Consider the following 57671-nt stretch of genomic DNA (forward strand, 5'->3'; position numbering starts at 1 on the left):
AATAGAACACGTAATGGATTGCCTGAATAACAGACCACGGAAAACAAGAGGCGGGAAATCTCCGAATGAATTATTTATGGGGCAGCAAGTCGATTTACTTGCTGCATGATTAAATTGCACTTATTACTTGAATTCAAGTTAGAATAAATCAGCGATAAAACACTAAATGTTTATAGCCAATTCATTTAAAAGAATATATTTTCATCTGAAACCGATTGCCTTTTATAGAACTGCCACTTGAATTATTTTGATTCAAAGCTATTATCAAGTTATGAGCCGGTCAAATACACATTGGATACTTTTGTTGCTGACACTAACTGTGTCGACGGCATTAATGCATGAGGTTGTTGTTCATGACAACAGCACCTGTACCGTTTGTGTGCAATTCCACAGCTCTCCTCCGGTTATTGATAACCCCACTACTGGGTTTGTTTTAACTGAGAACGTTACTGCCACCCTTTTATCTTTATCTCAGGGCACATCTCCCGTTTTAGGTTTTTTTCATACCGCATACATTCGTGGACCGCCTCCATTCATAAGTTAGTTTTATTTTAAATGGCTTTGTTAATGGCAAAGCTAACACAACATTGACAACCTCTTCTCGAGGTTGCGTAAACTTATGAGAAATTATGAAAACGATTTTATTTTTAATGGGCTGCTTACTAGCGGCCAGTACTTTAGCCGCTGAACATTCAATATCTGGTCAGCTTTTGTTAAACAAAAAACCTGTTAAGCAAGCCGTTATTTATATTCACCAACAGAATGTAAAAACAATAAGTGATAACCAGGGTTATTTCGAATTTAGCGAATTATCACCGGGTGATTATGACCTGGATATTAAGGCGGATAGTCAACATCACTATAATGTCACGGTTTCCTTTAATCGCCAGCGTCATATCATAGAACTAAGCGAATTGGTTTTAGATGATCTGGTGGTGTCAGCACATCCGCTGGATCACAATCAATTACGCATGACCATGCCGGTTGAGATTATTGATGAAGATCAGTTGGTTATGAACCGTTCATTAAGTATTGACCAAACAGTTAATCAAATTGCCGGTATTCAATCAGGCAGCTTTGGCACCGGGGCCGGCCAGGTGGTTATTCGCGGTCAACAAGGTCCGCGGGTATCGGTACTCAGTAATGGCATCGGTAATCAGGATGCCGCTTCAGTGAGCCCCGATCATTGGGTCAGTAGTGAAAGTTTATTGGCCACTCAAGTTGAAGTGATTAAAGGTCCGGCCACCCTGCTCTATGGTGGCGGCGCTGTCGGAGGGCTGGTTAATGTCGTCGATCAATCCATTGCCACATCTGCCTATGATGGTTTCAATGGTGCTTTTGAGGGTCGTTTATCTGACAGTGCTTTAGATGAACGGGCTGGGGTGCTGAGTTTAAATGCACCACTGAGTGATCGTTTGATGGCTCATTTAAGCTACTTTTACAATGAAACTGATGATTATGAGATTCCCGGCTACGCCGAATCACATTATCTTCGGGATTTAATGCATGCTGATGAGGAACATGGCGAGGAAGATGAGGAACATGAATATGGCCAATTAGCCAATTCTGCGGTGCGCAGTTCGGGTTTACAGACGGGTTTATCGTGGCTTACAGACAGTGGTTACTGGGGTATTTCTTTTCAGAATTTCGATCGTAAATACGGTATTCCGGGCCACAATCATTTAGAAGAAGATGACGGTGATCATGATGACCATGGAGTTGCTAAAGAAGAGCACGATGACATGCATGAATCACATCGGGTGTGGATTGATTTAGACAAGCAAGCCTTTCAACTGCGTGGCTTGCATCGTTTTGACGGTGGATTTTTTACCCAGGTCAAAAGCCATTATGGTTATACCGATTACCAACACATCGAGTTTGATAATGGAGATCCGGCCACCACCTACAGCAATGAAGGCCATCAATGGCGACTTGAACTCAATCACCAACACCGCTTTGGCTTTGATGGCGTTTGGGGTTTAGACTGGTCCACCAGTGATTTTTCAGCCCTCGGCCATGAAGCCTATATTGTGCCTTCAACCACAGATAAACTGGGGTTGTTCGTTTTAGAAGAGCGCCAGTTTGGGGATTTGCATTGGGAATTGGGCATCCGCGCAGATCGCCAGAAAATCTCCACTGATTTATGGCGAGACAACAGCGAAACCGCTGTCAGTTTTTCCACCGGCTTTAATGTCAAGTTATCGGAACATTTCAGCCTGCCGATTCATTTGAGTTCAGCGCAACGGTTACCGACTGCTGAAGAACTGTTTTCTAACCAATCAGGCAACGATGAATTAATACCGCATTTAGCCACCGGCTCTTTTGAAGTGGGTAATCCAGCCTTACAGGCAGAAGTCAGTAATAACCTCGATGTCGGCTTAAAGTACCGTAAAGATCAGTGGGCGGCCAACCTGAATGCCTTTTATAATCAAATGGATGACTTTATCTTTTTGGCTTTTTCCGGGCAAATGATTGATGACTGGCCGGTTTATCATTACAGCCAACAAAATGCCACTTTTAAGGGCTTCGAAGCAGATATCGCTTATAGCTTTGATGATGTTTATAATAATCAATGGCGGGTTAAATTATTCACCGATGCCACCACAGCCAAACTGAATACCGGTGACTATGTGCCACGCATTCCGGCCAATCGCTTTGGTGTATCGGCAGACTGGTGGCGTGGTGCCTGGTCAGCGCAATTGAAAACCATGCGTGTTAATAAACAAGATCATTTAGCCTCCGGTGAGTTACCCACCGATGCTTATACGCAGGTTGATTTTAGCCTGAATCGATTACAGATAACCGCCAACAATGAATGGCTCTGGTTCATTAAAGGTAGCAACTTATTGAACGAGGATATTCGTGAGCATGCGTCTTTCATTAAAGACAAAGCCCCACGACCGGGTCGCAGTATTACTGCCGGCTTACGGGTGTCATTCTAAGCCGATATACGGTTGTCTTTTTTATCGGTGATAAGAGTGCTAAAATGCGCCCCTTATTTTGACTCAGCCAATAAAGGGCGCATTTTTTATGGAAAGCTATAAAAACCGCAGAACATTTGCCATTATTTCGCATCCGGATGCCGGTAAAACCACTATCACAGAAAAAATTCTGTTATTTGGTGGTGCCATTCAGGTCGCCGGAGCGGTTAAATCACGCAAAACAGATAAACACGCCACCTCTGACTGGATGGCGATGGAGCAGGAACGGGGTATTTCCGTGACTTCATCTGTGATGCAGTTCCCTTATAAAGATCGCATTGTTAATTTATTGGATACACCGGGTCATGCGGACTTCTCAGAAGATACTTATCGCACTTTAACTGCAGTGGATTCGGCATTAATGGTGATTGACTGTGCCAAAGGCGTTGAGGAGCGGACCATTAAACTGATGGAAGTGTGTCGTTTACGCACCACCCCTATTTTTACCTTTATCAACAAGTTAGACCGAGAGGGTAAAGAGCCGATTGAACTCATTGATGAGGTCGAGGATGTCCTAAATATCCAATGCGCACCGATTACCTGGCCCATTGGCATGGGTAAACGCTTAAAAGGTGTTTATCATTTTATTAACGATGAAATCTTGCTCTATGAGTCGGGTAAAAATTATGAAAAACAACAAGCGACGGTGATTGAAGGTTTGCATTCTAAAGCTTTGGAGGAGGCGTTGGGTGATGGCCTTGCGGCTGAGTTCCGTGATGAAATTGAGTTAGTGAAAGGCGCTTCTCACACGTTTGACAAAGACGCTTACTTGGCCGGCAAGTTATCACCGGTGTTTTTTGGTTCCGCCATTAATAATTTTGGTGTCCAGCCGTTACTGGATGCTTTCGTTGAACATGCGCCGATGCCACAACCCCGTGAAACCTTAACCCGTTTAGTTGAACCAGCTGAGCCCAATTGCACAGGCTTTGTGTTCAAAATTCAGGCCAATATGGACCCCAAGCACCGTGATCGACTGGCGTTTATGCGTATCTGTTCCGGGGTATTTGAACAGGGTATGAAACTCACCAATACCCACAGCGGAAAGGAATTAAAGGTCGCTAATGCCGTGACTTTTATTGCAGAAACCCGTGGCCAGGTGGATAAGGCTTATCCCGGTGATATTATCGGCATTCACAACCATGGCACCATCAGCATCGGAGATTCTTTTACCGAAGGCGAGGATTTAAGTTTTACCGGCATTCCCAGCTTTGCCCCTGAACTATTTAGACGGGCTCGACTCAAAGACCCACTCAAACTCAAAGCCTTACAAAAGGGTCTTGAGCAATTATCAGAAGAAGGTGCCACTCAGTTTTTCCGACCGTTACTATCCAATGATTTAATATTGGGCGCCATTGGCGTGTTACAGTTTGATGTGGTGGCACACCGTTTACAACATGAATACAATGTGAAAGCCATTTTTGAAGCCGTTGACACCCGTATTGCTTATTGGGTCAGCAGTGATGATGATAAAGCCATGAAACAGTTTAAAAACCGCAATCAAGCCAACTTAGCCGTTGATGGTCATGGTCACTTGGTTTATCTGGCCCCGTCCATGGTGAATCTACAGCTGGCGCAAGAACGTAATCCGGATGTGGTTTTTCATAAAACCACAGAAACACTTCCTATTGATTAACGACATCAGACAATTGATTTTTATGAAAATAGCTTGACAATTTTCGCCATTTGATTAAAATTCGCGCTCTTAATGTGGCTATATAGCTCAGTTGGTTAGAGCACAGCATTCATAATGCTGGGGTCCCAGGTTCAAGTCCCGGTATAGCCACCATTTCCTCTTTAGTATTTCTTTCCTATTCCATTGTTTTGCTTTAGCTTTGCATTATAATAAGCTGATGCGTTATTTCCTGTTATTTTTATTATTACTGGCCAGCCCTTCGATTTGGGCAGATGATAATCAATGGGTAACGCTGGGATCGAGTCCCATCAACTGGGGCTATCTCACACCTTATCAACTGGAACTGCAGGCCCCCATCGGGCAACATAATCTCAAAGATATTCGCAGTGGTGTACAGCCGGTTCGTTTTAAATTAACGTGGCTATCACCCAACACTTCAGAGGCTGATGTGCAGACTCATTTTAAAGCACTTATTGAAAGCAAACTGGAAACTCCTGAGTCAATTCAATTTAATCAACAATCGATCCGTAAATTACTGAAAAAATTACCGGCCACCAAAAGACATGACGTTTGGCATGTGGTTTTTGCACCGGATCAAGGTACATTATTCATCATTGAGCAACAAGTGGTACACACCCTGATTGGCGCTGAGGTTAACAGAGCACTCTATCAAGCCTGGCTTTATCAAAATCCGGTAACAACCGCGAAATTACTCAAACGCTTAAATAAATTCCAGCAAGATAATCAACCATAAAACACTTTTAGGCACATTTATGAAAAAAATACTCATTTTAGTCCTGTTCAGCATTTCGGTCAGCGTTTCCGGCGCAGACATACCAACGGCCACAGTAAATGGTGTTCAGGATATGCGTAACACGGTTCTGGCCCTAACCCATGTTAACGTTCAAGTTACCCCTGACAAACTTCTGCAAGATGTCACCCTGATTATTAAAAACGGTCAAATCAGTGATTATCGTGAAGACAATCAGCCGCCTAAAAATGCAGTGGTCTTAAATTATCAAGGCTTATATATTTATCCTGGGTTTATTCACTTAGATAGTGATGCAGGTTTACCGGAACCGGCCAAACGCCCACCTTTTAGTTGGGGAGGCCCAGAAACATTACAAAGCACAACCCAAGGTGCTTACAATGCCAATGAAGCCATCAAAGCAAGCTATAACGCCGCTGATGACTATAAACACAATCAAAAAGTCAATAAAAGCCTGAGACAAGCCGGCTTTACCAGTGCCTTAAGCCACCGACATGACGGCATTATGCGTGGCACCGGTTTGTTAGTAAGCTTAGCTGATGAACCGGCTCAGTTAACTCTATTATCACCACAAGCCAGCCAACATTTTTCTTTTAACAAAGGCTCATCAAAACAAAATTACCCGGTTTCACTCATGGGTGCTGTGGCCTTAATCAGACAAACATTACTGGATGCCGAGTGGTATCAACAACAAAACATGATGACGGATTTAGACTTAGCGGTGGTAAATAGCCATAAGTCATTACCCGCGATATTTGAGGTTAATAATTGGCAACAGGCTTTACTAACTAAAAAGTTAGCTGATGAATTCAATCTTCAATTTACGGTCAAAACCTCCGGAGATTCATATCAATCCATCGAATCCATCGCAAAAACCGGTCAAACTTTAATCGTACCGTTAAATTATCCAAAAGCGCCGGAAGTTAACTCACCTCTAGACAGTTACCATGTGGATTACACGGACTTAAAAGAATGGCAAGTGGCGCCGTTTAATACGCGATTATTGGCCGATAAAGAGGTGCGATTTGCTCTATTACCCGGTGATGGTGATAAAGGTTTAAAAACGTTTTTCAAAGATTTACGCAAAGCCGTAGAACATGGTTTAAGTGAGAAAAAAGCTTTGGCAGCGTTAACCACAGTTCCGGCAGAGATTTTAAAACGCCAAGACATTGGTCACTTAAATAAAGGTGCACGCGCTGACTTTATTGTTGTTGATCAGCCAATATTTCATAAAGAAGCACAACTCAAAGATTCTTGGATCAATGGCGAAAGAATGGAAATTGAAGCCCGATTACCATTAACCGAAGGTGATTACACCTTATCGTTAAACAACAACCTCTATGGGCTTAATTTTAGTTTTAAAAAAGGACAATTAAACATTAAACCCACCGCAGACAGTGACCATGATTTTTCGGCGAAACTGGATGGTCAATTATTGAGTCTGGTTATTGATGAGCAAGCACCATTAATGGCTTGGGTCAACCAAGGAGAGATCAAACCATTGCCTTCAGACAACGTTTGGTCATTGATTAAAGCAGAATCATTAAGTGCTTCTGATAATAACAATCAAGATAAGCAAACACCCAAAACCCCGCCGAACATTCCAAATCCTTTTACAGCCTACGGTTTGGCTGATACCTCAACGCCTGACAAAGTATTATTTAAAAATGCCACAGTGTGGACTAATGAAGACCAAGGTATTGTTGAAAACACTGATGTCTTGGTGGTTAACGGTAAGATCAAACGCATCGGCCAAAATATCGCAGACAGTCAAGCGGATTTGCTCATTGATGCCAGCGGCAAGCATCTAACCTCAGGTATTATCGATGAGCACAGTCATATTGCCCTATTATCGGTGAATGATGTGGCGGTTAACTCCAGCATGGTGCGGATGCAAGATGTGGTTAATTCACAAGATGTGAACATCTACCGTAACTTAGCCGGTGGCGTTATCGCCGCACAATTACTACATGGCTCGGCCAATCCGATTGGTGGCCAATCAGCTCTGGTCAAAATGCGCTGGGGCGTTTCGCCACAAGAGATGTTAATTGATGGTGCCGATGGCTTTATTAAGTTCGCCTTAGGTGAAAATGTAAAAAACGCCAGAAATAACCAGTCTTTACGATACCCGCTAACACGGATGGGTGTGGAACAGGTTTACCGAGATCAGTTCAGCCAAGCGCAGCAGTATCAAAAAGCATGGCAAGATTATAATGACTTAAGCCGTTCTAAAAAGAAGAACACCACACCACCACGGCGTGATTTAGCCATGGAAGCCACCGCTGAAGTGATTAATCAGGAGCGTTACATCAGTTGTCATTCCTATGTACAATCTGAAATCAGCATGTTAATGCATGTGGCGGACGATTTTGATTTTCAGGTCAATACTTTTACCCATATTCTGGAAGGCTATAAGGTTGCCGACCAAATGAAAGCACATGGTGTCGGCGCATCAACCTTCGCCGATTGGTGGGCTTATAAATGGGAGGTCAATGAAGCCATTCCTTATAATGCTGCGATTATGGATGATGTGGGATTAGTCACAGCCATCAACTCAGATTCAGCAGAGATGTCCCGACGACTGAATCAAGAAGCAGCCAAAACCATTAAATATGGTGGTTTAAGTGAACAGGAAGCCTGGAAAACCGTGACTTTAAATCCTGCAAAATTATTACATCTGGATAATCGCATGGGCAGCATCAAAGAAGGCAAAGACGCAGATTTGGTGCTGTGGTCAGACAAACCTTTATCCGTATATGCCCAAGCAGAAAAAACCATGGTCGATGGCATCATTTATTTTGATCGCAATAAGCAAGCCGCTTTAGAACAACAAATAAATGATGAAAAAATGGACTTAATCAAACAAAGTCAAACCTCTGGTGAAACTAAAAAATCAGATATGACGGCATCTCAACCGACGCTTCATTGTGATACCTTAATCACCCAAGACGCTTATCTACAACTTAACAACGGAGCAGAATAATGAGAATTTTCATTGTTATCGCCTTAACCTTTATTCTATGTCAAGCACAGGCCATCAGACCGCAACCAGCAACGGCTCAAAATGAACCACAAACCTTTATCAATGCCACCATTCATACTGGTGACGGTGAAGTTTTAAATCATGCCATGATGGTAACCGAGGCCGGTCGCATCACCTATTTAGGCGAGTATAATTCAGCCAGACAACAAGGCCAGGTAACTGATGTTAACCAACAACATTTGTACCCGGGATTTATTTTAAGCAATACCAATTTAGGCTTAACCGAAGTGGATGCCATTAACGCTTCAGTGGACTTCAAAGAAACCGGCCAACTCAATCCCAATGTCCGCTCAGCCGTTGCTTACAACGCAGATTCCATGCGAATACCGCCGATGCGCTTTAATGGGATTTTACTGGCTCAAGTGGTTCCGGTTGGTGGTTTAGTCAGTGGCAGTTCTTCGATTATGCAACTGGACGCCTGGAATTGGGATGATGCCTTGGTGAAAAGTGACGATGGGCTGCATGTCAACTGGCCATCGCAATGGACCAAAAAATTTGATTTCAGTACCTTTAGTATGAAGCTGGAACAAGATAAAAACCACCAAGATAAAGTCACCCAAATTAAAACATTGTTTAACGATGCGCGTGTTGCTAATGACGCCAATAATTTAAAGTTATCAGCCGTGGCTTCTGTGTTTAACGACGACAAACAAGTCTTTATTCACGCCAACACACCCAAAGCCATCATTGAAAGCATTGAATTTTTTCAATCCCTGAAAATCGACCCCATTTTGGTGACTGATTCAGCGGCTTTACCGGTTCTGGAATTTATTGCTGCCGCCAAGATTCCGGTTATTGTGACTTCGGTTCATGACTTACCTGAACGTAGCGACAGTCCGCTTGAGGAACCTTATGTTATTGCAGCAAAATTAATCAAAGCCGGTGTATTAACAGCCATCACTTACCCTGGCTCTATGAGTTCACGTAATCTGGCTTTTACCGCCGGCACTGTGGCAACACAAGGCATCGACAAAAACACGGCACTACAGCTCATTACCCTCAACCCCGCAAAGATTCTTAACATTGATACCGATTATGGTAGTTTAGCAGTCAATAAAAGTGCCACCTTCTTTATTTCATCCGGTGATGCGTTGGATATGTCAGGCCAAAAACTGCAGGCGGCTTATATCGATGGTCGTCAAATCGATTTAGCCGGCAAACAACAAAAACTATATAAACGTTATCAGCAAAAATATCAGCTGGCAGAATAATATGTTATGCATTCAACACCATTTTACCGATCCTTACTTTAATTTAGCCGTGGATGAATATATTTTTAAACACATTGATGAGGATTGTTTTATGTTGTGGCGCAATGATAACGCCATTATTGTTGGCAAACATCAAAATACTCTGGCTGAAATTAATCTGGATTTCGTACAAGAAAAAGACATTAAAGTGGTCAGGCGGATGTCCGGTGGTGGTGCGGTTTACCATGACCTAGGTAACCTAAACTTCACTTTTACCAAAACCAATAAAGAACCGAGCAAAGTTGATTTTCACCATTACACCCGCCCTATTCTTGATGTGTTACAAAATTTAGGTGTGAATGCTGAGTTTCAAGGTCGTAATGATTTGGTTATTGACGGTAAAAAATTTTCCGGTAATGCCGAGTATATTTTAAAAAACAAAATACTGCATCATGGCACCATATTGTTTTCTTCACATATGCCGGATATAAGTGGTGCTTTAAAAGCCAACCCACTCAAATTTAAAGACAAAGCCGTTAAATCGATTCCTAAACGGGTCACCAATGTTATGTCACATTTAGCACAACCTATATCCCTCGATGAGTTTACCGACAAAGTTATGGCTCATATTGTTGCAACTCATGATGATTGTCGTCCTTATACGCTTACTGAAAATGACATTAAAGCCATCGAAAAAATTCGCGATGAAAAATATGCCACGTGGGAATGGAACTTCGGCTCATCCCCTAATTATAATTTTCAACAATGCATTCGAACCGAAGGTGGCACCTTAGAAATGCATTTAGACGTTCACAAGGGTGTTATTGAGCAATGCCGTATCTTTGGTGATTTTTTCACCACCAAGGACATCAGCGCCATTGAAGACACTTTAGTCGGGTTACGTCATGACAAAAAAGTCATCAGAAAACAACTGAATAAATTTGATATCAGCCGTTATTTTCACAACATGACAGCAGATGATTTAATGTCTGCCATGTTCTAATGGTTTATTTCTGATAGCCATAAAAAAGGGCCCAGATAGGCCCTTTTTTTATAGTGTATCAATCCCGTATTTAGAATTGATTTTGTTGGTTTAATAACTGCTCGTTAATGGTTATTTTTGCCGCTTGTCTCAATGCTTGCAATAACAACTGTTGTTCGTTGGTTTTAATGTTGCGCTCTAATTGGGCCGCATCATCATTGAGCTGTGAGATGGCTGATGTATCGGGCGTATTAATGGCCAATAGCTGCACCACGGCAACGTCGTTATTATTGGCATTAACAACATGAATTGTGTTGTCTGATTTCTCAGGCGCCATTAATCGAAATACTTCATTAACAACACTCACCGGATGATTAGAACCACTGCGTTTAACATCACGGGCTGCGATGATGCTTAAACCATCAAATTCATCAACCAATGCATTTAAGCTGACATCATCTTGTTGGGCTTTATTCAGAATTTCTTGCGCCAACTGTTGCGCTTGTTCCGCTGTTTTTTGATTGATTAGTTGGGTTTTAATGTCTTCTTTAACATCTTCTAGTGGTTGTACCTCAGCCGGTTTAACCTGATTCATATGAATAAAAGCAATATGGGTATCAGATATATTAACAACATCGGAGTTCATCAACTCTTCTTTGACCAATGTCGAATACGCCATCTGAACAAATTCAGGATTAGCGGCTAAACCACCACCACCTGAACGTGGGAAAAATTCAGTGGTTTTAACTGTTAAATCAGTGGCTTCAGCCGGTTGTGTTAAACCACTTTGTGCATCCAGCACTAAACCGGACAACTCATTGGCCTTATCCAAAAATAAAGTTTGGGCTTGCTTGGCCTGTAACTCCTGTACAATTTCAGATTTAACTTCCTCAAATTCCGGAATACGTGATTCTTTGATTTCTTCAAGTTTAATGATGTGATAACCAAATTCACTTTTAACCGGCTCTGAAATCTCACCCTCTTCCATACTGAACAAGGCTTCATCAAACTCTTCAACCATGTCACCGGAATTAACCAGGCCTAAATAACCACCTTGCTCTGCTGAACCCGGATCTTGTGAATATTCCTTTGCCAACTCAGCAAATGACTCACCATTGGCTAAGCGTTCTTGAATCGCCGATAGCTTATCTTGGGCATCAGCGTCATCATTTACGAGAATATGCGCGGCTTTTCGTTGCGGCGGTTTTTCAAATCGTTTTTTATTGTCTTCATAAGAAGTTAAGGCATCTTGATCAGACACATTAATCTGGTCAGCAACTTGTTGAGCATCCAGTTCAATGTAATCAACTTTGACCATTTCTTCCGTCATAAATCGATCACTGTTGTTTTCATAGAAATCGTTGATTTCATCATCAGTGACAGTGACTTCGTCGGTGAATTGATTGGCCTCAATTAAAAAGTAATCAAAATCACGGGTTTGATTTCTCAAAACGGCAATGGTTTTGGCTTCTTTAGGCGTCATGAATGCAGTGTCATTAAACAATTGATTAACGGCTTGGGCTGCTTCTTCATTGACAATACGTGACTGCAGTACCTGCGCAGATTGATTGGTTTGTGCCAAATAACCGGCATATAGTTCACGGTCAAAATTACCATTGGCATCTTGGAATATTTCAACATCGCCTAAAATACCACGTATTTGCTCGGCAGTGACCGTATAACCATTGTTATAGGCTGCTTGACGATGCAATACACTGTTAATCATAGATTCCAAGAAATTCCGGCGCATCATTGGGGAGTCAAAGAAATCCGGTTGAAGTTGATCTCCATATTGACTCAACATATTCTGTCGATAGGTGGCAAACTGATTACTGTAATCACTGTAAGTGATTGTTTCACCATTGACTGTTGCCAAAGAGTCGCTGCCGGATTGTGAGAAATAATCACCCACACCCCATAACGCAAACGCCAAGATTAAAATACCCATGACTATGGTCATGAATAAGCCCGTTGATTTGTCTCTAATCCAAGTTAACATCAGATTTTATACCTAAATAAAATAACTAAAAAAAAAGGGTGTCAATTGACACCCTTCTTTCATATGGCGGAGTGGACGGGACTCGAACCCGCGACCACCGGCGTGACAGGCCGGTATTCTAACCAACTGAACTACCACTCCGAATCTGGTGGGTGCTGAGGGGCTTGAACCCCCGACCCTCGCCTTGTAAGGGCGATGCTCTCCCAACTGAGCTAAGCACCCGATTCAGGGAGCGTTAGTTTACTGCATCTTTAAGTGCTTTACCAGCCTTAAATGATGGAATTTTAGCCGCTTTAATTTGAATGGTTTCACCGGTACGTGGATTACGTCCTTGACGGGCAGCACGTTCTTTTACTGAGAATGTACCGAAGCCTACAAAAGTTAATTTATCGCCTTTTTTAAGTGCGTTTGTGATGGTATCGACTACCGCATCAAAACAATCACCAGCAGTTGCTTGAGACACGTCTGCTTGCTCAGCAACAGCTTTAATAAAATCTTGTTTTTTCATTGTTTATCTCCTTCGAATTACAATATTTAAATGTTGACTTAACCGCCAAGAATCGCGCATTTTATACCAAGTATTGACCATAAAGCCATCACTATTTTTTAAAAATTGGTACAAATATGAGGATTTTCGTTTTTCTTAAGTTTGACGATTATTTGACCCTCTTATGAGTGCGATACATCATATCACAGTCAATCTTAAAGTCATCGATTTAGTGATGATTTTCTTCACTTAAGCCATGTCTCTTACTGGGAACATGAACCGTTTTATCAGAATCATCGTCTGATTTAATGTGTTTTATTTTGTCAGCCAAAGCCAACGTTAACACTTCATCAATCCATTTAACCGGAATGATGTTCAATTGAGAACGTAATGCCTCAGGTAGTTCGGTCAAATTCTTCTCATTTTCTTTAGGTATGATGACAGTTTTTATACCACCGCGTAAAGCGGCCAACAGTTTCTCTTTCAAACCACCTATGGCCAACACGCGACCTCTTAAGGTAATCTCACCGGTCATAGCCACAGTGGCTTTCACCGGATTCTGGCTAAGCGCTGATACCAAAGCTGTACACATGCCGATACCGGCACTGGGACCATCTTTAGGTGTGGCCCCCTCAGGTACATGAATATGAATGTCATTTGTTTTAAATATATCCGGTGATATGCCAAACAACTGGGCCCGTGATTTAACCACAGACAAAGCCGCTTGAATGGATTCTTTCATGACATCACCTAAATGTCCGGTGTGAGTTAATTTACCACGACCCGGATAGACTGATGCTTCAATTTGTAACAAATCACCGCCAACCTCAGTCCAGGCCAGCCCGGTGACTGTACCGACTTCGTCACTTTTCTCGGCCACACCAAAATTAAATTTCTGAACACCTAAATAATCTGCCAGATTTTTCACCGATACCTTAATGGAGGTCAGGTTTTTATCAGTTAATATCTGTTTCACGGATTTTCTGGCGATTTTAGCGATTTCGCGTTCTAAATTTCGAACCCCGGCTTCCCGGGTGTAATAGCGAACAATATTTTTGATGGCCGCTTTAGAAATTTTGACTTCTGATTTTTTCAGACCGTGGGCCTTTAATTGCTTACTGATTAAGTACTTTTCCGCAATGGCTACTTTTTCTTCTTCCATATAGCCGGGTATGCGAATAATTTCCATGCGATCACGCAAAGGTGCCGGAATGTTCAAAGAGTTTGCTGTGGCAATGAACATAACTTCAGACAAATCAAAGTCAACTTCCAAGTAATGATCTGAAAAATGGCTGTTTTGCTCAGGATCTAAGACTTCCAATAAGGCTGATGCCGGATCACCACGAAAATCACGGGACATTTTATCCAATTCATCGAGCACCATAACCGGATTACAGGTTCCGGCTTTGGTGATGTTTTGAATAACACGTCCGGGCATAGAACCAATATAGGTTCTACGATGACCACGAATTTCAGATTCATCGGAGACACCACCCAAAGAAAATCGAGTAAAGCTACGGTTTGTGGCTTTAGCGATGGAATGACCTAAGGAGGTTTTACCAACACCGGGTGGACCAACAAGACATAAAATGGCGCCTTTCATCTTTGGGGTGCGTTGTTGCACCGCTAAATATTCTAAAATACGTTCCTTAATTTCATCTAAGCCATAATGGTTTTCATCCAATACCTTTTGGGCAAAATCCAAATCCAGTTTGAGGTCGCTGCGCTTTTCCCAAGGCAAGCCAAGGATGGTTTCTAAATAGTTTCTGACCACTGTGGCTTCAGCTGACATAGCAGGCATCATTTGTAATTTCTTAAATTCCGCATCTACTTTGTTTTTAGCTTGCTCAGGTAATGGTGTGTCTTTAATCTTTTGCTCTAAATCAGCATATTCAGAATGCGACTCATCAATATCTGTGAGTTCTTTTTTAATGGCTTTTATTTGTTCGTTTAGATAATACTCACGCTGGTTCTTTTCAATTTGTCCTTTAACGCGTCCACGAATTTTCTTTTCCATCATTAACAAATCCAATTCGGCTTCAATGATGGATAATAATGTCGTAACCAATTCGTCTATTTCATTAATTTCCAATAATTTTTGTTTTTGCTGATGTTCAATCATTAAGTGCGCAGAAATGGTGTCTGCTAAAGCCCCTAAATCATCTATGCTAAGCACATTACGCAACACTTCAGCAGATATTTTTTTATGTTTACCCTGATATTCTTTAAAACGGTCTTTAAGGGTTTTCAAAAAAACCTTTTCTTCATCACTGTCTAAATTTGTCTGGGCTTTAATAAGACTGTAATCGGCTTTGAAAAAACCATCATCAGTAAGCTCATCTAAATTAACTTTGGTTTGCCCTTCAATTAATACCTTATAAGTATTGTCCTGTAATTTAACCATTTGTAAAATGGCTGATAGAGTGCCGACACTGTAAATATCTTTTACAGCAGGGTCATCTAATTCAGAATCTTTCTGAGCCACTAAAATAACCGGTTGATTTTGATCCATGGCATTTTTTAAGGCTTCGATGGATTTATCTCGCCCCACAAATAAGGGCACGACCATGCCTGGAAACACCACCACATCACGTAACGGCAAAACGGAATATTTAGTTTGTAATTTTGTCATATTTATTTTTCTTTCATCTCATTAGAAATGGCGCCATATACAAGGTAAGGCTCCTTACCTTCTTCAATGACAGCCCGATCGATAACGACCTTTTCAACATTGTCCAAATCTGGTAATTCGTACATAATGTTCAGTAAAGCCTTTTCCATAATGGTTCGTAAGCCACGAGCGCCTGTTTTCCTTTTCATGGCGAGTTTGGCAATGGCGTTTAAGGCATCTTCTCTTATTTCCAGCTCAACATTGTCCATATCAAAAAGCCGCATGAATTGTTTTGACAAGGCGTTTTTGGGTTCTTGTAAAATACGAATCAAAGCCGCTTCATCCAAAAGTTCTAAAGTGGCTAAAACCGGTAATCGGCCGACAAATTCCGGAATTAATCCGTATTGCACCAAATCATCGGCCTCTAAATCTTTGAACATCGCCAATTCTTTTTCTTGATCTTTGGCTGAAGCCACATGGGCGGAAAAACCAATACCGGTTTTAACTGAACGCTCTTGGATAATCTTTTCAAGACCGGAAAATGCCCCACCGCAAATAAATAAGATGTTTTTGGTGTTAACCTGTAAAAACTCTTGTTGCGGATGTTTACGCCCGCCTTGTGGCGGTATTGAAGCCACTGTACCTTCAATGAGTTTTAATAAAGCCTGTTGAACGCCTTCTCCCGATACATCTCGGGTTATGGAAGGATTTTCTGATTTACGCGATACTTTATCGATTTCGTCAATATAAATAATGCCCGTTTCAGCTTTTTCCACATCGTAATCACAATTCTGTAGTAGCTTTTGTATGATATTTTCGACATCTTCACCCACATAGCCGGCTTCAGTTAAAGTGGTGGCATCGGCAATGGTAAAAGGCACATTTAATATTCTGGCTAAGGTTTCAGCCAATAATGTTTTACCTGAACCGGTAGGACCAACCAACAAAATGTTAGATTTCGCCAGCTCAACATCATCACTGTCAACCATTGAGCGAACCCGCTTATAATGGTTATATACAGCCACAGCCAACACTTTCTTCGCGGTTTCTTGACCAATCACATATTCATCAAGTAATTCATGAATTCTTTTCGGGGTTGGTAAATCTTCACCGCCCTCACTCAGAATATCCTCCATTTCATCACGAATAATCTCATTACACAAATCAACGCATTCATCACAGATAAATACGCTGGGGCCGGCTATCAGCTTCGTCACTTCCTGTTGGCTTTTACCGCAAAAGCTGCAGTGTTTAATTTCTTCTAGTCGCTTATCTTCACTCATGGGCATTATTGGGTTGTTTTATCACTGTTATCATACAAAAATTGTTGTTGGCTGCCTACCTTAAATATAAAAAGCTGGGCACGATTTGTATATGAGGGTAAGCCGTAAACTTTCAAGCTGATTAGCATTGCTGATTTAGGCTTTGTTAAGGATAAGAATTAAGATGATAAGAATATGGACTGATGGCTAGTGCCATCAGTCCATATTAAATGGAATTATTTACGGTGGCTAACCACATGATCGACCAAACCATACTCTTTGGCTTCTTCCGCACTGAGGAAGTTATCGCGGTCTGTGTCTTTTTCGATTTTTTCGATATCTTGACCGGAATGTTTGGCCATAATTTCATTCATTTTTTGCTTCACTTTCAGCACTTCTCTGGCATGAATATCGATGTCAGAAGCTTGACCTTGAAAGCCACCTAATGGCTGATGGATCATGACCCGAGAGTTAGGCAAAGCAAAACGCTTACCTGCTGTACCGGCATTTAATAAAAAAGCCCCCATACTGGCAGCTTGACCAATACACATGGTACTGATATCCGGTTTAATAAACTGCATGGTGTCATAAATTGACATACCTGAAGTAATCACACCACCGGGGCTATTAATGTATAGGTTAATGTCTTTGTCCGGATTTTCAGCCTCCAAAAACAGCAATTGTGCCACCACTAAATTCGCCATATGGTCTTCGATCTGACCCACTAAAAATATAATGCGCTCTTTTAAAAGCCTTGAATAGATATCGTAGGACCGTTCACCGCGCGCAGTGCGCTCTATGACCATTGGCACCAATTGCATGGCTTCTTCTATGCGTTGATTATTCATTCGCTTACTTTCGGTTTCATGACGTCATCAAAGCTTTTTTTGTTATTCTTAATCTTAACTTCAGATTCGATCCACTCCATAACTTGTGCTTCGATTACGTTTTGTTCAACACTGGCCATCAAATCCTGGTTTTGATAATACATTTGAATAACTTCTTGAGGTTGTTCAAAGGTTTGAGCAATTTCATTAATTTGCTCTCTCACTTTGGTGAAGTCGGTTTTGATGTCTTGTTTTTTTGCAATGTCTTGAATAATAAGGCTGTTCAAAATTCTTTCTTTGGCGGCGGCCGTGTATTCAGATGAATCCTTTAGAGGCGCATCATCGCGTCCCATTTGCTTGGCACGTTGCTGATCTTGTTGTGCCATGTATTGACTCTCTCGCAGAACCATCGATTCAGGCAATGGCATATCAGCACAATGTGCCCGCAATGCTTGCAAAGCTTTTTGTTTAAAATGATTATTGACTGTTTGACTCAATTCGCGTTTAAGATTATTCTCAATGTCTTTCTTTAGTTGTTCAGGGTCGCCACTTTCGATACCAAATGATTTAACAAATGCTTCATCTACTTCAGGCAGCTTGGCTTTTTTGACTTCTTTAATTGTAAACTCAAAGTTTACTTTTTGACCAGCCAACTCATCAACATTGAATTGATCATCAAAAGTTATTTCTAAAGAGCCTTCTTCTTTTACTTTCATACCAGTTAAGGCCTTTTTCAAGGCATCTGGTATTTTACTTTCTCCCATTAAAATACCCATGTGTTCAGTATCTTTCTTAGGAAAAGTTAAATCCTTATTACTGGCTTTAAAATCTAAAGTTACTAAATCGCCATTGGCAATTTTACCCTTGCTGTCTTTCCAATCTTGCTTTTGTTTTTGTAAATTAACAATCATGTCATTGACATCTGATTCGGTAATTTCAACCAAATCTTTTTCAACTTCTGTGTTAGCAAAATCAATTTCAGGCACTTGTGGCATCAACTCAACTTTCGCTTCAAAAGCGAAACCACCATCATCGGCGTCATTTGTTTTTGTGACTTCAGGAGCGGCTGCCAACTCAAGCTCATTGTCAGTAATGGCTTTCTCAATGGAGTTTTGCATTAATTCGCCAAGCACTTCTTGACGTGCATGCTGTCCAAATCGTTGCACCAAAATCTTTTTTGGTACTCGACCTTGACGAAATCCTTTTATACGAACTTCTTTACCCAATTCGGTGATTTTTTCATCGACTTTTGATTGAATGTCTGCGGCTGCTAATTCAATATTTACCGTACGTTCCAAACCTTCTGCTTGATCTATTGAGATTTGCATTATAACTCCAGAGTTTATCTATAAATTTGGTGCGAAAGGAGAGACTCGAACTCTCACATCATAAGATACTGGTACCTAAAACCAGCGCGTCTACCAATTCCGCCACTCTCGCAATGTTTTTATCGGGATGAAAAGAATGAATGGGGTGACCGATGGGGCTCGAACCCACGACAACCAGAATCACAATCTGGCGCTCTACCAACTGAACTACGGTCACCATATCTAATGCCTGCCTGGCGCGCCCGGCAGGACTCGAACCTGCAACCCTCGCCTTAGAAGGGCGATGCTCTATCCAGTTGAGCTACGGGCGCATTGCAGTTTACTATAAAATGGTCGGGGTAGAGAGATTCGAACTCCCGACCCACTGCTCCCAAAGCAGTTGCGCTACCAGGCTGCGCTATACCCCGACTGGTCTTATCTCACTCATTTCATCAAGCTGGCGAATTTTAATACCTCAAACCAGCAAGTTCAATCATAAAATAAGTTTTATCGCCTTTATTTCAAGGCTTAACACTTTAAATCCATTCAAAATGCTAAAAAAATGGCGCGCCCGGAAGGATTCGAACCTCCGACCGCCTGGTTCGTAGCCAGGTACTCTAATCCAACTGAGCTACGGGCGCGCATTGGGCTGCGAATTATGTTTGTTTTTAACATCGAAGTCAACAGCAAACATAAAAAACACACATTATTTTATCCAATCATAGTGATATGACTTGATAAAATGGCGGAGAGTGAGGGATGACTCAAAACTTCCTGTTTTGCCCGCTTCGCGGCGCCTTCGTCGGTGAAAATACGCTCCCGGCGTATTTTTCGAACCCTCAGGCTTTCATGCTTCACTGTCCAATATTTTATAAAATCCCCGCTTCGAGGGGCTTTTATAAAATGGCGGAGAGTGAGGGATTCGAACCCTCGATGGGCTATAAAACCCATACTCCCTTAGCAGGGGAGCGCCTTCAGCCGCTCGGCCAACTCTCCGTTTTCTTTATTGCCCACCATCATTCCGGCGGGTAACATTGTTCTTTGTGCGCTCCCCAATGGGAGACGCCTGATTCCGGGCATCCTGCCCTTCACCCTTCGGGTCCGCTTCGCGGGGCTAAAATGATCCCGTCATTTTAGTCAGCCGCTCGGCCAACTCTCCGTTTTCTTAATAACCCACCATCATTCCGGCGGGAAACATTATTCTTTGTGCGCTCCCCAATGGGAGACGCCTGATTCCGGGCATCCTGCCCTTCACCCTTCGGGTCCGCTTCGCGGGGCTAAAATGATCCCGTCATTTTAGTCAGCCGCTCGGCTCACCTTCCGATTTTAATTAAATAAGCCGAAACAGGCTTATAAAGTTAAGGCGGCTATTTTAGTCATATTTGACTTAAATGCAACCGAATTTTATAGAGTTATTGATTGCCAATACCATCATCATAGGAATCGGTATCGACGTCCTCCCCAACCGGTTGTTCCGTGTCTTGGTTAAGCTGCTCATTTTTAATGCGCTCATATATTTCTTCGCGGTGTACCGCGATTTCCTTCGGGGCATTAATTCCAATGCGAACTTGATTACCCTTAATACCTAATACCGTCACTGTGACGTCATCCCCAATCATTAAGGTTTCACCAACTCTTCTGGTTAAAATTAACATTTTTTTCTCCGTTTAACGTTATTTAAGTACTCTCGGGAAGTACCTGTCCAAAATAATATTGTTATAATTTTTAGGTTACTGATTAGACAATATTTGGCGTCTAATTTGAAGCCCTATTTGAATTTTATTTTTAATCAGCTAAGTTAGTTTTCCTTGAATTGCTCTTTAACCACTTTTTGAATGGCTTGCTCGATGGTTTTCAGGTCTGCTTGACCGCCACCTTGAGCAAAGTCAGGACGTCCACCACCACGACCACCTATATGACTTAATATGGCTTTAACTAAGTCACCGGCCCGATATTCTTTGGTTAAACTTTTTGTCACCCCGACCATCAACTGAACCTTATCTTCATCCAACTGTGCAAAAATAACCACTCCCCGCTCATGTTGGCTTTTAAAACCATCTATGCCATCCCGTAAAGCACTGACATCGCCAGACTCAAATACTTGAGTCAGCAACCACATATCTCCAATTTGTCGAGCATGTTGTAATGCATCACTAACCGTATCGCCGGTCTGGCTTTTTTGAATTTGTGAAATTGTTTGCTGCAACTCTTTATTATGCAAAACCAAGCTTTCAACTTGGCCAACAATATTCTCCGGTTTTGACTTAATCAGTCGTGCAATGTTTTGAACCGCTTGTTGCTGCTTTTGAATCCATGCCAAGGCAGTTTCACCAGTCACCGCTTCGATGCGCCTAACACCCGAAGCCACCGCTGTTTCTAATGTGATTTTAAACAAGCCGATATCACCGGTGGCTTTAACGTGGGTACCGCCGCATAGTTCTACGGAATAACCACCAAAATCCATCACCCGGACATGTTCACCATATTTTTCTCCAAATAAAGCAACGGCGCCGTAATTAATGGCATCATCATAGGCCATATGTTGTTCTTGTGCCGGCAAATTATCACGAATCGCTTGATTAACCAATCGTTCGACACGAAAAAGTTGCTGCTGAGTTAAAGCCTCATCATGAGAAAAATCAAATCGTAATTTGTCGGCATTAACTAAAGACCCTTTCTGTTGTACATGCTCACCCAATTCAGCACGCAATACTTTATGTAATAAATGTGTTGCGGAATGGTTTAAAATAACTTGTTGCCGATGGCTTTGATCGACTTGGGTTTGTACAATCAATCCTTGTTTCAAGCCCCCTGCCATAACCTCCACAGCGTGAATATGATATTGACCGGCTGCTTTTTGAGTATCGGTCACACGCGCCTTACCAACATCGGCCATAAGCAATCCAATATCACCAACTTGTCCACCTGACTCTGCATAAAAAGGGGTTCGATTTAGAACCACCCAACCTTTTTCACCGGCCGCTAAATAATCACATTGCTGCCCGGACTCATCTGTCAAGAGCTCAATTTCACCGCTGTCCTGGTAACGATCATAGCCACTGAATTGCGTCGCCGAAAGCGTCTGAATTAAATCAGCTGGGATTTGATGTTGTTGCTTAAACTGCTTATGTGAGCGTGATCTTTTTTTCTGTGCTTCCATACACCGATTAAAACCCACCACGTCAACTGAACGGTTGTACTCTCGGGCTAAATCCTCTGTTAAATCCAATGGAAATCCAAAGGTATCATAGAGCTTAAAGGCGAGTTCGCCGGACACCGACTCATCAGGTGCTAAATCTGCAGTGGCTTTTGAAAACTCTTGCATGCCGGTACCCAGCGTTTCTGCAAACTGTTGCTCTTCCTTTTTTAATTGTTTTTCAATCAAATGCTGATTATCTGGTAACTCCGGATAATCTTCACCCATCTCACCGATTAAAGGTTGTACCATACGATAGAAAAATAGATTTTCAGCACCTAATTTATGACCATGTCGTGCGGCTCGACGAATAATTCGACGCAATACATAGCCACGACCTTCATTGGAAGGCAAAACACCATCAGCAATTAAAAAAGCACAGGTTCTGATATGGTCAGCAATCACCTTTAATGATGGGTTTGTTAAATCATCACAATCGGTTAGCTTGGCTGCAGCCTTGATTAAGTTTTGAAATAAATCAATGTCATAATTACTGTGTTTGCCTTGCAAAATAGCGGCAATTCGCTCTAACCCCATGCCGGTGTCAACACTGGGCTTCGGTAATGGCACCAATTCTCCGTCTGCCTGACGATCAAACTGCATAAAAACCAGGTTCCAAATCTCAATAAAGCGATCGCCGTCTTCTTCCGGTGAACCCGGAGGTCCGCCTGGCACATCCGAACCATGATCATAGAATATTTCGGTACAGGGCCCACAAGGACCGGTGTCGCCCATTTGCCAAAAATTATCTTTGGCACCAATTCTTAAAATCCGATCCATGGGCAGTCCAATGACTTCATGCCATATTTGTTCAGCTTCGTCATCCTCTTCAAAAACCGTTACCAACAGTTTTTCTTCCGGCAAATTGAGATCATTGGTTAGAAAATCCCAACTCAGCTCAATGGCTTTGCGCTTAAAGTAATCACCAAAACTAAAGTTACCCAACATTTCAAAAAAAGTATGGTGTCGAGCAGTATAACCAACCTGATCAAGGTCATTATGCTTGCCGCCCGCTCGCACGCAACGTTGGGAACTTACGGCGCGCACATAATCTCTTTTTTCAGCACCTAAAAAAACATCTTTAAACTGCACCATACCGGCATTAACAAACAACAGAGTCGGATCATTGGCAGGAATCAATGAGCTGCTTTTCACCACTTTATGATCGTGGCTTTTAAAGTAATCAAGAAATCGTGATCGTATTTTTCGGGTTGATAGCATGGTGGTTTTGGTCAAGAAATTAAGAAATAAATTTTAGGGTTTAGATGCCCATTATACAAGACTTCAGAGTGATAATTATTAACGCTGCGTTTTATCTTGTTCAAAGCGCATAACATCATCAGCCGTATCGATGCCATGTGGCATATCGCACACGGCCCGTGCCACCACGATTTGCTCACCGGCAGCCAAAGCCCGTAATTGTTCTAAAGATTCACATTGTTCAATTGCAGCTGGTTTTAAGCGACTAAATTGATGTAAGAATGCAACTTTATAAACATATAAACCTATGTGTCTTTTGAATGACACGTTTTCTGGCAGACGCTTGGCCTGCTGATTAAAGTGTTGCTGAGACCAAGGGATGGGTGCGCGACTAAAATACAAAGCCTGATGTCGGTCATTGGTCACCACTTTAACCACATTAGGATCAAACAAAGTATCTAAATTTGTAATTGGCTGATATAAAGTACCGATGGCAGCCTCTGGCGATTGCTGTATTAAATCCAAAACTTGTTGCACATTGTCTCGAGGTATATTCGGCTCATCGCCTTGATAATTGAGCACCCAGGTATCCGAAGACCAGTTTTTTATGGCCGCACACTCTGCGATTCGATCAGTACCTGTTAAGTGATTTTCAGCAGTCATTACCACATCGTACCCTGCGGTCTTTACACAATCAAAAATACGCGCATCATCGGTGGCCACAGTCACTTCTTTAGCACCCAACCGATGGGCAGATTCAACCGCTCTAAGAATGAGCTCTTTACCTTTTAACTTAATCAAGGGCTTACCGGGCAAACGACTAGATTGGTAGCGGGCCGGGATACATATAACAAACTCAAATGGTTTCATAACAACACCCGATTTAATAACGCATTAATGGCATCAGCGGTTTTTGCAGAAGGTTTAATTGTGGTTTTAACCACCCACACATCAGGGTGATTAATTAATGAACATTTCACCGCATCTTTTTCTGTTATCAGGGTTTTATATTGATCACTAAAATCAGCGTCGATAAAAACATGGTGATCAGCTTTAGGCTGCTTAACCACTGCCAAACCCTGACCAGACAACATTTTAAAAAAACCTTCTGGATTGGCAATACCGGCCATGGCGATTATTTTTTGGCTGCGCAAAGATTCAATGCTGCGGGTGGTTTTGGGCCTATTGAGCTGGTAAATACAATCAATTTGATGTTGATAGAATAAACCATCAGCAACTTCATCTTTATAAATCACCAAATCCACTTGTTTAAGGCGTTCAGGTTTTTCTCTTAAAGGTCCGGCGGGTATCAATCTCTCATTACCCAGTTGACGATCAGCATCAAGCATAACAATTTCAGCATCGCGCGCCATGGCATAATGTTGCAAGCCATCATCAGATAACACCACATTTACATGATGTTGACTGATTAAAGTCTTAACAGCTTGGCTACGACTTTTGGCCACCATAACCGGAATATTCAGGGTTTTGGCCATCAGTAGCGGCTCATCACCACTGGCCGCAGGGTCGGCGCCCGGTGTTACCAACATCGGTTCCACTTTACGTTTACCGCCATAACCGCGTGAAACTATACCCACACGAAGACCTTTGGCTTTCAACAATTCTGCTAAGTAAATAACCATAGGTGTCTTTCCACCACCACCAACAGTGATATTACCTACCACGATAACCGGTACCTTAAACTCATGGGTTTTCAGAATCTTTAACCGATAGAGCCACCGTCGAAAACCACTAAGTGATGCAAAAATTGCCGCCAAAAATCGGTAATATACAGCCGGTGTCCGATGACTGTACCAGCGCTGATTCCATTGTTCTTCCTTATGTTTCACGGTATTGTTATTGTTGTAGTTGTTGACTGTCAAGTAATTGCCGATAGGGTCCGGTTTGCTGACTTAAAGATTCATGACTGCCTTGCTGCACAATATGTCCTTGGTCTAAAACCACCACGTAATCCACATCTTCAATGGTCGATAAACGATGCGCAATAATTAATGTGGTTTTATCTTGCATGACTGTTTTAAGTGCCTTTTGAATGGCCTGTTCCGACTCGGTGTCTAAGGCAGAGGTGGCTTCATCTAAAATCAACAAGGGGGCATTTTTCAGTATGGCTCTGGCAATGGCGATGCGCTGTCGTTGCCCGCCGGATAAACCGGTACCATTTTCACCTAAAACAGTGTTAAAGCCCTGGGGTAATTGTTGAATAAATTCTAGCGCGTGGGCTTTGCGCGCAGCTTCAACAATGTCCTCATCAGAATGATTTCGTAAAGCGCCGTATGCAATGTTATTTTTGACAGTGTCATTAAATAAAATAATTTCTTGTGACACCACCGCTAAGTGGTCACGTAAACTGGCTAATGTGAAGTGCTCAACAGGTTGGTTATTAATTAAAAGTTTGCCCGAACTCACTTCATAAAATCGAGGTACCAAATTAACCAAACTGGTTTTACCGCCGCCGGAAGCACCCACAAATGCCACTTTATCACCCGGCTTTATATGTAAATTAATATTTTCTAGAGCCGTGGCTTCATGGTTATATGCAAAAGTAACGTCTTTAAATTTGATATCAATCTGCTTACTGGATAGTTGTTCAATGCCCTTGTCCTGTTCCGGTTTAGCGCTCACAATTTGCTGTACACTATCGGCAGCCGCCATGGTGGTTTGAATGGTGGCAAAAACAGTGGATAGGTTTTTAACGGTTGGCAATAACACCAGCATGGTTGACATAAATGACATAAAGTCCGCTGCCGGCATGCCGGTTTTAGCGGCAATATACATGATAACGGCCAAAGCCACAGCCACCGACATTAAGGTTATGGTTGATAACACCTCTTTGGTGGCAGCAATTTTAACCTGTAACTGACGATTGGTCTTTAAATTATGTTTAAACTTGGCCTGCTCCTGGTCTTCGCCATGAAATATTTTTACAATTTTATGACCTCGTATAACTTCTTCTGCGGTACTTGATAGATCAGACACGGAATCTTGAATACCATGTCCTATTCGCCGAAAGCGTTTATTAATCAGATAAACCACAGCACCAATCAACGGAAACACCACAAAGGCCACCAGCGCCAAGGTCCAAGAATAATAAAACATTACTAACAAATAAAAAACAATGGAGAGAAATTCTCGAATGATGATAACGAAATTTTTGGAAACACCATTGGCCATTTGCTCAATATCATAAATTAAGCGAGATAATAAACCACCAGTGGTGTGACGGTCATAAAATGATTGGGGCAATCGTAAATATTGAGCAAAAATTTGTTGCCGCAGATCATTGATGATTTGTCGCCCTACCCAGGTAAAACCGTATGCTGACATAAAATTACCAATACTGCGTATAAAAAATATGCCAATCACAAAAAACGGTATCCAAAAAACCCACTGGGGATCCTGGTTGTTAAATCCCTGTTCTAATATGGGTGATAACATCCACAAAAATAAAGCCTTCATGGCAGCATCAATGACAGCACCGAGCAAAGCCAAAAAGAAAACCAAACGATAGGGTTTTACATAGCGCAATAAACCACGATAAGTAACAGCAGAGTCTGCTTCAATCATATCAAAGACCTGTGTGTAAATTTTGGCCGCTGAGAATTTGACAGGTTTCTAAACAACCCGATTTTGGTTTTAATTTGAATCATGAATAATGCAAAGGCCTCTCAAGGCTGTTTATTTTCAGTGGTGGCGATGGCAATACCTTCAAAACCCAATTGACCTAAAACATCTAACACTGTGACCACATATTTATGCGACGCATTGGCATCGGCTTTCACCAAGACTTTCATATCACGGTCGTCACCGGCAATATCCACAAGTTGTTGTTGTAAGGCTTTGGCATCTTGGTTAGACAATTCACGGTCATTAATATAATAAGTACCTTTGGCGTTGATGGTAATGATTATATTTTGATTTTCACTGACAGTGGTCTGCTGTGAAGCTTCGGGTAACTCAATTTTTAATTTGCTTTGTTTTTCGAATGTGGTACTGACCATAAAAAAGATTAACAACAAAAACACCACATCAATCAATGACGTCAGATTAAGTCGTGAAGAATTATTATCTTCCGTGGAAAACTTCATGACTTTTCAGCCGGCGCCAAGTTATCAATTAACTGCATGACCTGCTGTTCCATAACAATGGTTTGATCAGCAATGCGGTTTTTGAAGTAACGGTAAAACAAAACCGTCGGAATGGCCACGATTAAACCGGCTGCGGTGGTGGTTAAGGCTTGCGATATACCACCGGCCAGCTGATTGGCGTCGCCGACACCAAACTCCATGATGCTGGCAAACACTTTCATCATGCCAATGACAGTTCCTAATAATCCCAACAAAGGCGCCACTTCGGCTATGGCTTGGAGCCAATGTAATGGTTTTTCCAGTTGATGAGAAACATGACGACCAGCATCTTCTACTGCCTCAATAATATCCGAGCGCTCTCGGTCACGTTGTTTGATGGCGGTTGCCATCAGATATCCCAAAGGAGAATTTCCGGCCAATCGTTCTACATGCGCCTCATCCAGTTGTTTTTTCTTGGCCCATTTAATGACATCATTGGCCAACTTATTAGGAATAATCTCTTTGTTGCGCAAACTCCAAAAACGTTCTGCCACAATCATCATGGCCAAAGCCATCAGCAACAATAAAAAAATCATTACCACACCGCCGCTGCTTACTATTTCAAACACGTGGACTCACTCCCAAAAAAGTTGCTTATTGTAACCATTAACATTTTAATTTTCTGTAAAAAACCAGTCACATCTCCATAATGCATCACCAGTGTACTCCACGCATCAGGCTGGCAAAGGCCATTTGTTCTGGTGACGGATCTTTCGCGGCACTTTCTTTTTCACCTAAGGCAGCAGAAGAATCAGGGAACATATTAAAAGCAGTATTCATCACCACTTCCATGGATTTTGGTGCCAGTGCATGCATAACCTGAGCAAAAACGCCCAAGCGGGTGGCAATTCTTTGTGGACGACGAATAATGGCGTCTTTAATAAAAAGTGCTGCTTCTTCAGGAGAAATGGTTGGCACTGAATTATACATTTTTGTCGGTGCTATCATGGGTGTTCTCACCAACGGCATATTAATGGTGGTGAAAGCCACATTAACATCATTATATTCCGCAGCTGCACAACGCGCAAATGCATCTAAGGCGGCTTTTGATGCCACATATGCCGAGAATCTTGGGGCGTTAGTTAATACGCCAATGGAGGATATATTAATAACGTGACCTAAACCACGTTCCGCCATACCCGGCAGAAAACCCATAATCAAACGCAAAGAACCAAAGTAGTTTAAGTCCATGGTACGTTCAAAATCATGAAACCGATCATAAGACAGCGCAATCGAGCGTCGAATAGAACGACCGGCATTATTAATTAATATATCAACACCACCTAACTCATTCACCACAGTTTGAACTAAGCCATTGGCTGATTTTTCATCAGATAAATCAGCACTGTAGACATGAACCTCATCGGCACCTGCTTGTTTAAGCTCTTTGGCAGTTTCTTTTAATTTATCGGCACCACGTGCAACAATAATCAATCTGGCGCCGGCTTCAGCTAACATCTGCGCCACTGCTAAGCCAATACCGGATGTGGCACCGGTAACCATAACTCGCTTACCTTTTACCCGACCGGACAACGATCGATCAATAAACAAATCAGGGTCTAAATGACGCTCCCAGTAATCCCAAAGTGCCCATGCATAATCCTTTAACTTAGGTAGTTTTATGCCCGATCCTTTCAAGGCTTTTTGGGTTTCTCGGTCATCAAACCGTGTTGGGTAATTTATAAAAGTAAGAATATCAGGTGGAATACCTAAATCATTGAGAATTTGAGTACGAATTCGTTTAACCGGAGACAGCATCATTAAACCCTGCTTGACTGCACCCGGAATAAAATTAAATACCCGTGCATCAATTCGCATATTCATTTGTGGGGCATTGGCTGCCTCTGCAAAAATATTTAACACCGTACCAATGCGTTTTGGTTTTGGATCCGTGATATGGAAACAGCCACCATCTAATCCTTTTTGATGCGCAATATGATCAATAACCGCCACCACATAGTCCACCGGAACCATGTTTAAGCGCCCACCCTCTATGCCCATCATCGGCATCCATTGCGGGAACGCTTTGCGCATTTTTTGAATTAATTTAAAGAAATAATAAGGGCCGTCAATTTTATCCATTTCACCGCTTTCTGAATGCCCCAAAACCATCGCCGGTCGATAAATCCTCACTGGTACTTTTTGTTGTTTTCTGACCACCGCTTCAGCAGCATGTTTGGTGCTGAAATAAGGATGTTCCAAACCTTCTGCCTCTTCAAACATGTCTTCTCTGAAAACACCCGGATAAAGACCCGCCACCGCAATGGATGAAATGTGGTGAAAACATGATACTTTTAGCTCAGCGGCTAAGTCCACCGCATTTTGTGTGCCAGCGACATTGGCTTGTTGTTGCACATCAAGTCCGGCACTCATGTCATAAATGGCTGCCAGATGAAAAAAGTGCTTTATGTTATTTGACAATGTGCTGATTTGTTTTGCGCTAAGGCCTAAGTTCTTTTTCGTTAAATCACCGGAGACAAGCTCAATCCGATCCATAGGCGCATCCATGTCTTTTAACATGGATTTAAGCTTGTTTTTGGAGCCGCTACGCACCAACAAATAAATTGTACCTGTACGATCAAATAATTTAGGCAGTAAAAATCGGCCAATAAAACCCGAGCCACCGGTAACAAAGTATGACATGACATGTTCTCCCGTTTTTATCATTGACCGATGCATAAAAATCGTGTCAAATAAAGATAACTTAATAATTTGATAATCATACCATGAGTGAATTAGATGATGCATTTGAGAAAGCGCAAATAGACGTAAAAAAATTACCCCGAAAACCCGATGACGACACTTTGCTAAAATTATATGCACTGTATAAACAGGGCTCTGTGGGCGATGTCAGTGGTGATAAGCCGGGTTTTTTTGATTTTGTGGGTGCTGCTAAATATGAAGCCTGGGAAAAGAACAAAGGCATGAGTCAAGATGAAGCCAAACAAAACTATATTAATTTAGTGAACAAACTCACGGCCTGAAAATGAACACCAAGGAACGTATCCTACTCACTGCATTAACACTATTTAATGAAGAAGGTGAGCCCAATGTAACCACCAATCACATTGCCGATGAAATGGATATCAGCCCCGGAAATTTATATTATCATTATAAAAGTAAGAACGATATTATTTGGCAGTTGTTCTTACGTTACGAAACTAAAATCCAGGACGTCTTAACGATTCCGGATGTTGAAAACACCACCATGAAAGACATGTGGTTGTATTTGAACCTGGTGTTTGATGTGATTGTGGAATACCGATTTTTATATCGTAACTTGATTCAATTAATGAATCGCATCGAATTTTTGAAACGCCACTTCAGACGAATTCTGGCACTCAAGTCACAAACAGCCTTACAAATTCTGCAACAACTGCAAAGCTTGGATATCCTTAAAGCAGATGCCGCCACTTGTGCTAACTTAGCGGATCAAATCGCCCTCACCGCCACTTTCTGGCTCAACTATTCAGTCGCTATTTTTGATGACGATTTTGATGAACAAAAGAAACTGTCCTACGGCATTTTTCATATACTACAAATGATTAGTCCATTTCTAGATGATCATCAAAAACAAATACTAAATCAATTGTCACATGAATTTTTAACCTGATTTATCTAAGTTTAGTTTGATGGATTCAAAAATTCATCTTCATTTATTGAATTCACACTGGCTATTTTAGTAGTATTTAATTGATAGTTTTTATTTAAAGACATTGGTACTTTACCGGGTGACAATCCACCGTTAATGATTTCGCTTATCATATTATTTGACAATGGGTTGTTATCAATAAGAGCCCTAATATAGACTTTCTGGCCTAATAACTCACTTTTCATCATTTCAATACCAGCATGCCCATAAGCAAAAACATATGTATCTCCGTCCTTTATTACAGCCCATGTTTCTTGTCTGTTTACATTAACTATTTCACCAGATAAATGAACATAAATAAAATTAATATTTTCAGGCCTAAGTTGTGAAAGAGCCATCATTTCCGAACTAATAAATTCACGGATTTCTAAACTTGATGAAGGTTTAACAGCCACATCCTCGAGAGCAATATGATGTTGTTGTTTTTCATTTGATTGTTTAGACTTAGCATCGGATGACACTGATTTTTCTTTTTCGCATCCAGCTAAAAATAGCAAACAAATGCTTATCACAGTAACAATACCTTTCATTTAATTTAACTCCAAGTGAGAAATGTAACCACAAAGGGCGACTATCTTAACCGATAACATTAAGTGCTGAACGCTTTAATTAAAGCCTCATTATTTATTCATCAATAAGGACCATCTCCGTATTTTTTTTCGCCGGCTTCAACGGCTGTTTTCAGGCGGTTTTGTAGTGGTGGTAAAGTGCATGTTGAATATGGGGTAAATGCACAAGGCGGATTATAAGCTTTGTTAAAATCCAACAACACTTTACCCTGATCATTGACCAAACCATCAGAATACAGAAACCGGCCTGGGCCGTAGGTTGAACGTCCATTGGTTTTGTCACCAAACACCAAGTAGTAACTATCTCCACCATTAAATGCATCTATGCTTAATTGCTCACCATTCAGAGTAAAATCAAGTCGGCCCGGTGATGGCTCATCGAACAATTGACCAAGAACATTCACAATTTGAATTATTTTAGCTGGTTCATAAGGTGTGAAATCCGCCCAAACTCGATAAGACTCTTGTTCAGGGAAATATTCCAAACCCTTGAATGCCAATCTTGTTGTTGCATTTGAATCCTTTATACGCAAGGCTTTCTTATGGCGCTCAATGACATGGAACTCATAACTGCCGACTTGAAAAATGGTTGTGTCTTGTTCATCTAAATCGGCATAAACAGGGATGGTCTTTGTCACTAATTGACCATTGGCAGTAACCTGTACACCTGTAAAAGGCGTAAAAGTAACTGTCTGATCAGTGTTTAAATTAAAGACACCTATATAATCAGGCCCTGTGGACAAGTGAATATCATTATCTGCGGCGGCACCAATGCGGTTATCACCTTGATACAACCATTCCATACCCACCAAAGAGAGCCAACCATGCGGCGCTCGTAAACCGTCTTCCCGAGCTTGTTTCCAGATCTGATAATCTTCACTGGCTTGTACACCACAAAACCCCAACAACATAATAAGTGACAGTATGATTTTCATGGTTTATTCCTTGTTTTTAATTAGACTTATCATAATAGAATTTTATTGATGGGTTAATGAATTTTATCCTTAAAGCGAATTTTAAAACAGTGGTGGATACTGCTACCGGCAAAATCCGGATCCAGACTTTCTTGCGTGATATCTTTAACATCATATTTATCCGATAAATTCTTATCTAACTTAAACTGTTTAAAGTTATTGGAAAAATATAACTCTCCACTGGGAGACAGCAACTGCATGCAGCGATTAATCATCTCATCATGATGTTGCTGCAATATCCAATCTTCATCACGTGAATGTGAATTTGAAAAAGTCGGAGGATCGACGATTATTAAATCATAAACATCATTACTGGTATCTAAAAAACTCATCACATCCTGACGCAAGAACCTGTGTTTACCTTTCAGATTATTCAAATCAAAATTATCTTTGGCCCATTGTAAATATGTTTTTGAGGTATCAACACTATCCACTTGGACAGCACCACCCATAGCGGCAGCCACAGAAATACTGCCGGTATAACAAAATAAATTAAGTACACGTTTGTTTTTAGACATAGCTTGCACGGTACGGCGTAACCAGCGGTGATCTAAAAACAATCCGGTATCTAAATATGTCTCAAAATCAACGCGATAGCGACGACCTTGTTCATTCACTACTTTTATGGCGCCTTCTGCTTGTTTTTCATATTGACTGTCACCGCTTTGCTTACGTCGGGTTTTTAAATGAATCAGCTCACGTCGTGGTTGTAATACCGATTGAATTGCCAATAACGCCTGCTTTAAATGCTTTTCAGCCTGTTTTTCCGGAATGGTTTTTGGTGGCATATACTCTTGTACCACCACGTGGTCATGGTAACAATCAACAGCCACTGAATATTCGGGTATATCAGCATCGTAAATCCGATAACAATCAATGTTGTCCCGGGTCAGCCAATCACTCAGTTTCGCTCTATTTTTTTTCAGACGGTTGGCCATCATCTGTGCCGAAGAAGGTAACGCAAAATGTTGGTTATCAGGTACGGTAAAGCGATTTGATTTATTGATATCCATTAAGCGCAGTTGTATTGGTATACGACCGTTAAAAAATAAATATGAGGCTTGTTCCTTATAACCTAATAACCATGCCAATGATTCATCCGGCGTTAAAATAGCTGCCTGTGCTTCACGAACATTGTTCGCCAACCAGGCAGACAACTGTCGCCAACTGGATAAATAATTTTTCTGTAAGCGCACGCCATAAGGCGGATTAGTAACGATTAAATTATTTCTCGGCGGAATTTTAAATTTATCCAGGGTTTGATAATGAAAACCAATGCGCGCACCGCCGGCCAGGTTATGGCTGTTATGCTGCGCCAGCTCAATCGATTTTTTATGATGGTCAACACCAATGATTTGACCACGATAACGTTGAGTCGCTTGTTGATGTCTTTCTTCAGCATCATCCACCAACTGATGCCAGCCATTTATGTCAAAATGATGCCAACTAAACAAGGCATGACTTTTATAGTCTTTATTGGGTGCTAAATCTGTGGCCATGGCCCAGCCTTCTAACAACAAGGTGCCTGAACCGCACATGGGATCGATTAAATGGTAATTTTCCTGCGCTTTTTCCGGCCATCCTGCACGAATAAGAATTGCTGCTGCTAAATTTTCTTTTAAGGGTGCTAAGGTATTTTCCGTGCGATACCCACGCTGATGTAAGCTATGGCCGGTAATATCTTGAAACAAGGTTAACTGATTGTGACGTAGGTGACCATATACACTTAAGTGACCATCTTTCTTAACCACATTGGGTCGTTTCTCAAAACTTGAAAATAATTGATCAACCACGGCATCTTTGACCACTTGAGATGAAAAATGGGTATTGGTTAAGCTGGGGCCGGTACCTGAGAATCGTATTGCCACGGTGTCGGGAAATTGACGACATAATGAACGCCACGGAATGGTGCTGACAGCATTGTATAAATCATTTTTATTGCGGCAGGAAAATGCCCCCAATTTAATCATAATGCGATTAGCTAAACGACTCCACATAATCAATCGTGGAAATTCAGCCGGTGACATCTTAAAGTGAACCCCTGCCAAAGCTTCTTTAACCTCAGTACCACCTAAAGCAATGATTTCATCTTTAAGGATTAATTCCAACTGTTTAGGGCATGTGGCAAAGGCTTCTATGGTCATTATATGTCCTTGGAATTAATATGAATAGCAATAGCCACTGCCATATCATTAACCTTTTTACGTGCGGCATTCAAAGACCGCGCGGTGGCTAAACACACACCTAACCTTCTTTGTCCGTTTATCTCAGGTTTACCGAATAACCGCACTTGGGTTCCGGTTTGAGTTAAAGCTTGAGCCACACCGGTATATGTTATGTGATTGCCTTGACCTGTGCCTAATAGCGGTTTAGATGCACTTGGCTCGAAGTTTTTAATGGCCGGAATGGGTAGCCCCAAAATGGCCCGCAAGTGTAACGCAAACTGACTCAGATCTTGGGAAACCATGGTCACCATACCAGTATCATGGGGTCGCGGAGAAACTTCTGAAAAAATAACATCTTCACCTCGGATAAAAAACTCAACCCCAAAAATACCCCAGCCGCCTAAAGCTGTGGTTATTTTTTCAGACATTTCCCGGACTTTTGCCATGGTGGTGGCTGTTAACGCCTGTGGTTGCCATGATTCGATGTAATCACCGGCTTGTTGTAAGTGACCAATGGGTTCACAAAAAGTAACACCTTGCGCATGTTGAACTGTTAATTGAGTGATTTCAAAATCATACTTAATAAAAGATTCAACAATGACTTCACCGGCGCCGGCACGACCGGCTTCCTGACTAACTCGCCATGCTGACTCAAATTCTGATGGTTCTCGCACAATGGTTTGGCCTTTACCTGATGAACTGATAACCGGTTTGACCACACAAGGCAAACCTATGGTTTCAACGGCCTTACAAAAATCAGGGTAATTATCAACAAACCGATAGTCACTGGTTTCTATTCCCAGTTCTTCAGCGGCTAAATGACGAATTCCTTTGCGGTTTAATGTTAAATCTGCCGCTTTTGCTGAAGGCACCACTCTAAAGCCCGCTTGTTCAGCTTTAATTAAAGCAGCGGTGGCGATGGCTTCTATTTCTGGAACAATTAGGTCTGGCTTTTCATCTTTAATTAACTGTGCCAATTGTACGGCGTCAAGCATATTGATAACCCGTGACGATTGAGCCACTTGCATCGCCGGTGCATTGTTATAACGGTCTACAGCGACCACATTTATACCCATGCGCTGAGCCTCTATGGTTAATTCCTTGCCTAATTCACCGGCACCCAGTAACAGCAGTTTAATCGGTTGATCTTGGGGCTGAGAAAAAAATGACTTCATGTATAGTGCGAAATACGATAAAAGCCCGACATTATAGCATTGAATGAATGACTTGAAATGCCAGTGTTTTTGCTGGAAAACAATGGCCATTATGGGTATCATGACATTTTTTTAAATTTGCTTACTAATCATGAAAAAATACTTGGCAATATTCTTATTATTATCTGGTTTTACGGTTATGGCTGACAACACTTTTGTCAAAATGCAGACATCAGAAGGCGATATTTTCCTAAAATTATATGACGACAAAGCACCCAAATCAGTGGCTAACTTTGTGCAATACATCAATGATGACTTTTATGATGGCACCATTTTCCACCGCGTTATTAGTTCATTTATGATTCAAGGTGGCGGATTTACCGAAGATTTACAACGTAAATCACCCCGCGGCCCTATTGAAAACGAAGCCACCAATGAACTCAAAAACAACCGTGGCACCATTGCCATGGCCAGAACCGGGGACCCCCATTCAGCGACTTCACAGTTTTTTATAAACGTTCAGGACAATGCCGCTTTAAACTTCACCGGCAAACAAAACACCAATACCTGGGGCTATGCAGTTTTTGGTGAAGTTGTTAAAGGTATGGATGTTGTGGATGAAATACGCTTCAAGCCAACCGGCGGTAAACCGCCTTTTAGACAGGATGTGCCTTTAGAAAATGTTGTCATTGAAGATGTGACAATTATTACTGAGCTACCTGCTGATGTAGATGCCAAGTCGTAAAATTTTATTTATAGCTGACTTACATTTATGTGAACAGCATCCTGAAATAACGACTCGTTTTATTGATTTTTGTCGACGACAAGCTTTAGATGCCGAACGACTTTATATTTTAGGTGATTTATTTGAATACTGGTTGGGCGATGATGCCATCGATGCTGTCGCCCAGACAGTTCAAACCGAATTAATAATGCTGGCCGAAAACGGTTGCCAATGTTTTTTTATGGCCGGGAACAGGGATTTCTTATTGGGAGAAAAATTCGCACAAACCTGTCAATTGGCTATTCTACATGAACCTGAAATTATTCAATTATTTGAACGATCAACGTTGTTGGTGCACGGCGATGCTCAATGCACCGATGACATTGCTTATCAACAAGCCAGAAAACAATTAAGAAACCCCCAATGGCAACAACAATTTCTGGCTAACTCCATTCCCGAACGTATTGAATTTGCGCGACAAGCCCGACAACAGAGCCAAGCTCACACAGGCCGCTCCACGATGGACATCATGGATGTTAACAATGTCGCGATTGAACAATTATTCCAACAACATCAAGTGAATTTAATAATTCATGGCCATACCCACCGTCCAGCCGTTCATCAGCATGGTGACAACACACGCATTGTTTTAGGTGACTGGCACCACCAAACCCATTTCTTAGAAGCCACTCCAAGCCATTTAAGATTGGTTAATTACTGAGTTAGACTCAAGTCGCTGGACGTGGCTTTCATGGCAATTCATGCTAAAATGCGCCACTGATATTTTGATAGAGACATGAGTTATGACAATGATTGACAAATTACATACATTAAAGTCAGCCGGCGGCCAAAGACTAACAAAGGGTTTAAGTGACGAGATAATTAAATCATTTATCGAGCAAGATCCAAATCTGTCCACTGCCATTGACAATGCTGTGGAACAATATGACTTTGTTAAACAAAGCTATCCGGACATAATAGATTTAGATGAAGCCGATCAAATTGCTTTTGTACAAGAATCTTTTGTCAATTTTTATGCAGGCGATGCCATCAATCCTTACGTGGCATTAGCCGCTAAAGGCCCATGGGTCATTACTTTAAAAGGTGCTGTTCTTCATGATAATGGTGGTTATGGTATGTTAGGTGCGGGTCATGCCCCTGATTATGTGCTTAAAACCATGGCCAAACCCCATGTCATGGCAAATATTATGACTGGTAATATTTACCAAAGACGACTCACAGACTTATTACAAAAAGAAATTGGCTTAAATCGTGAAAACTGTCCTTTCACCCAATTTATCTGTATGAATTCAGGCTCTGAAGCGGTTACTGTGGCTTCTCGTATTTCTGATGTTAATGCAAAAAGACTCACTGGCCAAAAAGGTGATCACTACGGAAAAACCATTAAAATCATGGCTTTAGAAGGTGCATTTCATGGCCGAACCGATCGCCCAGCTCAATACTCAGATTCGTCCTTAAAGTCTTATAAGAAAAATCTGGCCTCATTCCAGGGACGAAATAACTTAATCACAGTTCCCATAAATGACATTGAAGCACTTGAACAGGCTTTTGATCAAGCCGCTCAAAACAATGAATTTATTGAATCTTTGTTCATGGAACCGGTCATGGGCGAAGGCAATCCCGGTGTCGCTTTGACCCCTGAGTTTTACGCCAAAGCCAGAACGCTGACTGAAGAACACGGTTCGTTATTGTTGATTGACTCTATCCAGGCGGGTTTACGCGCACAAGGATGCTTGTCTATTTGTGACTACCCGGGTTTTGAAGAATTACCGGCGCCTGATATGGAAACCTACTCTAAAGCCCTTAATGCCGGACATTATCCATTTTCGGTACTGGCTTTGAGTGACAAAGCAGCCTCTTTATATGTGGTAGGCATTTATGGTAATACCATGACCGCTAACCCCAAAGCCTTGGATGTGGCCTATGAAGTGATTACCCATATGACACCGGATATAAAACAAAACATCCGAGACAAAGGCCTGTTGTTCAAAACCAAACTGACTGAACTTAAGGAACGTTTAAATGGCGAGATAACTGCCGTAGAAGGCACCGGTTTGTTGTTTTCTTGTGAACTCAGCGATGATTTCAAAGCCTATGGCAAGGACAGTATTGAGGAATATTTACGTTTCCATGGCGTGGGTGTTATTCATGGTGGCGAAAATTCCTTACGGTTTACTCCACACTTTAATATTACTGAACAGGAAGTTGATTTGATTGTTGATGCGGTTGAACAGGCCATTGTCAACGGTCCTAAAAAACAAGACTAACAATACACGAGATTATTATGCAGCATAATTCAATAAAAAGCTTATTGAAAAACCAGGTCCCCACTGAAACAAAGGTTGAAATTAAAGGTTGGATTCGCACCACCCGAGATGCCAAAGGTTTCTCATTTTTAGTGGTTCATGACGGTTCCTGCTTTGACGGCATTCAAGTGGTGGCTGATCAGGATCTAACAAACTATCAATCCGAAATAACCAAATTATTCACCGGTTGTTCAGTGATTGTTAATGGCACCCTGACTGAGTCAGGGGGCAAAGGCCAGAATTTTGAAATAAAAGCCGATGAAGTTAAGGTGGTTGGCTGGGTTGAAAATCCCGACACCTATCCGGTTCAACCTAAACGCCATAGTCTGGAGTTTTTACGAGAGGTTGCCCACTTACGCCCTCGAACCAATACCTTCAGCGCCATGATGCGGGTTCGCAATACCATGGCACAAGCTGTACACCAATACTTCAATCAAAATGGTTACTTATGGCTACACACCCCAATAATCACTGCCAGTGACTGCGAAGGTGCCGGTGATTTGTTTCGGGTCAGCAACTTAGACTTACTCAATATCCCCAAGACGGAAAAAGGTGATGTGGATTTTAGTGAGGATTTTTTTGGTAAAGAGACCTATTTAACAGTTTCCGGACAATTAAATGCTGAAACCTATGCCTGTGCCTTAAGCAAGGTGTATACCTTTGGCCCAACCTTTCGTGCTGAAAACTCTCATACCCAGCGACATTTGGCGGAATTTTGGATGATTGAGCCGGAAGTGGCATTTGCTGATCTAAATGACATGGCAGAATTGGCTGAGGATTTTTTGAAATTTTTAGTCCGCAAAGTGCTCGACAATAACGCCGACGACATGCAATTTTTCAATCAGTTTGTTGATAAAGGCTGTATTCAACGTTTAGAAACCCTACTCGATGATCACTTTGAACAAATCGATTATGCTGATGCCTTAGACATTTTAGAAAAAGCCGATGCCAAGTTTGAGTATCCGGTGAAATGGGGTCTGGATTTACAAACCGAACATGAGCGTTATTTAACCGAACAGCATTTTAAAAAGCCCATCGTAGTAAAAAACTACCCCGAAGAAATCAAACCGTTTTATATGCGTCTCAATGATGACGGCAAAACGGTGGCCGCCATGGATGTCCTGGTGCCCGGCGTCGGCGAAATTATGGGTGGCTCACAACGTGAAGAACGCCTTGATTATCTGTTGAACCGAATGAAAGCCCATAACTTAGATGAAGCGGAATACAAATGGTACACCGACCTACGTCGTTACGGAACCGTACCCCATTCCGGTTTTGGTGCCGGTTTTGAACGCTTAATCAGTTATGTTACAGGTTTATCCAATGTGCGTGACGTAATTGCGTTCCCACGCACACCCGGTAATATTAAATTCTAAAAGAAGTCAAAAAACCGGTTTATTATTTAGACCGGTTTTTGACTGTCCGTACTTTCAAAAATCTTATCAGCCGAAGCGGCGATAAAGCCCTGGTACAAACGACCATTGGCTTGTGGATAGCGTTTGGCAAACTCATAAAAGCAGCCGGGAATGGTGTGTTCGGCATCTTTAAACTCAACATGAACCATGTCCGCCAATGTTGATGATTGCTCTAATAACTGTTCCGGCGTGCCTTTAACCAAACCACCTGATTCGTTCAATCGAAAATCCTTATTTTGTAAAAATACATTCAGGGCTTGAATATCAAAAAAGGTCAATAAATGATTAATTGAAACCGTAAAATGATTGGCGCGATAACCAAATGCAGCCATCCATGCCGCATATTCACTTTCTTGTAATAGCTGAATGTAGTCGGCAAATGATAATTGCCATGGGCGACCACTAAATAAGAAGTCAATCTTATGGGTCAATGCAGAATCAACTTGGGCATCTAATCCGGTCACAATCTCCTGTAAATTAGCAGAGAGAGATTCAACATTTAATTCACTGAGAAATATTTTCGGATGATTCGGATCCTTTTCATGTTCAAAATGGACCGCCGTGAGGTTTTTAGCTGTAAATTCATAATCCCCTTTGACCTGATAGCCCAACTGTTCAATCAAAGGGGCTAAGGCTTGTAAACCTAATTTTTCTGTACCAAATGTCCGTAAAGCCACATGGTCATTTATCGGCTGCTCACCCCGTTCAGCCAGTAACTCATGAATCGCCGCGGCCTGTGGCGTGATGGCGGTATACTGTTGCCATAAAGCCTCAAAAAATTGATTAACCATAATAATTTAACGATTGAATTAAACCAATAGTGTAATATTAATCTTTAGAGTAAGGCACCTAACAAAGGTGCTTTAGCTAACTTTTATGTATTTAATCATCGTTTTCTTCGAGCTTCGCCCAAGAATCTCGCATGGTGACCACTTGATTAAATACCGGCAAATCCGTTTCATGGGTTTTGTCACGTTTAAAATAAGCATTACGTTCAAACTGATACACCACCTCTTGATCGGCGTCCATTAAATAAGGTTCCACAACGGCTTCTTTAAGAATGGTTAAAGAGTCGGGGTTAATGGCTTCTAAAAAATTGTCTAACGCAGCCGGATTGGGGTGATTAAATAAACGATCATATAAGCGCACTTCAATTTTTTTGGCATGTTTCGCTGAAACCCAATGAATCGTACCTTTGACTTTTCGGCCATCTGCAGTACCACCACGACTTTCCGGGTCATAGGTGCAACGCAGTTCAACCACATCGCCCTGCTCATTTTTAATGGCTTTATGACAGGTAATATAATAGGCATGTCGCAACCGTACCTCACGGCCTTCGGTGAGACGGAAAAATTTGCGGTTGGCGTTTTCTTTGTAATCACTGTGCTCAACATAGATTTCACGACCAAAGGGAATGTCATGCTCACCAAAACTGTCATCTTGCGGATGGTTAGCACCGGTGAGAATTTCTTCTTTATCTTCTGGGTAATTTTCGATCACGACTTTTAAAGGTTTTAACACGCCCATGACACGAGGAGACACTTTATTCAAGTGACTGCGCAAGGTGTCTTCAAGTACTGTCATGGAAATCACTGATTCGCTTTTACTGACACCCACGCGTTTAATAAACTCACGAATCGCGGCCGGCGGGTAACCCCGGCGACGCATTCCTGATAATGTGCTCATTCTGGGGTCATCCCAGCCATCGACCAATTTGTTTTCAACCAGCTCGTTAAGTTTTCTTTTTGAGGTGATGGTAAACGATAAATTCAAACGCGAAAATTCAATTTGTTGCGGGTGGTTTGGCATACTGATGTTATCCAAATACCAGTCGTACAAGGGCCGATGGTCTTCAAATTCCAAGGTACATAAGGAATGAGTAATGCCTTCAATGGCATCGGAAATACCATGGGTAAAATCATACATGGGATAGATGCACCAGGTGTCGCCGGTGTGTATATGGTGCATGCGTCGAATGCGGTAAATCACCGGGTCGCGCATATTGATATTACCCGATGTCATATCAATTTTAGCCCGCAGAACCTTACTGCCATCGTCAAATTCACCGGCATTCATGCGTTGAAACAGGTCTAAATTTTCGGCCACACTGCGTTCACGGTATGGGCTGTTTTTGCCGGGGGTATTAAAATCGCCGCGATTTTCCCGGATCTCTTCAATGGATTGGTCATCCACATAGGCCAGGCCTTTATTAATTAGTTCAATGGCAAAGTCATAGAGTTGTTGAAAATAATCAGAGGCATTGTATTCATGTTCAGCCCAATCAAAACCCAACCAACGCACATCCTCTTTAATCGCCTGCGCGTATTCAGCACTTTCTTTTTCCGGATTAGTGTCGTCAAAACGAAGGTGGCAGGTGCCATTATAATCAGCCGCCACACCAAAGTTTAAACAGATGGATTTGGCATGACCGATGTGTAAGTAGCCATTAGGTTCCGGTGGAAACCGGGTCACAATATCGGTGTGTTTACCGCTGGCCAAATCGGCATCAATAATTTGGGTAATAAAATTTTCTGTTACGTATTTATCAGTCATATAAGGTCAAAGAAAAAGTACAAGATTAAGCGGCTATTTTGGCAGTAATGGGTAAAAAAATCGACCTTTTGTTACTTCTAATCAGTATTAACTAACTTGAATAACTTGTTGGTCATCTAATCGCACTGCTGTTAACGCCCCACCCCAGACACAACCACTGTCTAACCCATTGACTAATCCTTTTTGATAAAGTCCTAAGGTAGACCAGTGTCCGAAGTATAATGGTTTGTTTATGTGGTTTTCCGGTAAATACTCAAACCAAGGTTTTAACCCTGGTTTTTTTGTGGTCGCCATTTTTTCTGTAAAATTAAGCCCACCGGCTGTGTCCAAAAATCGCATTCGTGTGAGGCTGTTAATAATAAACCGCCATTGTTCGACTTTATTTAAGTCATCTTGCCAAGCTTCAGGGTAATCCCCGTACATATTACGAAGATATTTAATCGGTTTCCGATGTAACTTTTGTGCCGCCCAAGCAGCCCGCTGTTTAAAAGTATCAAAATCCCAAAAAGGATACAATCCAGCATGGCTTAATAAGGCATTTGGTAAATCAATGATTAACGGACAATGCAGTAGCCAGTTCATTAATAAAGTATGATCAGGGGCTTCAAAGATGGCTTTAAACTCTGCATTTTTGCTGCGTTTTTTAGGCAAATGGTAACGGTACAACAAACTTAAATCATGGTTTCCAAGAACCGATTGGCAGTTTGCTTGACGCGCATACACCCATCGCAGCACGGCTAATGATTGGCCACCTCTATTAACCAAATCACCTAAAAAGTACAACCGATCTCGATCAATGTTAAAATTGATTTTTTTTCGCAAGGCCATAAGTGCATCATAGCAACCTTGCACGTCCCCGATAACATAATCAGCCATTTTGCTGACATCCGTAACGACGTCGATACGCTGCCACGCGACCGGCTTCGTCACTGTCATCAGGCAACATAGCCATTAAATCATCAAGACAGGCAATGGCTGTGGTTTGTAGCCCATGATTTTGTTGTAATTCCTGCATCGCTGAAATGTCATCAACGCCTTTTTCTTGACGATCTAAAGCCACTGCAACTGCCACCGGTCGAGCACCTGATTGGTTAATTAAATCAATGGACTGTCTAACTGAAGTGCCGGCAGAGACCACATCATCAACAATCAATATACGCCCCTGTAACGGAGCGCCCATTAACTGACCGCCCTCGCCATGGTCTTTGACTTCTTTGCGATTAAAAGTTACTGGGATATTACGTTGATAGCGTTGTTGATAGGCCACTGCGATACTGGTGGCCAAAGGAATACCTTTGTAAGCAGGTCCAAATAGACCATCAAATTCAATACCGCTGGCAACAATTGTTTGGGCGAAATAGTCACCCAATAACTGTAAAGAACGGCCATCATCAAACAAGCCTGCGTTAAAAAAATAAGGACTCACACGTCCTGATTTCAGCGTAAATTCGCCTAATTTAAGAACGTTTTTTTCTAATGCCAATTGTAAAAACTGTTGGGCAATGGACATGTGCGTGTTATTAAATAAAAACAGACATCTTCTAAAAAGACGTCTGGAATTGCAAGTTTTTTGCATAAGTCATTTCAACAAATTTAATCGCGTTATTTTTGTTACCTCTTGTCACAATGTTATAATCATTCGCTTTTTGCTTCTAATATGAGAATCATTACACTCAACGCCAACGGCATTCGCGCTGCCCAACGAAAAGGCTTTTTCCCCTGGCTTCAGCAACAACAGGCTGATTTTGTCTGTATCCAGGAAACCAAAGCACAATTACATCAGTTACCTCCGGCACAATTTATACCGCAAGGCTATCATTACTACCAAGCTGATGCCCAAAAGAAAGGTTATTCCGGCGTGGCTTTACTCACTAAACAACAACCCATTAATGTTGAGTACGGAATTGGTTTCGATTCATTTGATTATGAAGGCCGCTGGGTAGCAGTTGAAATGCCTGAATTAATTGTGGCTTCCTTGTACATGCCTTCAGGTTCTTCTAAAGACAGCCGTCAAGATTTTAAATACATCTGTATGGATCATATTGAACAAAAAATCCTGACCCTAAAAGCACAATCAAAGCCTTTTATTATTTGTGCGGATTGGAACATTGCACACAAAAAAATTGATATTAAAAACTGGCGTGGAAATCAAAAGAATTCCGGCTTTTTACCTGAAGAACGGGAATGGATATCAAAACTATTAGATGAGCATCAGTTGGTTGATGCGTTTCGACAAGTCAATCAAAAAGAGCATCAGTACTCTTGGTGGTCTAACCGTGGTCAGGCTTGGCAAAACAACACTGGTTGGCGTTTGGATTATCACTTAACTTCCGCTGATTTTAAAGACACGGTACAACAGGCAAATATCTATAAGGATGAACGATTCTCTGATCATGCACCGGTGACCATCGATTATTCACTTTAAGTTATGCGGAGACAGTTCATCACTGTCTCCGCGATATCAAAGCTAAGGTTACTTCTTGGCGTCATGTTCAACTTGGCTGTACTGCGCTTTTGAAGTCAGCAAAGCTTCACGTAACTGACTTTCAGTTTGTTGCAATTCAATCACCGCTGCTTCACGCTTGGCTTTACCTTCTTCGGCAATTCTTAAGCTGTCATCAATGGTGGCTATCAATTTTTGGTTGGCCTCTTTGATGACTTCAATATCAAACACACCCCGCTCCATTTGCTCACGCACTTTACGGTTAGCAATTTGTAAATTTTCAGCATTCGCTGCCAACATTTCGTTGGTTAAGTCAGTGGCATCTTTTAACGTGTCTGCAGCTTGCTCTGAACGCCAGATGGTCACGGTTTGCGCCAACTGCTGACGCCATAAGGGAATGGTGTTGGCGATGGTTGAATTGATTTTATTGATCAAGCCCTTATCATTTTCTTGAACCAATCGAATACTCGGCAAACTCTGTAAAGTCACCTGACGGGTTAATCTTAAATCATGCACCCGGCGTTCTAAATCGGCGGTGGCAGAACGGATGTCTCTGAGTTTTTGTGCGGCCAGCATATCATCGGTATTGCTGGCTTCTTTTTCCATTTGAGGAATCACCTCATCATGTAACTGACGCAGCTTTTCCTCACCGGCTTTAATGTAGTCTTCGAGATTATGAAAATACTCCAAATTAGCCACATATAAGCGATCTAAACTGGTGATGTCCTTTAACAGAGTGGTTTTATGCCCTTCTAACTTAATGGTGATTTTTTCAATTTGACTTTTAACATCTTCATACTTTTGCAAAAATTTAACCAAAGGCTTTGACTTGCCGAACAATCTGGCAAAAAAACCGGGCTTTTTATTGGGATCCAGTTCGTCCACATCAAAACCACGAATGGTGGCAACCATTTCATTCAAGGCTTCACCGGATTGACCTAAATCCTTATTTTTGACTCCCTCCAGCATTTTATCTGAAATATCCGTGACTTTCTCCTGGGCTTTGGTACCGAAGAAAATAATGGAATTGGCATCAGCGATATTAATTTCCGCCATCAACGCATCAATGCGCTGTTGTTCCTCACTGTCGGCATCCTGATAAGACACCATTTCATTGGTTACGCCGGGTACGATTTCATCCGTAAGGGTTGATTTAACTTCTGTTTTTGTTTCTTTTGTCATAATTGCCTCGTTTTTTAAAATAGAGACCTATGTATTGATCTACGTCTTTGGAAAAAAGCCAAATTTAGGGCCTGTTAAGGCAATTAAAAACTTTTTAACATGATGTACGATTAATTCATAGGTCTCAGCTAATGCCTTGTTTTTCTAATAGGGTATTGAGTACTTCAATATCCACATCTAAATCGAATACTTCATTTTCAATGAGTTTTTGTTGTTGCTCAGAAAACACATTAACAATGTTCTGTAAAACAGCTTTAAAGTTCGTATCCAATGTATCATTTTCTATTTGTTTATGGGTTTTTGCATAACGTTCAATAACGCTTTCCGTGGCATGCAAATAGGAATGTAAGAATCGTCTGGCTTGGGGGATTTTTTCCGGTTTGTCTACCAAGGTTTCAATCACATTCCGCGCCAATCGTACAATATCATGTAAATAACCTTTAAGCGCCAAATTATCGATGTTTTTTTCAGCCTGTTCAATATTTACAATTGATTGTTCACTGACCGCTAAAATGGTTTGACTGTCTTTGTCTTTAACCTCCTTAAAAGCACTGCCACCGACCGCATCCAGACCGTACCATAACCAACTGCCTATCGTGGCAGCTACACCGTGACCAAGGGCTGACATTAAACCCAAACCAGCCACTAATAATGATCCGGCGAAAGAGGCAACACCTAAGGACAAAGACGCCAAAAACATCAATGGAAAAGGTTGTTTTAAGGTATATTTTCTTTGCTGAAAATGATACTTATTTTTACGCCCTTTACTCATCCAAACTGCGCTGAGCAAAACCCCAAAAAACACGCCAAATGACATTAAAAAAAGCCATAAATGACCAGTGATTAATTGCCACAATGAGACAAACAAAAAAGGCACGCTATATAAATACAATAACCAAGCTGTGGATTGAAACTCAATTATTGTCTTCTTGGCACGTTCACGGTATTTGACCGGTCGTTTATTGTTCGTCATTAAAACATCCTCAAAGCCAAGTAAAACAGGCTTAATGTTAATAGACCGAAGCCGGCCAATTTCTTGATAAATTCAAGCATTATTTATTCACCTTATAATGGAGTAATTTATGTTGTTCGGAAAAATCCATTTGCCCAAATGCAATCCATCCTTCACCTTGTAATAAAAAACTATCTCGGTGTATGCGTATCGGGGTTGTTCCTTTTTGCTGTACCCAGCTGCCATTGGTGCTGTTATCGGTATATTTAAAATTGCCCCCTTTAAAATCAAACTCACCATGATAACGAGAAGTACGTAATAATTTTACCTGGATATCACAATCATCGGCTCGGCCAATCGATAAATGCGGCGTATTGATATTGAGACGGTATTGCTTATCGTTAATGCTCATGCGCACTTCACCTTGCTCAAAAGGCAACTTAATATCTAATGTTGAAGTGACTCGAGTAAGTTTACTTTTATCTTGTTGCCATAAAATTTCTACCATCTCTATGGCTTGAGACTTGCCTTTAACATCGATCGCGCCTAAAGAGCGGAACATCGGTAATTGATCTGTCCGACATTGTTTTAGGGTTGATTGATTGGTTATGATTTGATTTTTTTTAGCAAAGGAAGCCATTCGAGCAGCTACATTCACGGCATCACCAAAAACATCATTTTGTTCTACAATCACCTCGCCACAATGCATGCCGATACGAATTTGTATCTGTGGCTTATTCTGCTCAGGTTGTTGATTCAATAATCTGTTTTGCATTAAGCTTGCAGCTGTGATGGCATCATCTGCACGGCTAAAGGTGCACATAATTTCATCGCCAATGGTTTTCACTAAATGACCGGAGCAGTGATGAACATCTTGTAATAATTCATTGAGTACGCTGGCTATGCATGTCCGTGCCACATCATCACCGTATTGATCAAACAAGGCGGTGCTATCAGCCACATCAGCAAATAAAATACATAATTCAGTCAATGAATCTCCTCTATACGAAGTAACTGTTGATAAATTGAATCAACATTCGGCAACACCAAAGCCGCAGCATCCGCCAAAGGTGTGTAACAATCACTGCCGGTTAACAGATGAATCTGTTTGCTCTCAGTCGTTGTTGTCGTTAAGACGGTGATCACCCCTTCACCAACACAACCCGAGCGTCTACCTTCATCCACCACTAAAATTTTATCAAATTTTTCAGCCATTTGCTTGATTGCTTTTTCATTTAACGGTTGCAACCACCTCAAATCCATAACCTGAACCCGTTTATGGTGGTTATCGGCTAACTTTTTAGCGGCTTTTAAACTCAATAAAACGCCGTTTCCGTATGTTATTATGAGGACATCTTTGGCTTGACTGTGATAAACCCGTGGTTGTCCCAGGGGCGTATAAGCACCCGGTTCAGGGTATTGGGTGTTCCATAAACCATCCCCTTCATGGTATAAATCCTTTTGCATATATAAAGCAATCGGTTCAATAAAAACGGAAACACGTTTATTAACATGAGATAAAGCCGTTAAAGTGCGCATCATACTGACCGCATCATCTCCACGCGAGGGACACGCGACAATAAGACCTGGAATATCACGCAAGGCGGTGATGGAATTATCATTATGGAAATGACCGCCAAAGCCTTTTTGATAACCTAAACCTGGTATTCTGATGACCATCGGGTTAGAAAATTGACCGTTGGAAAAGAATTGTAAACTGGCTGCCTCACCGCGAATTTGATCACAGGCATTGTGAAAATAAGCCAAATACTGGATTTCAGGTACCGGCAATAACCCTAAAGTGGCATAGCCCTGAGCCAGACCTAATATGGTTTGCTCATCTAATAAGGTATTAAACACGCGTTTTGCAGAAAACTGTTTAAATAAATTTTTAGTGACCGTATAAACACCGCCTTTTTGAGCCACGTCCTCACCGAATATAATCATATTTGGATGTTTTAACATCAAATCCTGCAAACCACGGTTAATTTGAATGGCCATGTGTTTGGGAGCTTGATTTTCCGGTAGCTGTTTATCACTGCCAAAATAACGCAAACGTTTATCCGAATCTAACTGAGCAGCCTGTTGATAGACATCAGTTTTATCAATGGGCGCCAAAGGTGCAGATACCTCCTCTATGGAGATTAATTTCTTTCGGACATGAGCTTGTTCCGCTTTTGCCATACACTCATCATAAACTTTATGATAGAAATCAATAAGTTCACTTGGTTCTTTAATTCCATGGTTGATTAAACTGGCAGCTGTTCTTATAAGCGGATCTTTGGCCTCATCAGCCAATAAATCTGTCATTTTACGGTAATCCACTTCAAAATCAGTGCCGGCATGACCCATCAGACGGGTGGTTTTTAAATGCAAAAACACCGGTTTACGTTCTTGACGACAAAAATCAACGGCCCTTTTCACTTGTAAATATCCGGTTTCTATATCCAGACCATCGGCGGCAAAATACTGCATGCCCGGTCTAAATTTAAAACTTTCGGCAATCCAGTTTTCCGGTGTTTTCACCGATATACCAATGCCGTTATCTTCGCAAACAAATAAGATGGGCGTTTTGAGTCCTTGAAAAGCGGCCCAGGACGCGGCGTTAAAAGCACCTTGGGCGGTGGAATGGTTGGCACTGGCATCACCAAAATTGCACAACACAATGGCATCATCAGGAATCGGCATCTGCGCTTTTAACCGCTGCGTTAACTCAACACCTAACGCACACCCCACCGCTTTCGGTAAATGACTGGCGATGGTGCTGGTTTGCGGTAAAACCCATAGAGGTTTAGAGCCCCAGACTTTATGCCGGCCACCGGATGCCGGGTCATCAGCGGCAGCGGCAAACGATAGGCAAGTATCCCAAATTGGATCAATGCCGGGCACATGGCGAGACCGTTCCATCATCAAGCCACCACTGCGATAGTGCAAAAAAGCCGGGTCCGTATGTCGTAACAGACGTCCCACCATGGCGTTGCCTTCATGTCCCGATGAACCAATGGTATAAAAAACTTTATTATCCAGCTTTAACACCCGTGCCATTAGATCCAATTGTCGTGAACGGACTTGCGACTCAAATAATTCCCATAGACTGTGGGCATCTAAACCGTTGACGGATAGATCATTTTTGGGTGTTTGTGGCTGGTAGTTTGCAACAAAATCAAGAAAATTCTGATTAACCACTTCAGCCCGGTTAATCTTTTTGCTGGTAACTTGTTGCATGATTAAAACGCGTTTTTACCGGTCAATTCACGACCCACCACCAATTGGTGAATGGTTTCAGTGCCTTCATAGGTAATCACACTTTCCAGATTAAGCATATGTCGAATGGCCACATGTTCGGTGGTAATACCGGCACCACCCAGCATATCTCGGCATTCTCGGGCAATATCCAAGGCCATACGAACATTATTCCATTTCGCCATGGATATTTGAGTGGGTTGTAACTCATCGCGATCCTTCAACTGACCCAAGCGGTAAGCCAATAGCTGTGCAGTACTGATACGTCGAGACATATCGGCTAATTTTTGCTGAATAATTTGATTACAGTCCAAAGTCCGATCGAACAAAACACGCTCAGCGGTGTAATCCAGAACCTCCTGTAAACAGGCTTGCGCAGCACCAATCGGGCCAAAAGAAATCCCAAAACGGGCATTGGATAAGCAACTCAAAGGGCCTTTTAAACCTTTGACTTTCGGTAAGCGGTTGCTGTCCGGAACCCGCACATCATCAAAAAACAAGGCCGATGTCACTGACGCCCGTAATGACATTTTACGGGTAATTAACTCGGTATCAAATCCAGGCATGTCTTTTTCAATGATAAAACCTTGAATACCGTCGTCAGTTTGCGCCCAGACAATGGCGATATCCGCAACAGACCCGTTTGTAATCCACATTTTTGAGCCGTTAATAATCCAGTCATCACCGTCTTTTTTAGCCCGGGTTTTCATCGAAGCGGGATCAGATCCGGCGTGGGCTTCGGTAAGACCAAAACAACCGATAACCTCGCCACGTGCCATCGGCGGTAACCAGCGTTGTTTTTGTTCGTCAGAACCAAAGGCATCAATGGGGTACATACACAGCGAACTTTGCACCGAGGCAAAACTCCTCAAGCCACTGTCACCACGTTCTAATTCCTGACAGATTAAACCATAGGACATGTAATCCAAACCGGCACAGTCATAACCCTGAATGGTGCTGCCAAATAAGCCCAAATCCGCCATTTCCGGCACCAATTCCATGGGAAAGGTATGAGCCTCAAAGTGCTCTGCCACCAGGGGCAAAAAACGTTCATCAACCCAACGGCCAATGGATTCTTTCACCATACGTTGTTCATCATTAAGCATGGCATTGACATTAAACAAATCAAGTTTATCGAGTTCTTTGGACATAACTGACTTTATCCCATTAAAAAATCAACCATTTTACAAGAGCTGTCCGGAGAGTGATAGTTTAATGTATTGATATCTGATTAATTCAGCACCGCACTAAAAATTTAGTGGTAATAGAAGTATGAGTATGCCACTATAATATTTTCACAAAACATCAGCGCCCCATGAGATTTCAAAACTTATTAACCCGAGGTTTTTTATTGTGTTTACTGTATTTGTTGATAAGTGCATGTAGCCAACATCCCACCACAACCAAAGACAAAGTAGCCGTAGAACCCCCACATAAAAAAATCCAACCTGAAGCGACTGAACCTGAAGTTCCTGAGCCTGAAGTTCCTGAGCCTGAAGTTCCTGAGCCTGAAGTTCCTGAGCCTGAAGTTCCTGAGCCTGAAGTTCCTGAGCCTGAAGTTCCTGAGCCTGAAGTTCCTGAGCCTGAAGTGCCTGAGCCTGAAGTGCCTGAACATGAAGTGCCTGAACCTGAAGCGATTGAACCTGAGGCGGTTGAAACTGAACGCATTAAACCAAGCCAATCTTTACAGGTTTCCATAACAGGACAAATTGAACTTAACCAAAACCAAATTCGAAGAGAAAATGCCCAGGTCGATAAAACTGTCATTTATTTTCAACCAGACGACATCAGCGACATTAAGCTTAAGCCCGAAAGCCATGAAATCATCACAGAAAACAAACGTTTTGCACCCGATGTTCTGGCCATTACCAATGGCAGTACGGTGCAGTTTCCGGTAAAAGACCCTATTTTACACAATGTGTTTTCAGTCACTCCGGGTAACAATTTTGATTTAGGACTGTATTCGGAAGGCACCACCAAGAGTCACACTTTTAATCAAACCGGTATAGTTTATGTCCATTGCAATGTCCACCACGCCATGCAAGCCGACATTATTGTTTTAAATACCCCCTATTTCACCTATGCCGATGATTCCGGTCAATATATCTTAACTGACTTGCCAAATGTCTCTGGAACACTGCATTTTTGGCACCCACGCGGCCAACAATTATCTGTCGATATTGAACAACCATCAACAATCGACACACTCGATAAAACGCTGATAATCACCCGACCCAAAGTTCCCAAACACACCAATAAGTTTGGAAAATCATATCGACCCACCAGGAATTAAATACGCATGAAACAAGGTTTAAAACTAAGCACCAAACTAACCTGGACAGTGATTGTTTTAATTACCCTCACTGTCATTATTTCTATATTAGTTACCCTGTATTTTGGGCAGAACATGGCCGATCAAAGCATCGATGAAAAGCTACATAACAGCCAGCTTATACAAGATGAGTTTATTACCCAAAAAACCCGTCAACTGGAATTGGTTACCTTATTAGTGGCATCTGATCCGGCTTTTGTTGCGTATATTGCTCAATCATTATTTCAACTTAACAATGAAAACAATCAAATTGATACTTCTTCGATTGCAGATTTGCTGAGAGAGCGACAACAACAGTTCGGATTTGATGTCGCCATTATTATCACGTCGGACGGCCAACAAGTGGCAAGGTCTGATCAACCCACAGCGCCAAGCCGGAATCTCACAGATAAGCCATTAATCAAAAAAGTTATGGACAACCTTATTCCGGTGAGTGGTTATTGGCAAGATGGTGATCAATATTATCAAGCAGCGGCTGTGCCCTTGGCACGTGGCAGCAATTTAGTGGGCTTTTTAATGACCGGCACCAGAATCAACAACATAATGGCAGCAGATATTAAGCAATTAACCGGTACCGATGTGTCTTTTTTACACCGAGCTGACCAAACCAACGTACTCGCCGGTACATTTAATTTAAACCAAAACCAATCCATTAAAACGCAATTAGACAATGGCTGGGCATCAGCAGAACAACAGATTCATAAATTTAGAATTGAGGGGCGTGAGTTTCAAAGTCGATTATCTTTAATGGCACCACAACATGGCCTGTATTATCTTAATGCAATTCCATCAGATGTTATTTTAGCGCCCTTTATCAAAACCCGAAATACCCTGATTATAGTGGGCATTATTATGATTATTGCCGCATTTTTAATGGCTGCTTGGGTGGTAAAAACCGCCTTACTACCCCTTCGCAAAATCAGTCATGCCACCAAACAAATGGCAGCCGGTGAATACCGCACAGATTTTCCAACGAAGGTGGGTGCTGATTTGGCTGAATTAAATCAATCGGTTAACTCATTAGCCAACGACATTAGGGGGCGAGAAAGCTTAGCCAAACACATGGTACAGCTTAGCAAACAGTCACAACACAGCATTGCTCCACAGCTCAAAAAAGACTTAATAACACCCGGAAAAGTCATTGGTGATCGATTTAAAATTTTGCAAAGTATTGGGGTTGGCGGTATGGGCGCGGTATTTAAAGCCGTAGACCAGGAACTTAATGAAGTGGTGGCACTGAAAGTTCTTAAGTCAAAACAACAAACTAACCAAGCAGTCGACCAACTTAAGGATGAAATCAGAATGGCGCGGCGCATCAGTCACCCCAATGTGGTACGGATCCACGATTTTGGTCAAATCGGTGACAAGGTGTTTATTTCCATGGAATACGTCCAGGGTTTCACCTTGCATCAAATCATAAAACATGCCGGCAAGATGCGCGCTTTTGCAGCACGACATGCCGCCATTCATATCTGTCGCGGTTTATCCGCTGCTCATGAAGCAGGTGTTATCCACCGTGATTTAAAGCCTGACAACATTATTATTGAATTAGATACCTCTGTTAAGCTAATGGACTTTGGTATTGCTTCGGTTGATAACGTCATTGGTCGTGTCAATAAAGACCAAGAAATTGGTGGTACAATGGCATATATTTCACCGGAACAAGCACAAGGTCATGGCGTCGATGAACGTTCAGATATATACTCTTTGGGAATAATGTTGATGGAAATGTTTGTCGGTAAAAGACCATTTTATGATAAAGACATCGAACAACTCATGCTGAAACACACATCTGAAAAACCAAGACCGATAACAGATTTCTGGGCCGATGCACCGGCTGAACTTAATACACTAATCATGGCCTGTTTAGCAAAAAAGCCAACAGACCGTCCACAATCTGTGAATGAGGTTTTAAAACAATTAAAATCCATCCGTTTTTAAAACACATTTATAAAACCCACTTCGTCATAAAGTTTAAATGAAGTGGGTTTTAACAATAAATTATTCGTAAGTAATGTCTTCTCGCATCGATGCAAATATGGCCAGTACTTTATTTTGTAAGCGATAAGGCACCTCAGCCGCTTCCATGGCATCAATAAAATCACTGACAAAGACATCAAATTCAGAATACTTGATGTCCATGCCACTATGGGTTTCAATCATATCTAAACCTTCATAAACACAAGGACCGCCGGTTTCCATACAAATTTGACTGACAATTTTTTCATGCAATTCATCTCGCACGGTATCTTCAAATAAAAAGGCGATTTTTTCATTGTTTAAAATACGATCTAACAATTCCTTGGTGATGGTATTAATCACGGGTTCTCCACCTAAGGCTTGGTATAAATTGTCATCTGAAGCGTGTGCTTGATTTAATGAACAAGACAACGTGATTACGAATAGAATAGATTTTATGGTTAAGTTTTTCATTAGAAGCTCCCGTTAATTGACAAATAAAACCCTTTTTGATCGGTTAAAGTGGCCACATCGCCGATATCGGCATAAGCCGCCACCACTGAAACATGCCGATTTGGTATCCATGCCAAAAATACGTCCCGCCAATGACTTTCAGTTGCGAAACTTAGATTTGAATTTTTTTCTCGAAAATCAAATCCCACAGCCCAAGAACTGTTCAGAAACAAACCCAATGAAGTTTCAACGTTAATATGACGCGAACCTAAATCACCACCAAAACCCAACAAACCGATTTCATTGGCTTCAGTGGAGCGTAAAGTAACTGTGGCAAAACCGTTAAAACCAAAGGGCTTTGCCAAAAACAGCTTACTGGCACTGATGTAATAATCAACACCGCTGTCATCTCTGGCGCCCACTAAGCCGGGAATGAGAAAATTTTTATTCTTTTTATATTGCACCCCAAAAGCGATTTGAGGCATCTTTGTATAGACAAGATTTCCGGCTAATCTGACTTTCAAACCAAAAACGTCTTGGCGTAAAGTGGCACCGGGTAAACCGATGGCTGGCCCTAACGTGTCTAAATCAAAAGATTGGCGTGCCAAAGAAAATTCCAGCCGATTATGCCAGCCCACAGCAACACCATGTGCCTCAAATTCATAATCATCTGTTCCTAAAAATGTATAAGCTCCAGTGAAGTCAGTTTCATCAGATTCACCATAGCCGGCAATCGTTGCCCAAGGTACAATACCGCTTCCTGATGAACCTTCGACTTGCATCACTGCACCGGTGCCTAACTGACGGCTGCCTGCCTGCAATGTACTTGCAAACATCAAAAATATAAAAAGCCATGTAAAATTTCGCATACTATCCTCCTTTTATTATAAATAATTGAGTTTATTCACATGACCGTGAAAAGCATGTGATATTTTTCATAACTAACTTTTTATATGCCAATTTTTTATAAGCTTATTCACATACTACTTAGCTATTAGTCTGGTATTAGAACAAAAAAACATTAACTGTACTTCAACAAATTAAAGTGTAGATTTTTTCGTTTCCTCCGAATTATCTGTGTCTTCAATTTCTTCAGTTATGGGCTCGATGGAATCAGTTTCACCAGTGTAATATCGATATTTAGCCAATTCATCGTTGTATTTTTCTTTGGTTTCCTTAATTTCTTCGGTTTTATCAACGATGTAGGTTTGCTGATTTATAATTTGTTCTCGGCTTTTTTCTATTTGAGTGGTAAAAGCTTCAGATACCACACCGCCACTTCGCTCGGTGTCGGCGGCCCGTTTTAATAAATCATCTAAATTTCGTTTCTGAATAATCAAATTTTCTTCCGCTAACTCAATATTACGTTTTAAGGCGTTTATACGCTCTTCCTTTAAGCGAACGATTTGATTGGCATTACTGTAGGATTTAATGAGTTTATTTCTCTCTTCTTGCTGTTGTTTTTTAAGTTCAGCTTGGCGTTTTTCCTCTGCTTTTAGGCGTGCCATCTCTTCTGCTTTTTGTTGGCGCTCTTCGGGTGTCAATGCGCGATCCACTGTGTCTTTAACGACTCCTGTTTTGTTCAATTCCTGACGAGCTTGGTCATTGTATTCAGGCGGTACTTTATCACTGTAGTGAACTTTTCCGTCCTCATCGACCCATTTATAAAGCTTTGCTAACAATGGTTCCTGAAACAGAACAAGTGTTAAAATTAATAATAAGTGTGTCTTCATATTTTTCATTTCGCTATCCTATATTAATTAAGACTATAAAAGCCACCAACACCAACCAAACCATCAACATGCGTTTTAATACCGCTAAAGTGGTGTTGCGGACTGTTAAGAAATCATCTGATTTAAAATCTTCAATTTCACAATTTTCTACGGCAAAATCCATGGCTTCATACAGCAAAGGTAAATGCTGACGATACCAATCTTGACGT

General features: G+C 41.6%; 46 protein-coding genes, 9 tRNA genes and 1 pseudogene (1 of these 56 running past the window's edge). 17 read left to right on the top strand and 39 right to left on the bottom strand.

The window, feature by feature from the left end; genetic code table 11:
• The 8 genes and pseudogenes from OS173_RS05105 to OS173_RS05140 all read left to right on the top strand — a co-directional run.
• Positions 1-109: pseudogene (locus OS173_RS05105) on the top strand (IS30 family transposase); the annotation flags it as partial.
• Positions 110-629: 520 nt separating this feature from the next.
• Positions 630-2942 carry a TonB-dependent receptor domain-containing protein gene (locus OS173_RS05110; protein WP_267183201.1) on the top strand — a complete coding sequence of 771 codons (2313 nt, stop codon included), beginning with the start codon at positions 630-632 and terminating at the stop codon, positions 2940-2942.
• Positions 2943-3030: 88 nt separating this feature from the next.
• Positions 3031-4614 carry a peptide chain release factor 3 gene (locus OS173_RS05115; protein ID WP_267183202.1) on the top strand — a complete coding sequence of 528 codons (1584 nt, stop codon included), beginning with the start codon at positions 3031-3033 and terminating at the stop codon, positions 4612-4614.
• 76 nt (positions 4615-4690) lie between these two features.
• Positions 4691-4767, top strand: a tRNA-Met gene (locus tag OS173_RS05120).
• Between the two features lie 64 nt (positions 4768-4831).
• Entirely contained in the window at positions 4832-5368 is a 537-nt protein-coding gene (locus OS173_RS05125; RefSeq protein WP_267183203.1) for a chalcone isomerase family protein, read from the top strand.
• Positions 5369-5387: 19 nt separating this feature from the next.
• On the top strand, positions 5388-8366 hold the full coding sequence (locus OS173_RS05130) for an amidohydrolase family protein (RefSeq protein WP_267183204.1): 2979 nt from the start codon (positions 5388-5390) through the stop codon (positions 8364-8366).
• Positions 8366-9637: an amidohydrolase family protein gene (locus OS173_RS05135; RefSeq protein ID WP_267183205.1), complete on the top strand. Its 1272-nt coding sequence runs from the start codon at positions 8366-8368 to the stop codon at positions 9635-9637. The genes OS173_RS05130 and OS173_RS05135 overlap by 1 nt, the downstream gene beginning before the upstream one ends.
• Position 9638: 1 nt before the next feature.
• Complete coding sequence (locus OS173_RS05140; RefSeq protein WP_267183206.1) at positions 9639-10619, top strand: lipoate--protein ligase; 981 nt, start codon at positions 9639-9641, stop codon at positions 10617-10619.
• Positions 10620-10689: 70 nt separating this feature from the next.
• Here the strand turns inward: OS173_RS05140 and OS173_RS05145 are convergent, their stop codons facing one another.
• The 22 genes from OS173_RS05145 to OS173_RS05250 form a co-directional block, all read right to left on the bottom strand.
• On the bottom strand, positions 10690-12597 hold the full coding sequence (locus OS173_RS05145) for a SurA N-terminal domain-containing protein (RefSeq protein ID WP_267183207.1): 1908 nt from the start codon (positions 12595-12597) through the stop codon (positions 10690-10692).
• A 64-nt stretch (positions 12598-12661) separates the two neighbouring features.
• A tRNA-Asp gene (locus tag OS173_RS05150) sits at positions 12662-12738 on the bottom strand.
• Between the two features lie 5 nt (positions 12739-12743).
• Positions 12744-12819 (bottom strand) — tRNA-Val (locus tag OS173_RS05155).
• 13 nt (positions 12820-12832) lie between these two features.
• Entirely contained in the window at positions 12833-13105 is a 273-nt protein-coding gene (locus tag OS173_RS05160) for an HU family DNA-binding protein (protein WP_267183208.1), read from the bottom strand.
• Positions 13106-13313: 208 nt separating this feature from the next.
• Complete coding sequence (lon, locus tag OS173_RS05165) at positions 13314-15716, bottom strand: endopeptidase La (RefSeq protein ID WP_267183209.1); 2403 nt, start codon at positions 15714-15716, stop codon at positions 13314-13316.
• Between the two features lie 2 nt (positions 15717-15718).
• The gene (clpX, locus tag OS173_RS05170) at positions 15719-16978 is read right to left on the bottom strand and encodes an ATP-dependent Clp protease ATP-binding subunit ClpX (protein ID WP_267183210.1); all 1260 of its coding nucleotides are present in this window, start codon (positions 16976-16978) and stop codon (positions 15719-15721) included.
• A 215-nt stretch (positions 16979-17193) separates the two neighbouring features.
• Positions 17194-17805 (bottom strand): ATP-dependent Clp endopeptidase proteolytic subunit ClpP, encoded by a 612-nt coding sequence (gene clpP, locus OS173_RS05175; RefSeq protein ID WP_267183211.1) that lies wholly within the window; start codon positions 17803-17805, stop codon positions 17194-17196.
• Entirely contained in the window at positions 17802-19112 is a 1311-nt protein-coding gene (gene tig / locus OS173_RS05180; protein ID WP_267183212.1) for a trigger factor, read from the bottom strand. The genes clpP and tig overlap by 4 nt, the downstream gene beginning before the upstream one ends.
• A 27-nt stretch (positions 19113-19139) precedes the next feature.
• Positions 19140-19224: transfer RNA gene (locus OS173_RS05185), tRNA-Leu, on the bottom strand.
• Between the two features lie 29 nt (positions 19225-19253).
• Positions 19254-19329 (bottom strand) — tRNA-His (locus OS173_RS05190).
• Between the two features lie 17 nt (positions 19330-19346).
• Positions 19347-19423: transfer RNA gene (locus OS173_RS05195), tRNA-Arg, on the bottom strand.
• Between the two features lie 19 nt (positions 19424-19442).
• Positions 19443-19519, bottom strand: a tRNA-Pro gene (locus OS173_RS05200).
• Positions 19520-19654: 135 nt separating this feature from the next.
• A tRNA-Arg gene (locus tag OS173_RS05205) sits at positions 19655-19732 on the bottom strand.
• A gap of 263 nt (positions 19733-19995) precedes the next feature.
• A tRNA-Ser gene (locus tag OS173_RS05210) sits at positions 19996-20087 on the bottom strand.
• A gap of 416 nt (positions 20088-20503) precedes the next feature.
• Positions 20504-20746 carry a carbon storage regulator CsrA gene (csrA, locus tag OS173_RS05215; RefSeq protein ID WP_267183213.1) on the bottom strand — a complete coding sequence of 81 codons (243 nt, stop codon included), beginning with the start codon at positions 20744-20746 and terminating at the stop codon, positions 20504-20506.
• Positions 20747-20889: 143 nt separating this feature from the next.
• The gene (alaS, locus tag OS173_RS05220) at positions 20890-23523 is read right to left on the bottom strand and encodes an alanine--tRNA ligase (RefSeq protein ID WP_456085698.1); all 2634 of its coding nucleotides are present in this window, start codon (positions 23521-23523) and stop codon (positions 20890-20892) included.
• Between the two features lie 63 nt (positions 23524-23586).
• Complete coding sequence (gene kdsB, locus OS173_RS05225; protein ID WP_267183215.1) at positions 23587-24357, bottom strand: 3-deoxy-manno-octulosonate cytidylyltransferase; 771 nt, start codon at positions 24355-24357, stop codon at positions 23587-23589.
• Entirely contained in the window at positions 24354-25337 is a 984-nt protein-coding gene (lpxK, locus tag OS173_RS05230; protein ID WP_267183216.1) for a tetraacyldisaccharide 4'-kinase, read from the bottom strand. The genes kdsB and lpxK overlap by 4 nt, the downstream gene beginning before the upstream one ends.
• Positions 25338-25344: 7 nt before the next feature.
• On the bottom strand, positions 25345-27072 hold the full coding sequence (gene msbA, locus OS173_RS05235) for a lipid A export permease/ATP-binding protein MsbA (RefSeq protein WP_267183217.1): 1728 nt from the start codon (positions 27070-27072) through the stop codon (positions 25345-25347).
• 101 nt (positions 27073-27173) lie between these two features.
• Positions 27174-27593 carry an ExbD/TolR family protein gene (locus OS173_RS05240; protein WP_267183218.1) on the bottom strand — a complete coding sequence of 140 codons (420 nt, stop codon included), beginning with the start codon at positions 27591-27593 and terminating at the stop codon, positions 27174-27176.
• The gene (locus OS173_RS05245) at positions 27590-28201 is read right to left on the bottom strand and encodes a MotA/TolQ/ExbB proton channel family protein (protein ID WP_267183219.1); all 612 of its coding nucleotides are present in this window, start codon (positions 28199-28201) and stop codon (positions 27590-27592) included. The genes OS173_RS05240 and OS173_RS05245 overlap by 4 nt, the downstream gene beginning before the upstream one ends.
• 85 nt (positions 28202-28286) lie before the next feature.
• Entirely contained in the window at positions 28287-30275 is a 1989-nt protein-coding gene (locus OS173_RS05250; RefSeq protein WP_267183220.1) for an SDR family oxidoreductase, read from the bottom strand.
• A gap of 83 nt (positions 30276-30358) precedes the next feature.
• Here OS173_RS05250 and OS173_RS05255 point away from each other — a divergent pair, with 83 nt between their 5' ends.
• Entirely contained in the window at positions 30359-30616 is a 258-nt protein-coding gene (locus OS173_RS05255; protein WP_267183221.1) for an acyl-CoA-binding protein, read from the top strand.
• A 2-nt stretch (positions 30617-30618) separates the two neighbouring features.
• Entirely contained in the window at positions 30619-31245 is a 627-nt protein-coding gene (locus tag OS173_RS05260; protein ID WP_267183222.1) for a TetR/AcrR family transcriptional regulator, read from the top strand.
• A gap of 11 nt (positions 31246-31256) precedes the next feature.
• On the opposite strand, the gene OS173_RS05265 is transcribed toward OS173_RS05260, so the two are convergent.
• The 4 genes from OS173_RS05265 to purT form a co-directional block, all read right to left on the bottom strand.
• Positions 31257-31814 carry a hypothetical protein gene (locus OS173_RS05265; protein WP_267183223.1) on the bottom strand — a complete coding sequence of 186 codons (558 nt, stop codon included), beginning with the start codon at positions 31812-31814 and terminating at the stop codon, positions 31257-31259.
• Positions 31815-31915: 101 nt separating this feature from the next.
• Positions 31916-32788 carry a DUF1684 domain-containing protein gene (locus OS173_RS05270; protein WP_267183224.1) on the bottom strand — a complete coding sequence of 291 codons (873 nt, stop codon included), beginning with the start codon at positions 32786-32788 and terminating at the stop codon, positions 31916-31918.
• 53 nt (positions 32789-32841) lie between these two features.
• Positions 32842-34971, bottom strand: a complete 2130-nt coding sequence (gene rlmKL, locus OS173_RS05275; protein ID WP_267183225.1) for a bifunctional 23S rRNA (guanine(2069)-N(7))-methyltransferase RlmK/23S rRNA (guanine(2445)-N(2))-methyltransferase RlmL — start codon at positions 34969-34971, stop codon at positions 32842-32844.
• A complete protein-coding gene (gene purT, locus OS173_RS05280) occupies positions 34971-36167 on the bottom strand; it encodes a formate-dependent phosphoribosylglycinamide formyltransferase (RefSeq protein WP_267183226.1) in 1197 nt (398 codons plus the stop codon). The genes rlmKL and purT overlap by 1 nt, the downstream gene beginning before the upstream one ends.
• A gap of 130 nt (positions 36168-36297) precedes the next feature.
• On the opposite strand from purT, the gene OS173_RS05285 reads away from it, so the two are divergent.
• From OS173_RS05285 to asnS, 4 genes are all read left to right on the top strand, one after another.
• Entirely contained in the window at positions 36298-36891 is a 594-nt protein-coding gene (locus tag OS173_RS05285; protein WP_407659809.1) for a peptidylprolyl isomerase, read from the top strand.
• Positions 36878-37591, top strand: a complete 714-nt coding sequence (locus OS173_RS05290) for a UDP-2,3-diacylglucosamine diphosphatase (RefSeq protein ID WP_267183227.1) — start codon at positions 36878-36880, stop codon at positions 37589-37591. The genes OS173_RS05285 and OS173_RS05290 overlap by 14 nt, the downstream gene beginning before the upstream one ends.
• Positions 37592-37673: 82 nt before the next feature.
• The gene (locus OS173_RS05295; protein WP_267183228.1) at positions 37674-39158 is read left to right on the top strand and encodes an aminotransferase class III-fold pyridoxal phosphate-dependent enzyme; all 1485 of its coding nucleotides are present in this window, start codon (positions 37674-37676) and stop codon (positions 39156-39158) included.
• Positions 39159-39175: 17 nt separating this feature from the next.
• Complete coding sequence (gene asnS, locus OS173_RS05300; protein ID WP_267183229.1) at positions 39176-40573, top strand: asparagine--tRNA ligase; 1398 nt, start codon at positions 39176-39178, stop codon at positions 40571-40573.
• 26 nt (positions 40574-40599) lie between these two features.
• Here the strand turns inward: asnS and OS173_RS05305 are convergent, their stop codons facing one another.
• The 4 genes from OS173_RS05305 to pyrE all read right to left on the bottom strand — a co-directional run bounded on the left by OS173_RS05305 (position 40600) and on the right by pyrE (position 44675).
• A complete protein-coding gene (locus OS173_RS05305) occupies positions 40600-41403 on the bottom strand; it encodes a DUF1338 domain-containing protein (protein ID WP_267183230.1) in 804 nt (267 codons plus the stop codon).
• Positions 41404-41494: 91 nt separating this feature from the next.
• Positions 41495-43165, bottom strand: a complete 1671-nt coding sequence (locus OS173_RS05310) for a glutamine--tRNA ligase/YqeY domain fusion protein (RefSeq protein ID WP_267183231.1) — start codon at positions 43163-43165, stop codon at positions 41495-41497.
• A gap of 87 nt (positions 43166-43252) precedes the next feature.
• The gene (locus tag OS173_RS05315) at positions 43253-44101 is read right to left on the bottom strand and encodes a symmetrical bis(5'-nucleosyl)-tetraphosphatase (RefSeq protein ID WP_267183232.1); all 849 of its coding nucleotides are present in this window, start codon (positions 44099-44101) and stop codon (positions 43253-43255) included.
• Positions 44034-44675, bottom strand: a complete 642-nt coding sequence (gene pyrE, locus OS173_RS05320; protein ID WP_267183233.1) for an orotate phosphoribosyltransferase — start codon at positions 44673-44675, stop codon at positions 44034-44036. Before pyrE ends, OS173_RS05315 begins: the two co-directional genes overlap by 68 nt.
• 147 nt (positions 44676-44822) lie before the next feature.
• Between pyrE and OS173_RS05325 the strand changes: the two genes are divergently transcribed.
• Entirely contained in the window at positions 44823-45590 is a 768-nt protein-coding gene (locus OS173_RS05325; protein WP_267183234.1) for an exodeoxyribonuclease III, read from the top strand.
• Between the two features lie 48 nt (positions 45591-45638).
• Here the strand turns inward: OS173_RS05325 and OS173_RS05330 are convergent, their stop codons facing one another.
• The 5 genes from OS173_RS05330 to OS173_RS05350 all read right to left on the bottom strand — a co-directional run bounded on the left by OS173_RS05330 (position 45639) and on the right by OS173_RS05350 (position 52136).
• The gene (locus OS173_RS05330; protein ID WP_267183235.1) at positions 45639-46790 is read right to left on the bottom strand and encodes a toxic anion resistance protein; all 1152 of its coding nucleotides are present in this window, start codon (positions 46788-46790) and stop codon (positions 45639-45641) included.
• Positions 46791-46914: 124 nt separating this feature from the next.
• Positions 46915-47763 carry a 5-bromo-4-chloroindolyl phosphate hydrolysis family protein gene (locus OS173_RS05335; protein WP_267183236.1) on the bottom strand — a complete coding sequence of 283 codons (849 nt, stop codon included), beginning with the start codon at positions 47761-47763 and terminating at the stop codon, positions 46915-46917.
• A gap of 79 nt (positions 47764-47842) precedes the next feature.
• The gene (locus tag OS173_RS05340) at positions 47843-48733 is read right to left on the bottom strand and encodes an adenylate/guanylate cyclase domain-containing protein (RefSeq protein WP_267183237.1); all 891 of its coding nucleotides are present in this window, start codon (positions 48731-48733) and stop codon (positions 47843-47845) included.
• Positions 48730-50967, bottom strand: coding sequence for a thiamine pyrophosphate-dependent enzyme (locus tag OS173_RS05345; RefSeq protein ID WP_267183238.1), 2238 nt, complete (start codon positions 50965-50967; stop codon positions 48730-48732). The genes OS173_RS05340 and OS173_RS05345 overlap by 4 nt, the downstream gene beginning before the upstream one ends.
• A 2-nt stretch (positions 50968-50969) precedes the next feature.
• Entirely contained in the window at positions 50970-52136 is a 1167-nt protein-coding gene (locus OS173_RS05350) for an acyl-CoA dehydrogenase family protein (protein WP_267183239.1), read from the bottom strand.
• Between the two features lie 164 nt (positions 52137-52300).
• On the opposite strand from OS173_RS05350, the gene OS173_RS05355 reads away from it, so the two are divergent.
• Both OS173_RS05355 and OS173_RS05360 read left to right on the top strand, forming a co-directional pair.
• Positions 52301-53278, top strand: a complete 978-nt coding sequence (locus OS173_RS05355) for a cupredoxin domain-containing protein (RefSeq protein ID WP_267183240.1) — start codon at positions 52301-52303, stop codon at positions 53276-53278.
• A 6-nt stretch (positions 53279-53284) separates the two neighbouring features.
• Positions 53285-55258: a serine/threonine protein kinase gene (locus OS173_RS05360; RefSeq protein WP_267183241.1), complete on the top strand. Its 1974-nt coding sequence runs from the start codon at positions 53285-53287 to the stop codon at positions 55256-55258.
• A gap of 60 nt (positions 55259-55318) precedes the next feature.
• Here the strand turns inward: OS173_RS05360 and OS173_RS05365 are convergent, their stop codons facing one another.
• From OS173_RS05365 to OS173_RS05380, 4 genes are all read right to left on the bottom strand, one after another.
• The gene (locus OS173_RS05365) at positions 55319-55750 is read right to left on the bottom strand and encodes a group I truncated hemoglobin (RefSeq protein WP_267183242.1); all 432 of its coding nucleotides are present in this window, start codon (positions 55748-55750) and stop codon (positions 55319-55321) included.
• Positions 55750-56598: a DUF3034 family protein gene (locus tag OS173_RS05370; protein WP_267183243.1), complete on the bottom strand. Its 849-nt coding sequence runs from the start codon at positions 56596-56598 to the stop codon at positions 55750-55752. The genes OS173_RS05365 and OS173_RS05370 overlap by 1 nt, the downstream gene beginning before the upstream one ends.
• Before the next feature lie 171 nt (positions 56599-56769).
• The gene (locus OS173_RS05375; RefSeq protein WP_267183244.1) at positions 56770-57462 is read right to left on the bottom strand and encodes a DUF4124 domain-containing protein; all 693 of its coding nucleotides are present in this window, start codon (positions 57460-57462) and stop codon (positions 56770-56772) included.
• Between the two features lie 13 nt (positions 57463-57475).
• Positions 57476-57671, bottom strand: partial view of a hypothetical protein gene (locus OS173_RS05380; protein WP_267183245.1) — the 3' end only. 599 nt of this gene lie beyond the right edge of the window; only the last 196 of its 795 coding nucleotides appear in the window; its start codon lies off the right edge, out of view; its stop codon occupies positions 57476-57478.

The sequence above is a fragment of the Marinicella gelatinilytica genome (assembly GCF_026410405.1).
GTDB classification, from domain to species: Bacteria; Pseudomonadota; Gammaproteobacteria; order Xanthomonadales; family Marinicellaceae; genus Marinicella; species Marinicella gelatinilytica.

Bases quoted from the DNA above. Each gene is read 5' to 3' on its own strand.
- OS173_RS05110 (WP_267183201.1), top strand. From the start codon at position 630: ATGAAAACGATTTTATTTTTAATGGGCTGCTTACTAGCGGCCAGTACT.
- OS173_RS05115 (WP_267183202.1), top strand. From the start codon at position 3,031: ATGGAAAGCTATAAAAACCGCAGAACATTTGCCATTATTTCGCATCCG.
- OS173_RS05125 (WP_267183203.1), top strand. From the start codon at position 4,832: ATGCGTTATTTCCTGTTATTTTTATTATTACTGGCCAGCCCTTCGATT.
- OS173_RS05130 (WP_267183204.1), top strand. From the start codon at position 5,388: ATGAAAAAAATACTCATTTTAGTCCTGTTCAGCATTTCGGTCAGCGTT.
- OS173_RS05135 (WP_267183205.1), top strand. From the start codon at position 8,366: ATGAGAATTTTCATTGTTATCGCCTTAACCTTTATTCTATGTCAAGCA.
- OS173_RS05140 (WP_267183206.1), top strand. From the start codon at position 9,639: ATGTTATGCATTCAACACCATTTTACCGATCCTTACTTTAATTTAGCC.
- OS173_RS05145 (WP_267183207.1), bottom strand. From the start codon at position 12,597: ATGTTAACTTGGATTAGAGACAAATCAACGGGCTTATTCATGACCATA.
- OS173_RS05160 (WP_267183208.1), bottom strand. From the start codon at position 13,105: ATGAAAAAACAAGATTTTATTAAAGCTGTTGCTGAGCAAGCAGACGTG.
- lon (WP_267183209.1), bottom strand. From the start codon at position 15,716: ATGACAAAATTACAAACTAAATATTCCGTTTTGCCGTTACGTGATGTG.
- clpX (WP_267183210.1), bottom strand. From the start codon at position 16,978: ATGAGTGAAGATAAGCGACTAGAAGAAATTAAACACTGCAGCTTTTGC.
- clpP (WP_267183211.1), bottom strand. From the start codon at position 17,805: ATGAATAATCAACGCATAGAAGAAGCCATGCAATTGGTGCCAATGGTC.
- tig (WP_267183212.1), bottom strand. From the start codon at position 19,112: ATGCAAATCTCAATAGATCAAGCAGAAGGTTTGGAACGTACGGTAAAT.
- csrA (WP_267183213.1), bottom strand. From the start codon at position 20,746: ATGTTAATTTTAACCAGAAGAGTTGGTGAAACCTTAATGATTGGGGAT.
- kdsB (WP_267183215.1), bottom strand. From the start codon at position 24,357: ATGAAACCATTTGAGTTTGTTATATGTATCCCGGCCCGCTACCAATCT.
- msbA (WP_267183217.1), bottom strand. From the start codon at position 27,072: ATGATTGAAGCAGACTCTGCTGTTACTTATCGTGGTTTATTGCGCTAT.
- OS173_RS05240 (WP_267183218.1), bottom strand. From the start codon at position 27,593: ATGAAGTTTTCCACGGAAGATAATAATTCTTCACGACTTAATCTGACG.
- OS173_RS05250 (WP_267183220.1), bottom strand. From the start codon at position 30,275: ATGTCATACTTTGTTACCGGTGGCTCGGGTTTTATTGGCCGATTTTTA.
- OS173_RS05255 (WP_267183221.1), top strand. From the start codon at position 30,359: ATGAGTGAATTAGATGATGCATTTGAGAAAGCGCAAATAGACGTAAAA.
- OS173_RS05260 (WP_267183222.1), top strand. From the start codon at position 30,619: ATGAACACCAAGGAACGTATCCTACTCACTGCATTAACACTATTTAAT.
- OS173_RS05265 (WP_267183223.1), bottom strand. From the start codon at position 31,814: ATGAAAGGTATTGTTACTGTGATAAGCATTTGTTTGCTATTTTTAGCT.
- OS173_RS05270 (WP_267183224.1), bottom strand. From the start codon at position 32,788: ATGAAAATCATACTGTCACTTATTATGTTGTTGGGGTTTTGTGGTGTA.
- rlmKL (WP_267183225.1), bottom strand. From the start codon at position 34,971: ATGACCATAGAAGCCTTTGCCACATGCCCTAAACAGTTGGAATTAATC.
- purT (WP_267183226.1), bottom strand. From the start codon at position 36,167: ATGAAGTCATTTTTTTCTCAGCCCCAAGATCAACCGATTAAACTGCTG.
- OS173_RS05285 (WP_407659809.1), top strand. From the start codon at position 36,298: ATGAAAAAATACTTGGCAATATTCTTATTATTATCTGGTTTTACGGTT.
- OS173_RS05290 (WP_267183227.1), top strand. From the start codon at position 36,878: ATGCCAAGTCGTAAAATTTTATTTATAGCTGACTTACATTTATGTGAA.
- OS173_RS05295 (WP_267183228.1), top strand. From the start codon at position 37,674: ATGACAATGATTGACAAATTACATACATTAAAGTCAGCCGGCGGCCAA.
- asnS (WP_267183229.1), top strand. From the start codon at position 39,176: ATGCAGCATAATTCAATAAAAAGCTTATTGAAAAACCAGGTCCCCACT.
- OS173_RS05305 (WP_267183230.1), bottom strand. From the start codon at position 41,403: ATGGTTAATCAATTTTTTGAGGCTTTATGGCAACAGTATACCGCCATC.
- OS173_RS05310 (WP_267183231.1), bottom strand. From the start codon at position 43,165: ATGACTGATAAATACGTAACAGAAAATTTTATTACCCAAATTATTGAT.
- OS173_RS05315 (WP_267183232.1), bottom strand. From the start codon at position 44,101: ATGACAGTGACGAAGCCGGTCGCGTGGCAGCGTATCGACGTCGTTACG.
- pyrE (WP_267183233.1), bottom strand. From the start codon at position 44,675: ATGTCCATTGCCCAACAGTTTTTACAATTGGCATTAGAAAAAAACGTT.
- OS173_RS05325 (WP_267183234.1), top strand. From the start codon at position 44,823: ATGAGAATCATTACACTCAACGCCAACGGCATTCGCGCTGCCCAACGA.
- OS173_RS05330 (WP_267183235.1), bottom strand. From the start codon at position 46,790: ATGACAAAAGAAACAAAAACAGAAGTTAAATCAACCCTTACGGATGAA.
- OS173_RS05335 (WP_267183236.1), bottom strand. From the start codon at position 47,763: ATGACGAACAATAAACGACCGGTCAAATACCGTGAACGTGCCAAGAAG.
- OS173_RS05345 (WP_267183238.1), bottom strand. From the start codon at position 50,967: ATGCAACAAGTTACCAGCAAAAAGATTAACCGGGCTGAAGTGGTTAAT.
- OS173_RS05350 (WP_267183239.1), bottom strand. From the start codon at position 52,136: ATGTCCAAAGAACTCGATAAACTTGATTTGTTTAATGTCAATGCCATG.
- OS173_RS05355 (WP_267183240.1), top strand. From the start codon at position 52,301: ATGAGATTTCAAAACTTATTAACCCGAGGTTTTTTATTGTGTTTACTG.
- OS173_RS05360 (WP_267183241.1), top strand. From the start codon at position 53,285: ATGAAACAAGGTTTAAAACTAAGCACCAAACTAACCTGGACAGTGATT.
- OS173_RS05365 (WP_267183242.1), bottom strand. From the start codon at position 55,750: ATGAAAAACTTAACCATAAAATCTATTCTATTCGTAATCACGTTGTCT.
- OS173_RS05370 (WP_267183243.1), bottom strand. From the start codon at position 56,598: ATGCGAAATTTTACATGGCTTTTTATATTTTTGATGTTTGCAAGTACA.
- OS173_RS05375 (WP_267183244.1), bottom strand. From the start codon at position 57,462: ATGAAGACACACTTATTATTAATTTTAACACTTGTTCTGTTTCAGGAA.